We start from the raw sequence: 50897 nt of genomic DNA, 5'->3' as shown, positions 1-50897 counted from the left end.
CGATGGTGGGGGACCGTGGCCCAGTACCCGGGCTGTACGCCCATGAAGGACAACCCCAGCACCAGTCTGAACGAAGGCACCCTGTGTGACCCGCATATCAACCCGGTGACGAAGTCGACCCCGCAGCAACGCGCCGCAGAGGCGGGCTTCGGACGGGGCTGCACGAGGTCGGCCATGGCTGAGAACGTGTACACGGCCTACGGGGACGATGCGGCGGTGACACCGCTGGCCGCCTTCACGTGGTGGATGCGCAGCGACGGGCACCGGGCGAACATTCGTAACCCGCAGTTCGAGACCATGCACGTGCAGGTGGTGTTGGGCAGTGCGAACCCGGCTTCCGGGTCGGCCACGCCGGCGGCGACGTACGTGCAGATGTTCGGATTCTGTCGGCACTGAGTCCGGTCCCGGCATGCGCCTTCTGACCGGGGCCTCTCATGCCGGTTCCTCCTGGCCGTAGTTGGCGGGGGAGGGGAAGTTCTTGCGGACCCGGGAGACCGCGCGGTCACGGCCGCAGACGATGCACTGTGCGTCCGTGCGGTAGTCGTTGTTGGTGTCGTAGTCGGCGCACTTCCAGACGAACCGCGCCGGTGCCTGCGGACGGGTCACTGCAGTACCTCGCGGGGCCTGAGCGTGTCCGCGTCGGCGGGCCGGGCGGGGCGTCACCGGGGAAACCGCAGACGCCCGCGCCGAGCAGGTCCACGACCTCCTCGGTGCACTGCCGGGGGCGGGCGACGCCCCGGTCGTCGGGTTCCAGCAGCGAACTTGTCGGTGCGGCGGGCGGTCATCGACCAGGCCGGGAAGTGCCGCACCACCGCCACCGCTCGCCGAACTCGGCCACGACGGCCCGGTGGAAGCTCTCCGCCATGTTGATCAGGCCGCCGAGCATCAGGTCCGTACCGATCACCAGGTGCCCGCCGCGGTCCTTGACCGGCCAGGCCCGCAACCGCACGTGGACCGGGTGACCGGCGTCATTCGGGAAGTGCCAGGCGTGATCGTCCCTCAGCGGCGTCAGCGGAGCGGGAACGGGCAGCGAGGGCAGTACCTTCCCAAGGGCGCCGACCTCCGCACGTCCAGCCAGGCCGATCTGGACGCCATCGCACATGAGCTCAACCATCGTCCGCGCAAGACTCATGGCTACCCGCTCTCCGGCAGAGGTCTACGCTGGGCTCCTGAACAGCGGTGATGCGCTGACCGCTTGAGCTCGCCATCGTTTGACGACAGACGTGGCACGGCCTGATCCGAATGTGCCGGCGCGGCAAAGGCCGGCGACGACGAGCGGCGTGAGCCGACTGCGGCTCGGCCGGTGGGAAAGCTGCACGGGACCGAGTCACCGTGCGGTGGTGGGAGGGTCGGGATTCGACCGGTGTACCGGGGCTGATGTCGTATGCCTTCTACACCAGGTCGGGGCGGCGTCCGTCGTTGAGCTGCCGGTCCCACAGGGCGTCGACCTGTTCGCGGGCCTGCGGCTCCATCTCGGCAGGGAGCAGGTGCGACGCGGAAGGCGGAACCTCCGCCCCGATGCTGCTGGCCCGCTCCCGGCACGCGTCCGTGCGGTCACGGGAGCGGTCGCGCGGCCCGGCGTCGACTCGGTCGCCCGGCACGCCGCCTCACGTGACCCGGCCGCCCGCCGCAGACACCCTTGAAGTTACCCGCAGATCAGTCTGCCCCTGGTGTCAGTTTCCTTAAAATGCTCAACCCGAAACGGTGACCACCGATGAAACACCGTCCTGCGTCGCCCGGTATGGCCATCGGTCCTTCGTCAATCACGCGCTCAACCATCCGGGGTGGTGGGCTGCAGGTAGCGCTGCACCGTGATGTGCCAGTCGGTGGAGGCGACGAGGTAGGCCATCGCCTCCGCCCAGGCGCATAGGTCCTTGTCGCCCGCGCTGGTGAGGCGGACGATGAGGCGGTGGGCGACGTCCGCTTCCTCGTCGCACATCTGGACGAGACGGGTGAGAGCCTCCTCCTGCGTACGGTTCTTCTCGCGCATCAGCAGGTGTGGAAGGGACAGCGGGTTAGCCGGCGTTGTCCTGCCCGGCCCGTGCTCGCAGGAGAAGGAGAAGAGATCGTTGATCCAGCCCGTGAGGTTGAGGACACAGGCCTCCAGGCGGTGGGTGTCCGGACTCTGGCTCGCGGGCGGTGGGCTCGGGATCAGCGCTGCCATCACAGTGGCGAAGACCGTGTGGCGGCGCATGGTCAGATACTCGTCGAGGGTGACGGTGTTCTCGTCCCAGGGGACATGGGCTTCCCAGAGCAGCGCGAAGAACACCCCGCGCAGGGCCGAGAGCAGGCGGATGAAGCCCTCGTGCGGTAGTAGCCGCCGGACGCGGGTAGTGAGGTCGGCGAGGGCTTGGGGGAAGCCCGGGGTGAGCTCTTCCTCGTCTTCGCCGCCGCTGTGGCCGTGCCCGGCTGTGTCGAGAACACCTGTCAGTTGAGCGAGGGTCCGGGCCAGCTGGGTAGGGTCGGAGTGACCGATGGCATCCCCGTGGGTGTCGTCGAAGGCGACCAGCCACGTGAACACGTCGCTGGCTAGGTCGACCAGATCGCGGGGGGCGTAGGGATAGGAATTCGCCGTACCGTGGCCGAGGTGTGAGCGGTCAAGGCGGTCACGCTTTACGGGGTCGGGGGCTAGTCCGTTGTCGTCGCGCCAGGCTCGGGTGTGCGCCTCGGCAGCGTCGGCGTGCGCACTGGCGGCGTGGGGGAAGCGTTTCCAGAATGTCGGTCGGGCGGGCCCGTGGGCGTCGTGGGCGGCTGCTTCGTACGCGATGGCGAAACCGGCCAGGACGGCGGCTCGTACGACCGTGGTGGGTGTGTAGAGGGCCTTGCCGATCCATAGTTCGGGGTGGTGGGTGTCGTCGAGGTGTTCCCGCAGCCGGTCGCGTGCGCGGGCGTAGACCGGCTGTGGAACCGGGCCGTGGTGCGCGTCGAGGGCGGTCAGGGCGAGGATGGCGTAGGCGGTCTCTTCGGGTGTGCCGCCGCAGGTTCCCCAGGAGCCGTCTGTGTGCTGGGTATCAAGGAGCCAGGCGTAGGTGCCGCGCAGTTCGGCCGCCGTGGTGGCGGCGAGGCCGAAGACGGCTTGAGCAGTGGCGTAGTACGGGGAAAGATGCCATTTGTCATGCCACCACGCCGCATCGGAGCGGGTCGCCAGGAGGAAGTCGGTGGCTTTGCGCAGCTGCGGACTGAACTGCTCGGGGCTTCGGCGGAGGGCTTCCAGGACGCGGGCGTTGGCGCTGGTGGCCGGGCCGCGTTCGTGGGCGAAACCGCGGAAGTGGTCGGGTCCCTCGAACGCGAGGAGTGCCGGCAGGAGCGCGGTGTCATCGGTGTCGAGGTTGTGGAGCACGATGGCGGCCATGGCGGTGTCGTCGGCGTCGGCCACGGGAAACTGCGCGTCGGCTCCCACACCGCGATGCCCAGCGGCGAGGGCGGTGGCGCGCAGGCGGTTGGCAGCGGTCGTCGTGGCGGTGCCGGGCGGGAGGATGCCGGCGCGCTGGAGCAGGTACAGCACCCATGCGTCTTCGAAGACGCTGATCGGGAAGATTTCGGGGAATCCGCCGTCACGGGTGGAGCGGGCGGCTGCCGCAAGGTAGTCCAGAGCTTGTCCGTGGCCGGTGTGCTGGTGCAGGGCGGCTGTGGCGGCGGGGCTGTTGGACAGCGAGCCGTTGAGGGCGGTGAACTGCACCAGGGCGCTGGCGTGGGTGGTATAGGGGACATCGAGGGCTTCGAGTGCGTACAGCAGGGTGGTCGGCTGCGCGGCGAACAACTCGGCGGGGATGAGGTCGAACTTGGCCGTGCGCAGGCGCAGAAGATCCTCAAACGCCTCGTAGGGCAGCGGCATGCCACGCTGTCGTGCCTGATCAAGCAGAAACGGGACGGTCACCTCGGACGCGACCAACTCCTCCCGGGCACCGCGCCACCCAGCGCCGTGGCGCCGCAGGTAGGTCAAACCGGCGGCGGACGCCGCGCGGGCCCACTCGTCTGCCGTGTCGTGGACTGCGATGACGGCGGCCAGCGTGGAGACCAGCCGGTCCATGGCACAGGGGACCGCCCCGCCCCAGGAACCGTCAGGGTGCTGTCGGCGGCGCAGCCAGTCCAGGCCGGGGCGGCGGAGGGTGCTGTCGGCCGGCAGCAGGCGAAGGACGTGGGCGCTGGTATAGGCGTGTGACGCGACAGGGCTGGTGCCCAGGTCGTTCAAAACCGCGGTGACCCGCCGACTGGTGTGAAGGTGTACGGGACCATCAGGCCCGGCGATGCCACCGTTGCGGACACAGGGGGGAGGGCTCGGCACAGTCACGTCGACCTCCAGGTAAGGGAAACGGCCACACAGGGCCGTCAGTGGGTGGGAGGAAACGGAGCGTCATCGAGCGCGGCAGAGCCTGTAAATGCTGCTCGGAAATCAGCGACTCGACGGCGGCAGTGGCCCCGGTGGCCGCGCGGAGTTCACGGGCTTGCCCAGCATGTTCCTCGTCGAGGTCTGCACGGCCGATGAGATCTCCAAGGCGGGCGGCCGTCTCCACCAGGGCGCTGATTCGCGGCGTCACAACGGCGCACCCCCTCAAGGCAGCCATAGGGCCATTTGGCCCCCTCGCCTGGAGTGGAGTGCCGACACCGGGACCTGCAAGCCCAGCGGCGGGCGGCCAGCGTCGTCAGAAGCCGATGTTCTCGTCGTCGAACCCGTCCGGGTCTGCTCCCGCCGCCCTGCACGGGCACTTTCGGGGTATTCATGCGGCTCTCGCGGTGGCAGCGTCGGCGATCTCGCGGAGGGCGTGGGAGACCGGTGGCGGAAAGGCCGCTCGGGAGAGGGCTTGCCGTGTCTGGTCGTACCGGCTGTGAATTATGCGTTCGACTGCTGCTCGTGCGCCGGTGTCGACGAAAATGCTGCGGATGCGGGCGGCGGTGTTCTCGTCCAGATCCGGATTTCCGACCAGGGCACGCAGCGTATTGCGCTGAGCGGGGTCCGCGTGCCGGAGGGCGAGGGCCAGGAGCACGGTGTGCTTGCCCTCTCTGAGGTCGTCCAGACAGGATTTCCCTGTGGTGTCGGGAGAACCGAAGACGCCGAGCAAGTCGTCGCGGAGTTGGAAGGCCTCTCCGAGGGGCAGTGCGTAGGCGCTGAGCGATTCCAGGGCGCGGGAATCCGCACCGGCGAGGGTGGCGCCGATGTGCAGGGGGCGCTCACAGGTGTATTTGGCGGTCTTGTAGCGGATCACCCGCAGGGGGATGTCGGCGCTGCCGGTCAGGTCACCGGTGGCCAGCAGATCGAGGTACTGGCCGTAGAGGACCTCGGTGCGCATGGTGTCGATGAGGGGCAGGACTTCGGTCAGGCGGTCCTGGGGCATGCCGGCGGTGTGCAGGAGTTCGTCGGACCAGGCCAGCGCGAGGTCGCCGACGAGGATGGCCGCGCCATTGCCCAGGCGTCCGGCCGCGACGCAACCGCGGGAGAGGCGGTGGTGGGCGGCCAGGGCGCGGTGGACGGTCGGGCGGCCGCGGCGGGTGGCCGAGCGGTCCATGATGTCGTCGTGGATGAGAGCGAAGGCGTGGAACATCTCCAGGGATGCCGCCGTCTGCACTACCGCGGTGGTGTGGCTCGTGTCGGGTCCAGTACGCCAGCCGCAGACACACAGCAAGGGGCGTAGTCGTTTGCCGCCTGCGAAGAGGAAGCCACTGAGTTCTTCGGTGACTTCGGTGGGCATGCGCTGCGCGGCCGCTGCGCGGGCCTTGCTGTCGAGGAATCTTTCCAGACAGTCGTCGACGGCGCGGCGTACCGCGGACAGGTCGAGCGGGGTGGCAAGGGCATCCATGGTGGCAGTCATGGTGCTGACGCCTCCGTCGGCTGTTCGTCGGCCGGTTCGGTGAGTCGCAGGGCGTGTTCGAGGAGGGTGTCGACGATTTTGTTCTCGGGGACGGCGGCGACGACTTTTCCACCGACGAAGATCTGGCCGTTGCCGTTGCCGCTGGAGGCGCCGAGGTCGGCTTCGCGGGCCTCTCCGGGGCCGTTTGACGACGCATCCCATGACGGCCACGCGCAGGGGGTGGGGGAAGCCGTCGAAGGCGGCTTCGACTTGGGTGGCGAGCTTGTGGATGTCGACCTGGAGGCGGCCGCGACAGCAGCCAAAAGTGGCGGTACGATTTTCTTGTCGTTGGTTGTGGAACGACTCATCAGCGCACCTCTTGAGGAAAGGGGCGGCGTGCAAAGGGGCACCTGGCCTGGAGTCATCCGCTTTCTGCGCCAGGCGGGCTCATGCCTACTACGGGTAGACAGAGGGTGTTGATCTCGCGCAGCGGCAAAAGGCGCGAGCACGGAAGGTAAGGAAGGCGCACTGTCGCACCGCCGGCTCGGGGCCAGCGGGTGTCCGGGAGTAAGTGCTTCCACTTACAGCTTTCCACCCAGCGGTGCATTTAACCAGGAGCATCCCTTTGATGCCGAAGCGCGGCTTTGCCTCCGGCGCGAGTGTGTACGCACCCTCAGGTGATGGTCCCACCGCAGCGCACCACCCCACGCCAGCACCGCTCTTCCCACGCGGGCGGCGCGGCGGGGCGCTTGTGGTCAGCCGGGGCCAGAAGCCGGTGTGAATGTCCGGCCGTGACCGCCCGCTGGCACGGGCGCCCCATTACTGCGCCCGGGGCACATTCATGCCAGGACTTTGACATAAGTGACGGTAGGCGTCTCCGCTCAGCTATGTAGAACTCCTGACATGAGTGATGAGACAACCACCGACCCGACCCCGCCCGACGACGGAACCGCCAACGTGACCGAGCGACTGGGCTACCGCCTCAAGCGAGCCGCGGCCGCCCTGCGCGGCGCGATGGACAGGGCCCTGCGTGAGTACGACCTGACCGTGCCGCAGTACGCCTGTCTCGAACTGCTCGACCAGCGCCCCGGGCTGTCCAACGCCGAACTGGCCCGCGGCACCTTCGTCACCCGGCAGTCCGTGAACGTCGTCCTGCGCGGACTGCAGGACGCCGGCCTCATCACCCGCGCGGCCACCGCCGACCACGGCCGCGCCCTGCCCGCCCACCTCACCGAAGACGGCCACCGCCGTCTCGCCGCGGCACGCACCGCCGTCTACGCCATCGACCAGCAGATGGCCGATGCCGTCCCGCCGAAACGCCTCACTGCTCTTCGCGCCGACCTGAACCGGATGGCAGAGACACTCGGCGGATGAACCGGTCCGCAGACGAATGGCCTGTGGGTGGGGAGGCAACCTGTGGGTGGGGAGGCAAGGTGAGTAGGTCTGGGGAATCCCTGAGCAGGGGTGGGGATTTTCAACGAGCCCCATCAATGCTCTGTCCGGCGACCGGAAACCGACGGGTTCCCGGATTCCTGGCACACTCTGGCGACGAACCCGCAGGTCATTGTGCCGGAACACCCCCTACCCTATGTCGCGTTCCATGCCCTTTGTAGTCGGTGCGAGCCTGAGCCCGAGTGCGTGTTGGATAAGCCGGGTCGGTCACCGTCCCTCTGACGGAACTCTCCAAGCCAGGACCGCCACCCGAGTAATACGATTACCCGACAAGTAATCAGTAGGGGTCAACTTTCCGCAAGACCTCTATATGACTTTCGTGTAATGCGCTGTCATATTCCTGCCCGATCGCCCCGTTCACCTCGTTGCACCCATCAAGGGAAGGCAGGAAAATGGGCAGATTCAGGTACGGAACCACGGCGTCGGCCATCGCGTTGGCCGCCTCGGGGTTGCTCGCGGCCGCGGGAGGCACGGCTCACGCGGAAGCGGGTCAGGACAACATCGGCATGTACAAGCAGGAGAAGACCCAGTGGTGCTGGGTCGCCTCCGGGCTGACCATCGCCAAGTTCCAGGGCTTCGGCTCCACACAGACGGACTTCTGCAACCGGGCCCAGCCCTCCTACGGCTGCAACAACCAGCCCGCCACGCTCGACGACATGGCCAGGGGCTGGAGCAGCCTCGGCCTGGCCCACTCCGGCTCGGGCCTGAGCAGTGCGGCAACGTTCAACCAGGTGTACACCGACGTCAAGGCGGCCCGCCCGGTCGCTGCCCGCATCGGGTGGACGTCCGGTGGCGGCCACATGAACGTGGTCTACGGCTTCGACACGTCGAACAACACGATCGCTGTGGCCGACCCGTGGCCGGACACCGCCACGTACACGTGGTGGAACTACAACGACTACGTGAGCAACAGCTCGTCCAAGTGGACCCACTCCCGCATCGGCATCTCCCGCTAAGGCAGGCGACATGCGCGACACCAGTGGCACCAGAACGTCCAGCAAGCGGGCGGCCTCTCGCTCCTCCCGCCTGTCCATCGCCATCGCACTGAGTACATCCGCACTTCTGTCCGTCGTCGGTCCGGCCCACGCGGCCCCGGCCAAGGATCCTCTCCCGGCCGACATCCCCGACTACCAGGCCGCCCTCGACGCGGTGAAGTCCGCCGACGTCCGCAACGCCGTCTGCCGCTTCCTGCGCACTCCGGTGCCCACCGGCGGCGCCGGCGGGTCGGTGCAGACGATCCCCGAAGCGGCCGAGCCGTGCCAGGGCCTCCCGGCGTTCACGATCAAGGACCCGGTGGCGCTGAACGAAATCACTCCCGGGTTCGTCGCGGGCACCGCCCAGCCACTGCCCACCGAGGCGATCAAGCTGACGCAGCTGGTCTCCTCGCTGAGCACCACCGTCAACGGCCGCAACGCCACCGTCATGCTCGCCCCCACCCAGGGCGGCGGCTGGCACCTGGCAGCCGTGCGCGACGGCGACAGCGACGCCACATACGCCAGCAAGGCCACCGTGGGCACGCTGGTCTTCACCGAGCCGCAGATCCGCGGCTGGTACCAGCTCAAGCTCACTACCGTCGAGCCACTCAACGACCAGGCCCGGCAAGGACTGGGCGGCCAGGCGTCGGTGTCGCTCAGCGACTACCAGAAACTGGTCAAGGCCCGCTACGCCGACAAGCTCCCCGGCTCGGAGTACGACACCAAGGGCTACTCCAGCGGCTACGACCCCAAGCACAAGGGGGACGACGCCTCGTCCTCCACCCCGCTGCTCGCCGGCGGTTCCGGCGCGGCACTCGCCGCCCTCGCGGGCGGCGCCGTCACGCTCCGCCGTCGCCGACGCGCCAGCACCTGCTGAGCTCGACCCCCGTCCGCCCCTCGCTCCGCCCCGGCAGCCAGCCGGGACGGAGCGAAACTCCGTCCGGCGGACCGCCATTACGTTCCGGCCATCGCAGGGGGCTATTGGTTGCGCCTGTCCCAGCGCGCCCCTGATCGCCGTCTCCGGCCGTACGGACGACGTCGCGGTGATCCCCGCCGACAGCACGGTCGCGCGCCGGGCATTCCAGGCTTTGTCCTCACGGCCTCACGGCCTCACGGCCGGTCCAGCACTCGTTATTCGCGACCGTCGCCACCGGGCGGGTGCCCCCTCGCCGCACTCCCCGGCCGCAGCCGCTCGGCCACCACAACCAGCCGCAGCAGGCCCTCACGACCGCGGCCTTGCAGTGGCGCCGCGCCGGGGAGCAAGCGTCCGGTGGCCAGCCCGGCGGCGTGGGGGGCGGGCGAACCAGAACTGGTCGCCGCCGTCCATCGCGATCTGGGCGGTGTCGGTCTCGGTTTCGGCGATCACGATCCGGCATCTGCGGCACATCCCCGCCGCTGAGCATCAGGGTGCGGCGGCAGCGGTCGCATTCGGCCTCCCTCCCGCCGCGCTTTCGGATGTCGAAGCACCAGTTGGCGCACGCCCCGCACAGGACCCGGTGGTCGTTCGCCCAGGCCAGGCAGTGGGCGCACTGTCCACGGAGCTCAGGGTCCTGCTGCCCGCCCTGGCGGATGGGCCCGGTGCCGCGGGGTGGGACGAGGCGGCGGGCCGGCGGCGGGGCGAGGAGACCGGCGCGGTCCAGGGCGCGGTCCGCTCCGTTGTGATCGGGAAGCTCCCTGGCGAGTTCGCCGCCACGGACATGGCGAGTTCGCTGAGCGGCTACCGCAAGCAGGTCGTGCGCAACGATCGCGAACGTCCCCGGGCCGCCCTGGCCCTACGCGGGTGGACGCTATCGGCGCTGCCTGTGACTCGGTGGCCGTCCTCCTGCCCGACCGTTCCCTGACCGTCTACGTCCTCGCGCACCCGTGGGTGCGCGATGCGCACGGCCGTGCCTGTTCCTCCCCCCGCCCGGTACCCTGCCGACGCCGCGCGGTTCGTGGCCGGTCGCCGTGGTCGAGCAGGGCGACGACACATGGACGCTGCGCGTCGATCCGGCAGGATGGCCGTTGAAGCGGGCGATGTCGTCGCCGATGACGCCCGGCAGTGGACCGTCACCACGGCCCGGCTCAAGACGGTGCCGGCATACGGGGCGGCTGACCACATTGCGGTGACCGCGACCTTGAAACCCCGGGCGGTGCCCTGATGGCGAAGTTCCATGTCGCGCCGGGGCTCGAGCAGCGCGTCGTAATGATGATTGCCCCGCACATCAGCGAGGTCGCGCGCCAGGTGGAGCGCGAAGCCAAGCGGCTCGCTCCCCCCGGTGAAGAAGTGGGTGACCGTGGCCGATGAGCACATTCGCTCCACTCACCGGGGCGTGCACGGCCAGGAGCGGCCCGACAACTCCGGTTCGAGTTGAACTCGATGGGCTGGGACCGCCGGCATCGTGGCCTTGGCGCCGGCACGTACATGCTCTACCCCCGCGACGAGACGTCCAGGGCGGTAGCCAATCTGAAGAACCGTCACTGCACGGTGCACCGGATCGCGGACGGCATCGCTCGCCATATCCGTGCCGAAGCACCGGTCGTCACCGGCACGCGGGTCACGGCCACAGTGGTGGCCAGCGGCCCATGGGTCGTTGCCGCCGAGGTGGGCACGGCATACCCGGGGGCCTGGAGGCGAAGGGCGTGCACTACATGGCGCGCGCCGTTGCCTCGGTCGTCGCCCGCGGGTGACAGAACAACGAAGCGCCGCAGCCGGCGGTCTCGCTGGCTGCGGCGCTCATCAATGCCTCGGGTGAAGAGGATCAGGCAGTGACTGGAGCTGGGGGCGTTGTGGCCTTCACGTGCTGCATACCCGTCAGCTTACGCACGAAAAGGATGGCCAGGACGGCGGCGGCGATGTCCAGCACGTCGCCGATCACCACGATGGACGCTGCCTGCTTCAGCGCATCCGGCGTCACCGCCTTGTCGTACATCTTGGCGCCGCCCCGGCCGATCACCAGGGCAACAACCCAGGTGATCCACCACGCTTTGACCGGGCGGTGGGAGACCTGCTGCCCGGCGTCCGCCGGCGGCGCGGTGCTGGCCTGCCAGGTCTGGCGGGCTACCCGGTAGGGCAGCCACAGGTTGCCTACGGGGATGAACCAGGAGCCGATGGCCCAGCCCTTGCCCATGGTGCAGACGTCCTGTGCGAACACCTCGGCGTTCGACCGGACGCGGTGGAACCAGATGATGAAGACGACACCGGCGGCGAGCATGCCAACTGTCTGCAGGACGCCGGCCAGGGCGAAGAGGCTGTCGCCGCGGTCGAGGTCCGACTGGCTGGCCGACATCACATCACTCATCAGCGAGTAGACATTGAGGTCCGCGTACACGGCGAACAGATCGGTCGCGGCGACGACGCTCAACAGTACGACAACGGCGGTCGCGAGGCCGCGCGGGTTCTGCAGAACAGGGCCGCCGGGCATAGCCCAGGCAGGGCTGAAGGACATAGTTGAAAAGCTCCCCATAGCAACAAAAATCCCGCCTCCGGGCGGGTATGGAAAGGAACATATGTCACGTTCGCGCGGCAAGTCCAACGAGATTCCCGGACGCCTGGGCGCGCCGTAGGGCGAGACACAAGGCTCCGGCACCAGCACCCTTTTCGCCCATGACCACCACCTAAAAGACCCCCACCCCCACCCCGAGACCGCGCAGCACGACGCGCCGCGGGTCATCGGGCTCCTCCTGCGTGAGGGCCAGACGCCGGAGAAGGTCACCTTCGCGCACCACCTGAGTATCGGCGGTCATGAGCTCCGCCCCGGCGACACCGCATACCTCTCACCTGACTACCCCCGCCAGCTGCGCCATAGCGGCTACATCTCCCGAGCGCGCGCCTGACGAGCGTGAGCATCGCCTAAAGAAGTCGCCGACGCCGTCCCGGTCGCCGCGGTCCGGGCCTGGCTCGCCGACCATTGCCTGCGCGACGATGAGCTTCCCCTGGACGTCCGGGCAGCAGGCGCCCTCCTGCTCCTGTACGGCACACCTCTCACCCGGATCACCGAGCTCGCCCCCCACCCACCTGGCGGACGGCAGCGAGCCGGCGCTGATGCTCGGTAATCACCCCGCGTCTCTGCCGTCCGCCGTCTACCGCTACGCTGCCAGGCAGGGCAGGCCCAGCACGACTCGGCCATCGGACGCGTCGTTCCGGGGCGAGCGTGGCACTTCCCCGGCTACGCCCCTGGAACTCACCGGTCCCGCGCCGCACTGGCTGCCAAGCACCGCCACCACGGTCTGCCCGCACAGCGGAGCCGCAGTACCGCCCTCCTCGCCCTGGCCACCGACCTGCCCGCCTTCGTCCTCAGCCAGGTACTGGGCATCAGCATCACCTCCGCACTCCAATGGGCCCGCCGTGCCGCCCGCGACTGGAGCGTCTACCTGGCCAGCCGCTGAACCTCTCTGCGGGAGTGACCGCGGCGCAGGTCACCGTCGGCGTACCTCCATGGCGAGGCCCGGGCCATGCTTCCAGCTTCCTTGTATCGAATGGGTGAATTTTGGTGATTGGGTACTAGTCGCACCGCACCAGGTGCGGAAATGTCGTATGTAAGGCTCGATTTGGTCCCGTCGGGTGCCGGGCCAGTGGCGCGGGTCCGCCTTTGCTGGCAGGAGTGGATCATGGATCATGTCGCCCTCCGTTCGAGCGTCCCGGACGGGCCTTGTGTCCCGTTGGCTGTCGTGGGCGCTGCGTGCCGCCTGCCTGGCGGGATCACGGGTCTGGAGGGGTTGTGGGCCGCGCTGGTCCAGGGCAGGGATCTGATCAGTCCGGTGCCGCCGGCGGATCGGTTCGACGCGGCCAGGTTCTGTGATCCGGACCCTGAGCGTCCGGGTAAGGCATGCACGATGGCGGGTGGCTACCTGGGGGATATTGCTGGTTTCGATCCGGGGTATTTCGGGATCTCGCCGCGTGAGGCGGAGTACATGGATCCGCAGCAGCGGTTGCTGCTGGAGATGGCGGCGGAGGCGTTCGATGACGCGGCTTTGGATCCGGCGGCTCTGGCAGGGTCGGATACCGCGGTGTTCATCGGGGTCAGTGACATGTCCTACGGCGGGCTGCTGATGAATCGTCTTCGGGATGTCACGGCCTACTCGATGAGCGGGTCGGCGCTGTCGGTCGTAGCCAACCGGCTGTCGTACGTCTTCGACTTGCGCGGTCCCAGCCTTGCGGTGGATACGGCATGTTCGTCTTCTCTGGTCGCCGTGCACCAGGCATGCGAGACGCTGCGTGCGGGGCATAGCCGTGTGGCCCTTGCGGGTGGGGTGAATCTGCTGGTCAGCCCTTATGGGTTCGTGGGTTTTTCGCGGGCGCTGATGCTCTCGCCGCGCGGGCGCTGCGCGGCGTTCTCCGCTGGGGCCGACGGTTATGTGCGTGCTGAGGGCGGCGGCGTGGTGGTGCTCAAGCGGCTGGCCGACGCGCTGGCGGACGGTGACCGGGTGCACGCGGTGATCGCCGGGAGCGGATCGAACTGTGACGGCAGTACTTCGGCGATGACGGTGCCGAGTGCGGGGATGCAGGAGCGGCTGCTGCGGGAGGTGTACGAGCGGGCTGGGACCGGACCCGACCAGGTGGTGTACTTCGAGGCGCACGGCACGGGCACGCCGGTGGGCGATCCGGTGGAGTGCCGGGCGGTCGGGCGGGCGCTGGGTGTGCGGCGCACGGGCGGGCCGCTGCCGATCGGGTCGGTGAAAACGAATCTGGGGCATTTGGAGCCGGCGTCGGGGATGGCGGGGCTGTTCAAGGGGATGCTGGTGCTGCGGCATGGGCGGATCCCGGCGTCACTGCACGGTGAGCCTGTCAACCCCGAGATCGACTTCGCGGCGCTGAACCTTTGTCCTGTCGGCGCGGTGCGCCCGGTGGCGGACGGTGACGGCGGCGTGGTGGGGGTCAACAGCTTCGGCTTCGGCGGCGCCAACGCCCATGTGGTGCTTGGTGCGGCACCCGCGCGTCGGCAGGTGCCGCCGCGGCCGCCGAGGCCTTTGCCGCTGGTGGTGTCGGCGCGGACGCGCCAGGCGTTGTCGGAGGCGGTCAGGGCGGCAGCGGATCACATGGGAGAAACGGCCGCGGGTGATTTTTACGATGTGTGCTGGACGGCTTCTCAGCGGCGGGCCCGTCACCCGTTCCGGGCGGCGGTCCTCGCGCATGGTCCGCAGGACGCAGCCCGGCAGCTGGCAGTCCTGGCCGGGAACGAGGAGGCCTTGGCCGCCGCCTGCGCGCATGCGGGGCGGCCGGTGCCGGGTGGTGTGGTGTTCGTTCTCAGCGGCAACGGCACGCAGTGGCCAGGGATGGGTACTGCGCTGGTGGCCGGGGAGCCTGCCTTCCGGGCGGCGGTGGAGGAGGCGGATGCCCATTTGATGCCGCTGCTGGGCTGGTCGGTGGCTGAGCTCCTGGCCGGCGGCGGGGCCGAGGGGGTGGTGCGGATGGCGGACACCGGCATCGCGCAGCCGGCGCTGTTCGCTTTTCAGCTCGGTCTGGTGGCGTTGCTGGCCGAGTGCGGGGTGCGGCCGGCCGCAGTGGTGGGCCACAGCTTCGGGGAGCTGGCGGCGGCGTGCGTCAGTGGTGCCCTGAGCTTGCCGGATGCCGCCCGGGCGGTGGTGGTGCGCAGTATGGCGCAGGCTGTGACGGCCGGGACAGGGGGCATGGCCGCCGTTGGCCTGGGTGAGGAGGAGGCCCGCGAGGCGATCGTCTCCTTCGAGGGGCTGGAGATCGCGGCCGTCAACAGCGGCCGGGATGTGACGGTCTCCGGGCCGGCCGGGGCTCTTCGGGCGCTGGGCCGGGAGCTGTCCGGCCGCCAGGTGCCGTTTCGTGAGCTGCCGGTGGAGCATCCCTTCCACAGTGCCGCGATGGAGGTACTGGAAGAGCCGCTGCGGACGGGCCTGGCCGGACTGAACCCCAGTACCCCGCAGGTGCCGATGTACTCCACCGTGACCGGCGCCGCGGTGACCGCAGGGCAGTTGGACGCGGCGTACTGGTGGCACCATGCCCGCCGGCCGGTCCGGTTCGCCGAGGCGATGAGGCGGGCGGTGGACGCGGGGCTCGGCGCGGTGTGCGAGATCGCCCCGCAGCAGAGCCTGGCCGGTGTCCTGCACCGCATCGCCGCGGATACCCCGGGCGGTGCGTTTCCCGTGATCTCCCCGGTGTCCCGGCACGCCTGCACCGGCCCGGCAGTGCGGCAGGCAGCCGCACAGCTGCTCGCCGCCAGTGACCGCAGTGCCACATCCGGCTTCTTCCCCGTGCCGGGGGCGGTGGCCGACCTGCCGCCCTACCCCTGGCAGCGAGAACGGTACTGGGTGGCTGCCGGTAGCAGTGAGAGGCTGGTGCATCCGCTTCTGGGCGAGCGTGCGCCCGTCCTGGAGCCCACCTGGCAGTCCGTCGTCGAACGGACGCGCACACCATGGCTGGCCGATCACCGGCTCAGCGGGACAGCGGTGATGCCGTCCACGGCATATGTGGAGCTGGCCCTTGCCGCCGGGCGGGAAACCCTGGGCAGCCCGGTGGAGGTTACCGACTTGGACATCCCCCGGGCGCTGCCGCTGTCCTGGGACGCGCAGATGGACGTGCACCTGCAGACGTCTCTGTCGGACGAGGACGGCATCGTGCGCATCGCCAGCCGCACCAGCGAGACGGGCGGATGGCGCCTGCATGCCCGTGGCCGCGTCCGGCACCTGGCCGCCGCACGGCCGCAGCCCATCGAGGTCGCTTCCGTGCGGCAGCGGACAACGCGGCGTATCAGCGGTGAAAAGCACTACAGGATCATGGCCGCGGGCGGCCTCTACTACGGGCCCGCCTTCCAGGTGCTGCGCGAGTTGCATGTGGGGCGCGCTGAGGTCCTCGCCACGTATCACTGTGACCTGCCCGATGACGGTTGCGGCGGCTATGTCCTGCACCCCGTCCTGCTCGATGGGGCCGTGCACGCCGGAGGTCCCCTGGTGGAGTACGCCGAGTGCGGTTACCTGCCGTCGGCGTACGAGCGCATCCGTCACTGGGCCAAGCCGGCCGTCAGCGGACTGGTGCACGTGCGCCAACGTTCCTACACCCGACGTGAGTTGGTACTGGACATCACCGTCACCGACGAGAACGGCACGGTGGCGGTGGAGATGACCGGCTGCCGTCTGCGCCGACTGTCCTTGCCGGCCCCGAAGCGGGGCGAGGGGTACATCTCAGTGTTGCGGGCCGCCCCCCTGCCCGGCCAGCCGGTACCGGCCTGGGCGCCGCCCTCCCCTCCGGAGGTGGCCGCTACCGCGGGCCCGGGGCTTGAGCGTTTGCGCAGGACGGCGGGGGCCGAGCGGTACGCCCAGGTCTACGCCTCCCAGCAGGCTCTCGTCGCCTCGAGTACGGCGAGGGCATTCGCCGAGCTGCTGCCCCAGCAGGACACCTTCACGTTCGAGGATCTGCTCGCAGCAGGTGTGCTGCCCCGGTACGAGAAGCTGGTGCGGCTGCTGGCAGACGTCGCTGTGCGGGAAGGACTGCTGACGGTTGAAGGGCAAGGGTGGCAACGGCTGTGTTCCGGCCGTCGTCCCAGCCTGACGAACTTGGCTGGCATCACCGATTACCTGCCCTCATGCCTGCTGAACCTCCGGTTCGCAGTCAACCTTCCTGATCTTCTGTGCGGGCGGCGTGACGGGCGCGAGTTGCTGTTCCGGGACAGCGGCCCGGAAACCGCCCAACTGTTGTACGACATCGACCCGGCGACTGGGTTCCACAACCGCATGGCCGCAGAATTGCTGGCTGCGCTCATCCGGGCCTGGCCCGAGGACCGCCCGCTGCGCATTCTGGAGGTAGGTGCCGGTACCGGCGGACTGACCTCCCACCTGCTGCCCCTGCTCGACGACCGCGTCCACTACGTTTTCAGCGACATCTCCGCGGTGTTCTTCACAGCCGCCGAGGCACGGTTCGAACCCTACGAGGCCCGCCTTGATTACCGCATCTACGATCTGGACACCGATCCGCACAAGCAAGGCTTAACCGACGCGTCATTCGACCTCGTCATCGCCGGATTCTCCCTGCACACTGCCGCGGACCTGCGGGCCTGCCTGCGACGGCTGGCCCGGCTGACCGCCCCCGGCGGCCACCTGCTGGCCCTGGAAGCCCACGAACCCCGCACCCTGGCCCTGACGTTCGGCACGCTCAAGGAATTCTGGGCCGCCCAGGACCGCGCACTGCGCCCTGACAGCATCCTGCTGCCCCGCCGGACATGGCGGGACGTACTCGCCGACAGCGGCTACGAGAACATCATTCACCTCGGCGCGCAGACCGAGCCCCTGCACGAGCACTACTCCGTCCTCCTGGCACACACACCAGCCCAGGCACCCGCCGGGGCGAAGCAGGCCCCAGCCACTGTGCACACACCACCCGCCAAAAACTCCTGGCTCCTGGTCACCGAAGACACCACCGAGGACGGGCTCGGTGCACTGACCGCGGATGAGCTGGTGCGCCACGGCTGCCGCTCGGCGGACCTGGTGCCCTGCCCCGGCAGCGCCCAGGGCTGGCAGGACCTGCTCTCTCGCATGCCCGGCCGCGCTGTGCTGCTGATGCTCAGCAGCACCCCCGACCAGGCCGCCGAAGGCGACGTAGCAGCCTGCACGGACCTGGCCGTACGCCGGGCCGCCAACCTGCGCTCCCTTGCCCAGGCCGAACTAGCCCAGCCGAGCACGCCAGCCCGGCACCTGGTGCTCCTCACCCACCCCACCGGCGCGCTGCCCGCCCCTGAACGCCCCGCCTTCCCCGGCCAAGCCGCCGCCTGGGGGGTAAGCCGGACACTGGCCAACGAATCTGCCATGCGTGTCCGTCGCATCTCCCTGGACCGCAGCCTGGACCCGGCCGAGGACGCGGCACGCCTGTCCTGCGAGCTCCTGGCCTCCCCACCGGAAGGGGAACTGGAGGAGGACGAGGTGGCGCTGACCCGGGGCGGCCGGTTCGTGCACCGCTTCGAACGCGCGGCATCCGCCGCGGAGCCGGTCCAGCCGGGTGGGACGACCTGCTACCGGCTGGAAGTCACTGGTCAGGGCCTCGGATTCGGCCTGCGCTGGATCGAAACCACACCGCCCGTCCCAGGCCCCCAGGAGGTGGTAATCGCGGTGCGGGCGGCGGCACTGAACTACCGCGACATCATGGTGGCCACCGGCCTGCTGCCCCCCGTGGCCGAGGACGGCATCCCCTCCGACACACTCCTCGGACTGGAAGGCGCCGGAGTCGTCACCGCCGTCGGAGACCGGGTCCAGCACCTGACCGTCGGGGACCGGGTATTCGGCCTGTTCGTCGGGGCCTTCGCCTCCCATGCGCGCACCCTCGCGAGCCGAGTCCGGCATCTGCCCTCAGGCATGACCTTCCACGAAGCAGTGACCCTGCCGGCGGCTTACGTCACCGTCCACCACAGCCTGCACCACCTCGCCCGCCTGCAAAGCGGAGAGAGCCTTTTGATCCACGGCGCCACCGGCGGTGTGGGAATGGCCGCCGCAGTCGTCGCACGTCTTACAGGCGCCCGCGTCGTTGCCACTGCGGGCAACCCGGCCAAACGGGACGTGGCCGCAGCGTTGGGAGCCGATCTCGTCCTCGACTCCCGCGGGCGTACCTTCGCCGACGAGGTTCGCGAACACACCGGAGGCCGGGGCGTCGACGTGGTGCTCAACTCCCTCAGCGGCGAGGCAGCGGACCGCTCCCGGGAACTCCTCGCCTCCGGCGGCCGCTTCATCGAGCTCGGCAAACGCGACGCCTACAACAACCAGCGCCTGCTCCAGAAAGCCCTGGCCGACAACACCACCCTTTGCACCATCGACATCACCGGCCTGCTATGGCGACACCCCCGGCGCACCGCACAGATCCTCGACGAGACGATGGAGCGAGTGCTGGCGGGCGACTACACGCCGCTGCCCCACCAGATCTACCCCGCCCACCGCATCATCGAAGCCTTTCGCCTGATGCAGCACTCGAAACACATGGGCAAGATCGTCATCAGCTTCAATGAAAGCGTCCCCGTCCACCGCACCCCCCGCACCCCCCGCCCGGATCCCGACGGCACCTACCTCGTCACCGGAGGCCTGAGCGGGTTCGGCGCCACGACCGCCCGCCACCTCGCCGACAACGGCGCACGCCACCTCGCTCTCGTCAGCCGGCGTGGTGAACAGGCTCCCGAAGCGGCGCAGCTACTGGAGGAACTCCGCGCCCAAGGCGTGAACGCCCGGGCCTACGCCGTCGACATCAGCGACGAGGAAGCCGTGCGGGCACTGGTGCACGACATCACCCGCAACAGCCAGCCCATCCGGGGCATCGTGCACGCCGCCATGCACCTCGACGACGATCGCCTCACCAACCTCACCGACGAACGTATCCGCGCAGTGATCGCCCCCAAATGGGCCGGCGCCCTCCTCCTCGACTCCCTGTGTCCCCAAGCCCACTTCATCCTCTACTCCTCGGCCAGCGCGGCGGTCGGCTTCCCTCTGCAGGCCGCCTACGCGGCCGGCAACCTCACCATGGAAGCTCTCGTACGCGCCCGGCACACGGCAGGCCGCCCAGCCCTGGCCATGGCTTGGGGGACCATCGGCCACGTCGGCTACGTCGCCCGCAACAACCTCACCACCACCATGACCGCCATGGGCGCCGCCCCCGTCAACCCCCAGGACGCCCTCGCGGCCATGACGGGCTTCCTCGCCCGAGGCACGGCACAAGCCACCTTCGCCAACCCGGACTGGGGCCGGCTGACGGCCATCGCGCCCTCCCTCCTCAGCCCCCGCTTCGCCGCTCTCCTGCCCGCCACGGGTGAGGGCATCGGGCGACAATTCGAAAATCTTCCCGAACGGCTCACCACATCAACCCACGCCGAGGCAGCCCACATCATCGAGGGCCTCCTGATCTCAGTGGTCGCCGACATCCTCCATATGCCACCACAAGACATCGACCCCTACCGCCCCCTCGTGCAGTACGGCATGGACTCACTCATGAGCATGGAACTACTCACCAAGCTCCGCAAACACTTCGACCAGGACATCCCGGTCATGGAATTCCTGCACTCCGACGGATCCATCCACGGAACCGCCGAGACCGTCCTCCCCCACCTGCTCCGGCGAGCACAGACCACCACCCCACGGCCAGCCTCCCCGACCCCGCACACCGACCAGACCACGAGGGAGGCATAACCCACATCCCACCCGCTCTATTTGTTCCCCTTCTGCTGCATCCGCGCATCTCTGTCGCCAAGCAGCGGCGCTGCCGACTGAATTCATGATGCGAACGATCCCCGGTTTTGCCATTCGGGGATCGTCGGCTATGTAGGTGGATGCTGGGATGCAGGGGCGCGCTGCATCGCACCCCGTGCAGGCTCGGGGATTGAGGGCACTCCTCCGTGTTGCGGAAGGCCGCAGATGGGTAGCTTTGGCCCGGCCTGGGGGCTGCTGATCGGATGCCGGGGCGAGGTTGTGCATGAGGGCGAGAAGCGGGAGGGTGCCCTGAAGCGCGCCGGAGTCCGCCTGCTGCCAGCTTCGCCTCCGGGGGCGGTTGTCGTCGCTGGCGCTGTGGGTGGCTCGTTGTGGCCCTTGCACAACTGGACCTCTCTGCAGCCGATCCCTCCAGTGTTGTGAAGCCGTTCATTCGCCCACCTTCGAGCCTGCCCGCCGGCAGTGGTGGTCGCATGCCCCCTGCCAGATCGTCGTGAAGATGTCGACCGTCGGACGACGTGGCGGGGGCGGATACTGACGCCCCGTCAGTGAGGTCAGCATTGGGTCAGCATCAGGATGGCTAAAGGTGCCCACAGATGCCGAAGGTCTGGAGGCGGATAGTCCCTGACGCGACTATCGAGCTGCGGGCCACCTGGCCCGGGTCAACGAGGAGCCGGGCCGAAGCGCCAGGGTTGGTTGAATGCTCTGTCCCAGGAGCATTCGCCCAGCTCAGCGTGCCCTTCCTCGTGGTTTGAGTGGTACTGGAGGCAGCCCGGGAGCGGATAGTCGGGCCCCTTCGTAGCCGTGCACCTCGCCGAAGCGGTCGCCGGTCATCCAGTCCGAACGGGCCTGTGCGATATCCTCGTGAGAACGACCGACGAAGTTCCACCACATCACGATCTCTTCCTCGAAGGGCTCGCCGCCCAGCAGCATCAGAGCGGCGTCCGATTCGGCCCGCAGCGGCAGTTCAGTACGGCCGCACCCGAGGTAGAGCATGGAGCCCGGCAGGACCGGCACGCCGTCGACGTGGGCCTCGCCCGACATGGACAGCACGGCGTACTCGAAGTCGGGGTCGAGCGGCAGGCTTGCCGTTGCGCCACGGGCGAGCGCCAGGTCGGCTCCGACGATCGGGGTGTACGCCGTACCGGGCGACAGCGCCCCGTCGAGCTCGCCCAGGACGACGGTCGCGGTCAGACCGGGCGCGGTGACCATCGGCAGGTCCGCGTGGTGCTCGAAGTGCGGTTCTACGTTCCGGTGGGCGTCGGGCAGGGCGACCCAGAGCTGTGCACCGTGCAGATAGCGGGTGTGGGGCTTCGGGCTCTCCTCGGAGTGGGAGATGGCCCGGCCCGACGTCATCAGGCCGAGTTCTCGCGGACGGACGGTCTGCAGGCTGCCGAGACTGTCCCGGTGCAGCACTTCGCCCTCGTGCAGCCAGCTGACGGTCTGCAGGCCCATGTGCGGGTGCGGGGGGACCTGCATGCCGGGTTCGTCGGCGATGTCGTCGCGGCCGTAGTGGTCGACGAAGGCCCAACCTCCCACCATGCGGCGTCCGAGGTTCGGGATCAGCCGGCGCACATGAGTGGATTCGCCGAGCTGTACACGGCGTGGGCTGAGCAGTTCGTGTACCGGTTCGCCGGGGACGAATCCGCGGCCGCCGCAGACGGAGAGTGTGGCCTGACGATCAAGGTTGCTCATGGCGACAACGTAGCCGTGCCGGGCCACGTCGGCCTGTGCCCCGGCCCGCGTCGTGCGGAGACGAGTGAGCCGGGGCGCGGCCGTCGTGGCGGGCAGGTGCTCACACCGGCCGACGACGTGTCTGCAATCGCATAATTCCTCATATAATTGCGGTCCATAGCCATCCGTTCCGGCCCTCCATTCGTCTTGCGTTCCGGAGCCCGCGTCGAGCGGCACCACACATGACGAGGCGGGGAGCCAACGTGCAGAACGTGCTTTTCGAGCGCGACGAGATACTCCGGGCGGCGGCGGGCGCCGGAGCGTCCGCACGATCCGGCACAGGCCGTTGGCTGCTGCTGGGCGCGACCACGGGCATGGGGCGTACCGCCCTGATCGAAGAGGTGGTGCGGCAGGAGACCGCGGACGGCGGCATGCGGGTCCTGTACGCGCGCTGCTCGCCGGAAGAGTCGGCCTTCCCCTTCGCTCTGGTGCGCCAGCTCTTCCCCGAGGCCCAGGACATTCCCTTCGTCGACCCGGCTCCCGACGAGGAACAGCTCACTTGCCACCGTCTCGTGACCCGGCTGGCCCGGATCGCCGTCCACAGGCCCGTGCTCCTGGCCGTCGACGATCTGCACGATGCCGACACCGCCTCACGGCGCTGGATCGGCTACCTGGCGCGACGGCTGGCGTCCCTGCCCGTACTGCTGGTCATCACCGAGTGCCACGAGAGGAGCGCCACCGCCCTGCCCGCCGCCACAGGCACCTCCGTGGTGCTCCGCCCGCTCGGTCCGGCGGCCGTCGCCCGCCTCTCGGAGTCCCTCGGACACGGTCCCGAGCGGGCCGAGTTGTGTGTCCGTGCGTGCGTCGGCAACCCGGCGCTGGTGCACGCCCTCCTCGCGGACCTCCACGAAGGCCCGCTGCCCCGGCGCCTGTCCGACCTGGCGGGGAGCCGCTACCGCGACGCGATCACCCGCTGGCTCCATGTACGGGCCAGCCCGCGCTCACGCCGTCTCACCCTCGCGCTCGCCATCGCAGCCGACGGCTCCGCGGACCCGGGCCAGGGTCTGCTTCAGGAGGCCGCCGAGCTCGGCCAGGACCACAGCTCCCTGCCTCCGGGCCCCTCCGCCCTCGGCCGTCTGCTCTCCCATGCGCTGGCGCGCGAAGCCGTGCTCGCGGCGGCGGATGCGGCTGAGCTGTCCGCACTGCGCGCCCGCATCGCCCGGCTGCTCGACGAGCGCGGCGAACCGGCCGGCAGCGTCGCCGCTCACCTGGTCCACGTCGACCGGCCCGGCGAGGAATGGATGACACAGTCGTTGGAGGACGCCGCAGAGGATGCGGTACGTGACGGCCGGGTCGATGAAGCCATCGCTCTTCTCCGTCATGCCGTCACCGGTCCGCTCCCGCCCGGGCGCCGCGCCTCGCTGACCCAGCGCCTCGGCGTCCTGGAGCTGCCGCACAGCGCCGATGCCGGCATCCGCAGGCTGCGGGCGGCGCTGGAGCTGCACTCCGATCACGACGAACGGGCAGCCGTCGCACCCGCCCTCGGTGCGGCTCTCGCCGCCCGGGGCCGCATCGGCAGCGCCATGCGCGTCATGCGCCAAGCGAGCCTTGCCGCCGATGACGACGAGCTCGTCCGGGTGCTGCAGACCGTCGCTGCCCTCATCGCCTCCCACGACGCGGTCGAGTGGCGGAGCGCCGTCGCCCGTATGCGGGAACTGGCCGCGACCGCCCCCGTCACCATCGAGCCTCTCGCCTGCGGTCTGGTCACCGAGTACGAGGCCGGAGCCGGCCGGGTGTCGTCGGCCGAGGTCCTCACCCGCGTTCTGCCCCGGCTGGCGGCCCCGGTGGATCCCAGGCTCCGTACCGGCTGGCTGGGCAGTGCGGCCACGCTGCTGCAATGGGCCGACCGGCTGGAGGAGGCGCGTGCGCTCGCCGACTCGTCCCTCCCCGCGCCGCCCGTCCTGCCGGACCTGACGGACGTGGGACAGCAGTGCCTGATCAGCGTACGTGCCGAAGCAGCCCTGTGGGCCGGTGACTTCCGGCGCGTCATAGCCGAGAACAGCCCGCTCCTCGACGCGTGCACCGGTCAGGGAGTCCGCATGCCCCACCTGGTCTCCATGGTGGCGCTCGCCCACTACGAGCTCGGCCACGGTGCCCCTGCCCGCCGGCTGCTCGCCACCCTCGACGAGCAGAGCGCCGACAGCTCCTGGGAGTGGAACGAACTGCGATACGCCCGGGCCGTGGTGCACATGGCCGAAGGGCGCTGGCAGGCCGCCCTGGAGGACTACCGGGCCTGTGGCACGGGACAGAGCGCCCGCGACTTCGTCAGCCCCGTGGCCACCCCTTGGCGGTCCGGCGCGGCCATGGCCCTGGTGAGGCTCGGTCACCCGGAGAAGGCCACGGACCTCGCCGAGGAGGAACTGCGCCATGCGCGGACCTGGGGAACGCCCCGCGCAGTCGGCCGGGCCCTGCGAGCCCTGGCCTCGGCCGAGGGCGGCCGCCGGGAGCTGGAGACACTGAGCGAGGCCGTGGCCGTGCTGAGGCTCGCGCCGGCGCCCGTGGAACTCATCGAGGCCCTGATCGACCAGGGCCGCGCCCTGATCGACGCCGGCAACGGGCGCAAGGGCCGCGACGACCTGTACGAGGCCCACGCCCTGGCAGTGCGACTGCTGGCGCCCGGTCCCGCCGGGCCGCCCGGGGACCCGGAGGCCGCCGCCGCGCCTGGCGTCACCGGGCGCCTGGTCCGTGCCGCCGAGAACGCCCTGCGCGCCGGGGCCGCCCGCAGAACACATCGGGCCACCGTGGGCAGTGCCGCGCTCACCGGAGCGGAGCGGCGCATCGTCGAACTGGCCGTCCAGGGACGGACGAACGCCGAGATCAGTGCGGCGCTCCATCTGGCCCGGCGCACGGTGGAGACCCACCTGACCAACGCCTACCGCAAGCTCGGGGTGACGCGCCGTACCCAGCTGGCGGTGCGTCTGGGACAGACCGGCACGGCGGCCTCGCCCGGTGCCCGGACGTGAGCACGCACATCTGATCCCGACCGCCGCCACGGCTTTGCGGCCCCCTGTTCGTGGTCTTCCACGATGGCCGGGCACCCGCCCGCCAGGCAGAGTGGGAACCGCGCCGGGGGTGCCGGGAACGTTCGCCGAGAAGACCGGGTGGGGCCCCTGGCGAGGCGCACCACCCCTTGCCGGCAGGCAAGGGAACGCGGCCGTTTCAGATGAACTCGAGGATTGGGGCAGCCGGAGATGTCTTTCGGGCATGAGTTGCGGGAACGACGGCTGGGGCAGGGAGTCTCCCTCACCGAGCTGTCGAAACTGACGCATTACAGCAAGGGGCACCTGAGCAAAATCGAGACCGGCGGCAAACGGGCCTCGGAAGACCTGGCCCGCCGATGCGACGAGGCCCTGGAGGCATGCGGTGAACTGCTCGCTGCTCACTGGTCCGTGAGCACCGCGCGCAGTGCACGCAAGGCATTCCAGCGGCCTGCGCAACTTCCGTCGGACAGGGCACACTTCACCGGGCGTCAAGGGGAGACCGCAGCGTTGGACAGGGCCGCGTCACGGCCGGACCATGCGTTCCGCTCCATGCCCCTGGTCGTGATCGACGGGATGCCCGGCGTCGGGAAGACCGCCCTGGCCCTCAAGTGGGCGCACCGGAACGCCGCCATGTTTCCCGACGGCGTACTCTTCCACGATCTGCGCGCACACGGGCCCGCCGGACGACCGGCCACCCCGGAGGATGTGCTCGCCGCCAGCCTGCACGCGGTGGGGGTCGACAGCCATTCGATACCGGCCGACCTGTGGGACCGGGCCGCGCTGTACCGGACCGCGCTCACCGGGCGCCGGATGCTCATCGTCCTGGACGACGCGGCCACCGCCGATCAGGTCCGTGCGCTGCTTCCCGGTGCCCCCGGCTGCATGGTGCTCGTCACCAGCCGCAACCGGCTGGCCGGGCTGGTGGCGAGGGACGGCGCCACACGGCTGTCCCTGCAGCCGCTCTCCGCCGAGGACTCCTCCGCACTCCTGCACAGCATCGCCGGCGCGACGCTGAACGGCGCACGTCCCGAGGCGGTTTCCGCACTCTCCGGCCACTGCGGCCACCTGCCGCTGGCCTTGCGCATCGCCGCCGAACACTTCTCGGCCGGCCCGCACCACAGCCTGGAGGAGGTGGTCGGGGAGTTGTCCGACCCACGAGGCCGGCTGGACTTCCTCAGCTGCGCGGGCGATACGGCCGCCTCGGTGCGCGCCGTGTTCTCCTGGTCGTACCGGGACCTGCCGGAGGACGTGGCACGTGCCTTCCGGCTGATCGGCGCATCCGCGCCAGAAGGTGTCTCCCCGCAGAGTGCGGCCGGCATCCTCGGAGTTCCCCAGGACATCGCCGTGCGCCTGGCGCACCTTCTGTGCCACGTCAACCTCCTGGAGTCGACGGCGTCCGGCAGATATCGCTGCAACACCCTGCTTGCCGCCTACGCGAGGGAACTGGCCGCCGCGGAGGACAGGGCGGTCCTGTCCCACAGCGCCACTGGTCGCGCGAGGAGGCAGCACCGCGCTGCTGTCGCTCTGCCTCCGGCGCCGGCACAACCGTCCGGCCTGCCCGAGGAGGCGGCGGAAGAGCACGGACATCACCATGAGCACGGTGTGGCCCTCAGGTAGCCGCCGCAGCGTACGGCGAAGTCCGCGCGGTCAGTGCCCGACCAGGGCCAGCGCACGGGTGATCGCCTCGTCCAGCTGATCGTCCGTCATGCTCTTGTCCCGGCGTTGCTCGGGCGTCTCGTGATCCGCGCCGTAAACCCAGTAGCTGGTCCGTTTCACCCGGTCGACGAAGAGCAGCCGGTCCTTGGCGGCGGGCCCGCGGATCAGGAGGGAGGCCGTGTCGGCGCCGGCCTGGATGGTGTGCACGCTGTTGTGATGCAGCACGTAGCTGGAGCCTTCGCTCTCCACCCGCTGGACGAGCGGCTCCAGGGATTCGGGATCGACCCCCTCGGTCAGGAGGTCGTCCCGGCCGTAGAGACGGTGCAGGTAACTGCCCCGCAGGAGCTTTGTCGCGAACGTCCACCGGTGGTTGTGCGGGCGGTCGAAGTATCCCGGCCGGAACAAATGGACGCGTATACGCACATTGGCTTTCCGGTCGTCGTGGAGCACGAGCTTGTCCATGAAGTCGTAGCTCTCGCACATGGGGCGCAGGTGCTGGTCGGTGCGCAGGGACTGCAGCATGCGCGGCAGCAGGCCCGGGTCTTCTTCGAACGCGGCGAAGACGTCTGCGGTGAACTTGGCGACGGAATCGACATCGTTCCAGTCGGCCAGCTCGAGGTCGGCGAATGTGGGGTGCATCGGGGTGTCCTCTCTCTTCTCCGGAAATACGCTTCCGACGGCGGTCAGCACGAGCGGGAGTTCAGGAAGCCCTGCAATGCGGGGTGGCCCAGGACCAGGGCTCTGCCGCGGCGGAGGTTGGATTCCAGGCCGGTGCCGTCCACCTGGTGAACCAGCCAGTCCCACTGCCCGGCCAGCCGCCGGAAGACCTCGACCGACTCCTGCTGCATCTGGAGGTACCCGGCCTCGCCGCTGTCCCCCGCCACGCGGTAGTCCTCCAGGACGCCGACCTGCCCGGACTGGGCCATCCGCCACTGGAAGGCCATGTCCAGCGGTCCGTCGACCAGCACGCCGACGTCGGGCTGGAAGACCCGGCTGCCGAAGATGTCCTCGACCATGACCTGCATGCGGTCCAGAACCGCGGTCCAGGCAGGGTCGTCACCGACGATGCGACGGCACACGAAGATCTTCTTGAGTACCTGCTTGAAGGGGAAGGTCTCCTGCAGCACCACCTCGCCCCGCTCCAGCGCGGGCTCGACCGCGTCCCCGGCGAGGATGACGCCCCCGGCCAGCCCCACCAGGGCGGAGGCCAGCGGGCCGGCGGGCCCGACGCCGTTCAGCTCCGTCTCCGCGAGGGTCGTCTCCCAGTCGCCGGAGACCCATTCCCCGTAGTCACGGGGCAGGCTCAGCGTGCCCGGGCCCGACCGGGCTCCGCCGACCAGCGTGCGGAACGCCTCGAGCCACAGTTCCTGGAGACCGTCCACGGGCCACGAGGTGTCCGCTTCCTCGATGACCCGGCGCCAGGACACATGGCGCACCTTGACGCCTTCGGACTCCAGGAATTCCGCTATGGAATCCACCAGTGTGGACTTGCCGATCCCGTCGGCGCCGAGAAACGAAACGAGAATGCCGCGCACGGATAACAACCTTTCATTTTCCGCGTCGTGGGTGAATCGACGCGGGCAGTTCTTCTGTACAAGGGGGTGAGGCACGAGGGCGGTGTCTCAGGGCGCGAAGTCGATCGTCCCGGCTTCTCTGCCCCGCCTCAGCAGGGATTCGAAGGCCAGGTGGGCGGCGCCGAGCCAGGCCAGCCCCACGAACAGCCCCACGGCCGCCTCGCCCGAAACCGTGGCGAGGCCCGCGCCGTCGGTGAGCGAGCGCAGGGCGCTCAGCAGATGGGTGAGCGGGACGGCTTCGGCGATCCAGCCGACCCACGAAGGCCAGTAGTCGACCGGCACCTGGACCCCGCACACCGCCATCATGAGCAGATAGCCGGCGTTGGAGACGACATTGCGCACGCCGCCCGCGTTGAGTACGAGCGCGGCCAGGAAGAGCCCGAAGAAGTACGTGCTGACTGCTGTGAGCACCACGAGGACGGCAGCCACCGGGATCTGCCCGGGACTCCAGCTCAGCCCGAATGCCGGGCCGAGGACGAACAGGGCCACCAGTGAGGTCCCGGCACCGCTGACCGGCCACTGGATGCTCCTGCCGAAGAACACCCAGGTGGCTTTCGCCGGTGCCGCGGCCAGGAGCGCGAGAGTACCCGCCGCGCGCTCCCAGGTGGAGGACGCCACTACCGTCAACGACTCGATGACGCAGGTCATCAGGGCGTTGCCCACGACCAGGTACCTGGCGTGGTCCGGGCCTGCGACCAGCCGTCCCAGCAGAACGAAGAAGGTGACCTGCGCCAGCATCCGGCCGAGCCAGCCGAAGGTCCAGGTCTTCCAGGTGTAGACGGCGCGCATGTCGGCGAAGGCGTTCGCCGCGCTGTGCCTGATGATGTGCACGGGCTGTACGCGGTGTCGGGACTGTACGGACAAGGCTCACCTCACGTCTGGGAGAGCGTGCCGAGTCGGCGCACCCGGTTGAGGACCCGGCGCAGCAGCACCAGGCCCAGCCCGAATCCGGTCGCGCCGAGGCCGAGGATCATCACGAGCCGTGGCACGGCATGGGTGACGGCGGCAGGGGCAAGGCTGTCGCGCAGCAGATCGGCGGACCAGGACAGGAACACTGCCCGTGATTCCGGCCGCAGCCAGGCAGGCAGCGAGGCGACCGGCACCAGAACGCCGCCCAGCAGGTAGAACGGATAGCTGAGGGTGTTCTGGAGGATGCGCGCGGAGGGCATCAGGACGAACAGGGAGGAGAGGATGCTCGCGGTGCCGGCCGTCGCGAAGGCGGTCGCCAGCACACAGGCGGCGGTGACGACCGGGTGGGGGAACCCCAGCCAGCGGTCGAAGACCAGCCCCGCGGCGAGCCACGACTCCGCGAAGGAGACCGCGCCGATCGCGGTGACCGCGCACATCCGGCCCATCACGACGACCTCGAACCTGGCGGGTGCGGCGACGTGGCCCTCCAGGGTGCCGAGCGACCTTTCCTCATTGATGAGTTCCCCCGCGGTGTAGAGGGCCAGGAGCCACAGCGACATCAGAGTCGGCGCCACCACGGCGTACGGGGAGAGGTCCGCCCGCCCGGCGCTGTCACTGATCGCCAGGAAGACGATCGTCAGCAGGGGGGCGGTCACGCATACCTGGACGGTGTCGGGTGACCGCCGTGCCAGCCGCAGCTGAAAGCGCACAGCGGTGAGGAACAGTCTCATCTCTCCACCGCCATGCCTCGTTGGCCGATGACATGGAGGTAGACCTCTTCCAATGAGGGACGGCCGGTGGAGATGGCCGTCACATCCGCCTCCACCAGGAGTCGCAGCACCGTGCGGGTGGCCGACGCGTGTTCCGTCTCGATCCGGGTCCGGTCCTGCGCGAGGGGACGGACCGAGACGACACCGGGGACGTCCCCCAGGGCCGCGGCGAGTCGGGCAGGCACACCCACGGCATCCACCTGCTCATAGCGGGAGATCAGAGCGCCGATCTCGGCCGGTGCCCGGGTGGCGACGATCCGGCCGCGGTCGACGAGGGACACCCGGTCGCAGACGGCCTCCGCCTCGGCCATGTCATGGGTGGTGAGCACAACGGTCCGCCCGTCCGCCCGGAGCGCTTCGACCAGGACCCGGAAGTCCTGGGCGGCGACCGGGTCCATGCCGACGGTGGGCTCGTCGAGAATGAGCAGCGGCGGATCGGAGACCAGTCCCCGGGCAAGGTGCAACCGTTGCTTCATGCCGCGCGACAGGGTGTCCACCCGGTCCGCGGCCCGGTCCCCCAGCCCCATCCGCTCCAGGAGCGCATCGCAGCGACGCCGCAGGTCATTGCCGTGCAGGCCGTAGAGCGCCGCCCAGAAACGCAGGTTCTCGCGGACGCTGAGCCGCGCGTACAGCCCGCGGTCCCCGCCGAAGACGATGCCGATGACACTCTTGACGCGGTCGGCGTCCCGGACCACGTCGTGGCCCATGACGCGGGCGGTTCCCGAGGTGGGCAGCAAAATGGTCGACAGGATCCGGCAGAGGGTCGTCTTACCGGCCCCGTTCGGTCCCAGCAAGCCGTAGACCTCGCCCCGTTCGACCGTCAGGTCCACTTCGCGCAGGGCGGGGACTTCGTCCCCGGAACCCCGCTTGCCGCTGCCGTACCGCCGCGTCAGCGCACGGGTCTCCACGGCCGTCACGACGTCTCCTCCACCAGCAGGCCGAGCTCCTGCAGCGCCGCGTCGTACTGTTCCTGTGCGACGGCCTCGCCCGCCACCAGGAGATAGTCCCCGACCGGGGTGAGCAACAGGGCACCGTCCCCGTAGTGGTGGACGCGTGCATGGTCCCAGTGCGTACGCCCGGCGACGCGCCTCAGCGGCATTCCGAACAGCGGTCCGCCGGCCGCGAGGACCGCGCGGACGTCGGTGGCAGGGGCCGGTGACACCGGACGGGTGGCGCGGCGTGCCCGCTCCTGCCGGTCTGCCGGCTCCAGGGCCGGGCCGAGGACGGAGAGGTGTCCCACCGGTACCCGCTGTGCGGCGTAGTCCAGCAACTCCCGCAACTCCGGAGCCAGATGGTAGGCGACCGCCGCTGAAACGAGGCCGTTCGGGCTGGGAAGCCCGGCATTCCCGAGCATGTGGACGTCGATGGCGTCACGCGCGTGGAAAGGGCGCTGGAACCTCTCTTCGGCCAGGGCCAGCAGATTGGCGGTCAGCGGGTCGGCGGGCATACCGGACCGGATGGGAACGGCCCCGTCGTCACCGACCAGGGCGGCCGTGGCGACCTCGACGCGGAGCTCGGGATCGAGCAGTGGGTCCTCCGGCTGCCAGGTCAGCGTCACCACCACATGGCGGGTCGGCGCGCCCAGCACGGAGACGCCCACGTACCGCGGGGTGTCCCTCATCAGCAGCCGGACCGCATTCCACAGGTCCGGCTCGCCCTCGGTGACCAGGTCCAGGTCTCCCTGGGGGCGGAGCAGTCCTTCGGGGTACGTACGAGCCAGCAGCGGCCCCTTGATGACCTGCACGGGCACCTGGGCGGTGAGCCGGGTGAGCACATCCTCGTAGTGGCGGGCGCGCCGCCGGGCCCGGGCCAGTTCCCCGCGAGCGGCTTCGCTCATGGAGCAGCCCTCCCGCTCCAGCGCGGACAGCACGAGGTAGGGCAGGGTGTAGTGCGCCTTGCGCGCGGCGAAGAGCAGCCGCCCCGGCCCCTGTTCCTGGGGCACGTCCAGTACGTCGTACAACATCGCGAGGTCCATCTCACGCACCGCCCTTGTCATGGCTTCGCCGCCAGAAGACGTGGTCGACCGCCCAGCCGCGCGCGACGAGGGAGGCCACGATCTTGTCGCCCTGCCCTGCGGCAATGTGCGGGGCGGGGTGGACGACGTGCCCGATCAGTGGGAGCCCCGCCCGGTGGGCGTGGGCCATCGCAGCGGCCGCCAGCGCGTAGGTGCCTGCGCTTCGCCACTCCTCCGATTCCTCGACGAGCACATCGACGAGGTCCACGTAGTCACGGGCGGTCACCGGATCGTGGGCCGCGCACAGCAGCGTGGCGTGGCCGACGGCGCGCCCTTCGCGGCAGGCCACGTAGGAGAAGCGGTCAGGAGCGTCCAGGAACTCGCGCGCGAGGGTGTCCGCCGCCCCGGGGCCAGCCGTGACACCGTGGTCGGCGCTGCCGCCGACCAGTGCTTCGGCGAGCCAGCGAATGAGGTCGTCGGTGTCGGTCCCGGGGTCGGCCGGGCGGATGGTGAGAGGCGACGACGCCTGGTCGTCCTGCGCGGGCCGGCCCGAGTACCTCAGGTAGGTGATGTGCCGCTGCCACGGATCGGCGAACCGGATGTGGGCGGGCGCCCGCACGGTGACCACGCTCCGGGCGGCGGACAGTCCCGCGACGTCCAGTACCTCCTCCAGCCACGAGGCGTCGGAGAGAAGTTCTTCCGCGCAGAACTCGACGAGGAGCTGCCGCTCTTCGAGCAGGGGGTCGTGATGCTCCCCTGCCACGAACGGGTGGCCGTGGAGCCGGTGGAGGAGTCCTGCCTCGGCGGCCGCGGCGAGGTAGCCAGGAGAGGGCGTCGGGACGGCCGGACCGCTCCCGGCGGTTGCCGCGGTGTTCATTTCGCCTCCGGGCGGACCACGGTGACAAGGCCGTCGCGCAGTGACGAGGCCGCCTCGCGTACGTCGTCCCGGGTGACAGTGGCGATCTCCCGCAGCTCGCTGTCCAGATCCCAGTCGCCCGCGTGGAAGAGCGCTCGCGAGGCGAGCAGCCGCGCGTGTTCCAGGGGCGTCTCGGTGTCACGCAGCAGACTCATGCGGGCATGCCGGCGGGCGGCGTCGAGATCCGTATCGGTGGGGCCCGCCGTCGCCAGTGCGTCCAGTTCCCTTTTGACGATGGCGACCGCCTCGGGCCCGTTCCCGCTTTCCACGCCGATCAGGACGCGCCAGGCACCTGCCTCCGTGTAGCCCCGGTCCCATGCCTGGAAGGAGTACGCGAGACCCGCGGCCACGCGGAGCTCACGGTAGAGCACCGAGGAGGCGCAGCCACCCAGCAGGTTCGCCAGCACCACGTAGCGGTGACGGTTCTCATCGGTCAGTCCGGTGGACCGGCCTCCCACTGCCACCCAGGCGAACTCATCGGGCCACGCAGGGGCGGTGGGGTGCGCTGGGCCGAGCGGGACCGCAGGGCGGGCTGTCCCGGTGGAGCGCGAGGCGGTCCCGGTGGCCTGCAGCCCGCCGGGAATCCGCGGACCCACAATGGCCAGGGCCATGGGGCTGGAGAGCAGCGCGTCGCGGTGTCCGCGTGCCACGCCTTCGAGGTCCATCGCGGCGATCTCGGGGACCGTACCGCCCACGGGCCGTCCCAGCGGATGGCCCGGGAAGATCGCGGTGAGGAACGCGTCCTGGACCGTATCCATCGGGTCCGCTTCGGCGGCCGCGAGCTCCTGGAGCACGGCGGCCCGTTCGGTGTCGAGGGTCGCGGCATCCAGTTCGGGTGCGAGCACGGCACGCAGCAGCAGGTCCACGACCTGCTCCGCGTCCTCCGCGTCGACCTGGGCGTAGAAGAGCATCTGCTCCAGGCCGGTCTCGGCGTTGGCGCTGCCACCCAGACCCTCGATGTGCTGTACAAGGGGCCCGACACCGGAAACGGGGGCGGACATCAGCAAGTGCTCCAGCACATGGGCCAGACCGCCGCGATCCGGCGGATCGTGGCGCGCCCCGTATGCCACCCCGAGGCAGATGCTCGTTGTCTTCAGGCGCTCATCGACCGCAGTGACGACCGATATCCGATCGGCAGGTGTCATCAGGATTCCTTGCACAGAGAAAGGAGAAGTGCGGAGAATGCCGCCGCGGCCGGCTGCCGCGACGGCACTTCACTCGAATCGACTCGGCTCAGCGGCCGGTCTTGACCTTGTCCAGGCGCGGGCGGAGGCCCACCTTGTGGTTACGCATGTCTTCACCCCCTTGCATGAACAGTCGGTCGAGGAGAATTCCGGCCCGGAATGGTGGAGCGGCCTTCCCTCACAACAAAGCTTCACCTCTCGCGTGGAGAGGATCAATAGGTTGTCCGTTTCCTCGTCGATGGACAACAAATACGGGTGCCGGCACGGGTGATCCCGGGGTGTGGAAACCCCGGTGTCGCATGCCAGTCTGCACCGCTCGTCCGTTTCCGTGTTGCCGGATCCGGGCAACCCCTTGTCCCCGGAAGGGGACATCGGAAATGCTCATTCCAGAGAGAACGCCGCTTCCGGAAATCCCCGGGCAGTGGCCGTCTCCCCGCACATGGAGAGGGGGTTTGGACATGCGTAACCACAAGGTGGGCCTCCGCCCGCGCCTGGACAAGGTCAAGTCCGGCCGCTGAGCCGCGCTCTGATCATCGGCGAGTGCCGCGGGTTCCCCGCCCGCGGCACTCGCCGACATGCGTCAGCCATATGTGTCGGCCCCTTGCCCGATCGCCCTGGTCAGGCACTGCCGCTCTCGTCGCGTGCAGGTCCGGTTCCGATGGAACTGCCCCCTCGGAAATCCACCGGCCGAGAGGTGCGAAAAGACTGCGGCGCAATTGCCCCGAATCCCGAGGTGAATATCAGTCATGCCAGTCGGCCCCAAGCCCCTTCTCGCTCGTCCCACCGGCTGCCTGTTCGTATTGTCCGGGCCTTCCGGTACGGGGAAGACCTCACTGGCGCGTGCCATGGCCGAAGCCGATCCGACACTGGTCATCACCCGGTCCGTGACCACACGCCGGCCGCGGCCCGGAGCCGGCGAGGAGCACTACGACCACGTCACCCGTGACGAGTTCCTCAAGATGGCCGGCAACGGCGAGTTTGCGCAGTGGATCCGTCCTTCCTCCGACGAGTACTACGGCACCCTGCGTGCTCCCCTCGACGAGGCGCTCGGCCGGGGACAGGATCTGCTCCTCGACTACTGCCCCGAGGGCTACCTCAATCTCAGGCGCTTCTTCCCGGCACAGACGGTCGGCGTCTTCATCATGGCCCCCAGCGTGGAAATGATGGACCGGCGGCTTGCGGGTCGCGGCAGTGAGAACGAGGAGGAGCGGGAGTTGCGGCACACGATGGCGCTGCGCGACTTCAGCTTCGTGGCGGAGCACGACTACCACGTCGTCAACGACGACTTCGAAGAGACGCTGGGCACCCTGCTGGCGATCCGCCGGGCGGAGAAGGCCCGGCTGTCTCACCAGCGCCTGGCGCTGGGGGCGTACGGACGCCACGCCGAGCCGGCACTGCTGCGCTATTACTGACCGCCGTGAGCCGGCCCTCCGAGGCCGTAGGCACGGGCACGGGCACGAGCCGGCCCCGGCCTGCCGGGCTGCCGGGCTCGGCCCAGAACATCCCCGACCAAATGAACGACCATATGAAGACGTGAAAGACTCGGTATGTAGTGTCACTTCGTGAGCCGGAGCGCTGATGACCCGCAGGAACGTCAAGGGTGTGCTGTTCGACTTCTCCGGCACCCTGTTCCGCATCGAGCCCACCGCGTCCTGGCTGCGGGCCGCGCTGGAGCAGACCGGTACCGATCTGTCCGGTGAGGCGTTCGCCGAGCTGGTGCGCCGGCTGGAGGAGGCCGGCGCGCTGCCCGGTGGGGTGGCGCCGCGGGCGGTGCCGCCGCAGCTGGCCGGGGTGTGGGCCGAGCGGGACAGGAGCGCGGAGCAGCACCGGGCCGCCTATGTGGGCGTCGCCCGCCAGGTTCCGCTGCCGGACCCGCGGCTGTACGACGTGCTGTACGCCCGGCACATGGAGCCCGCCGCGTGGCGGCCGTACGCCGACGCCGCCGAGGTGCTCGGCGAGCTGCGGCGCCGTGGCGTGCGGACCGCCGTGGTGAGCAACATCGGCTGGGACCTGCGTCCCGTCTTCCGGGCGCACGGTCTGGAGGAGCTGGTGGACGCCTACGTCCTGTCCTACGAGCACGGGGTGCAGAAGCCCGATCCGCGGCTGTTCGGGGCGGCGTGCGAGGAGCTCGGCCTGCCGCCCTCGCAGGTGCTGATGGTGGGGGACGACCCGCGCGCGGACGCGGGGGCGGCGGGGATCGGGTGCGCGGTGCGGCTGGTGGACCATCTGCCGGTCGGGGACCGGCCGCAGGGGCTGCTGCCGGTCCTGGAGCTGGTCGGCTGACCGCGGAGCGCGAGGGGCTGCCCGGCAGGCGGGCCGGTCTCACTCCGGGTCGGGGGGCTCCGTGGATTCCGCCGCCCTCGGGGCACCGGCCCAGGCCCGCAGCGCGGCCCGGTCGGCGAACCGCGCCACGTTGCGGTCCAGTCCGCCGGCCCAGCTGTACTGGTGGAACGTCCACGGATGCTGTACGGCCGGGTGGCCGGCGGCGTGTTCGGGGTCGGCTATCCACAGGCCGTCGCCCGCGTTGCTCGTCGTGTCCCGGTTGAACCAGTAGTCCCGGTTGCAGTACAGGACCACGCGGTGCCCCGGCGCCTTGGCCCGCACATGGGCGAGCCAGCGGTCCTTGTCCGCGCACCACACGCCGGGGTGCTCCCAGTCGAGGGCCAGGACGTCCCCGGCGCGTAACGCCATCTTCCCGAGGAAGTAGTTGCCCTGCGCGGACATCGAGCCCGGCGTGACGTAATGGTAGTAGCCGACGACGAGCCCCGCCCGCCGGGCCCGGTCGCGCTGGACGACCCACTTGGGATTGGTGTACGAGGTCCCCTCCGTCACCTTGACGAAGATGAAGTCCAGCCCTTGGAGGGGGTAGTTCTCGCTGTTGTGGCTGCTGACATCGATGCCGTGAAGCATGCCGGCCTCCTTCGGTACTGCGTACGACAGGCGTCCGCAGTATCGAGGGGAACCGGCGCGGCGGCGAGAGTTCTGGCCACAGATCTTCTGGGAACCGGTCAGGGGCCGACCAGGACGCGCGGCGGCCGGCTGCCGGCGGCCGTGCGCAGGGCCAGCGCGGCGAGGGCCTCGGGGGCACCGGCCTGCCCGCGTATGCCCGGAAAGGCGTTGACATCGACGATCACGGGCTCTCCCCCGGCGTCGAGCAGGTCGACGCCGTACACGTCCAGCGCGAACACCTCCCCCACCCGCCGGACGACGTCGAGCCACCGCGCGGGCAGCTCGCCGGTCCCCAGTGAGCGCGTCGTCCGGTCCGGGACGGCCGTGGCCAGCTCGGAGCGGCGCAGTCCGGCGAAGATCTCGTCGGCGACCACCCAGAGCTTGTGGTCCCAGCCGTCGTTGGGTGTGAACGGCTGGATCACCACCGGTTCGTCCGGCCACTGCCGCGCCAGCGCTCGCAGCCGCGCGGTGTCGTCGGCGCGGGCGACCAGGTCATGGCGCCGGCTGTGCCGGCTCTTGACCACCACCGGCCACGGCAGTTCCTCCCCGGCCTCGGCGAGCCGCGTCAGCGACGCCTCCGTGCGGGTGGCCACGAACGGCAGTCCGGCGCGCAGGGCCACCTCCGCCATGGCGGTGCGGTCCTGGCACAGCTCGGTGGCCGAGGCGGAGTTCAGCACCGGCGCCCCGTGCTCCTCCAGGAAGCGGGCGAGGGCCAGGGCCCGCGGGGTGCGCGTCTTCAGCAGATAGACGTCGGCGAGCGCAGCGGGGTCCGGGAGGCCCTTCGCCGTCCCCGGGTCCAGCCACTGCACGTCGTGGTGGGGCGTCAGCAGGGCGGTCGTCTCGGCCAGCAGCGGGTGGTCGGGGGCGGGCGTCAGCAGGCAGATCCTCATGCGCTGCCGCCGGCGGCCCGGGCCGGTGCCGCCAGCAGCGGCCGCGCGGCGGGAACCGCCCCGGCCTGCGCCCCGGCGCCCGTCCCGCCCGCTCCGGCCAGCCGCAGGATGGCCCACGCCACCCGGGCCACGGCGTCGGGCACCTGGCGAAAGCTCGGGAAGTCGTTGACGTCGACGACCACCGGGCCGTCGGGCCCGAAGACGATGTCCACCCCGTACAGGTCGAGCCCGTAGGCGGCGCCGACCTCGGCGGCGATGGCGGCGACCTCGGGCGCGAGCGGCACCTGGCGTTCGCGGACCGGCTGGTCGGGGTGGAGGGGGCTGCGGCGCTCGGTCGCGTACAGCTCGCCGTCGACGCAGTACACCTTGAGGTCGATGCCCGAATTGGGCACATAGGGCTGGGCTATCAGCATTCCGTCGGGCTTCCGGCTCCCGTCCGCCTCCGGCCCGGGGGCCGCCAGCCGTTCCGGGTCGGGTACGAGCCGCACGGCACGGCCCGAACTGCCGTCGGCGGGCTTGACGACCAGCGGGTACGCGCTCGCGGGCAGCTCCGCGAAGTCCTCCGCCCGGGCGGCCGCCCAGGTCGTGGGCACGGGCAGGCCCCGGGCCTCGGCGATCACCGCCGCCAGCGCCTTGTCGCGCACCCCGCGAATGGAACGGGCGTCGTTGACCGTGGTCAGCCCGACGGCCGCGGCGGCCTCCAGGAGCGTCAGCCCCGGGCCGCCGGACACGGTCTTGAGGACCCACGCGTCGTGGTGCCCGGCGCGCACCGTCTCCGAGAGGCGCATCAGCGAACTGCCCGGCCGCAGCACGTCCACCCGGTGTCCCCAGGCGGTCAGTTGGCGGATCACGTCCACCGGCATGCCGTCGTACCGGTACTGCTCCTCCACCAGGAAGCAGAGTCTCATGTGCTGCATCATCCTCGAAATCCCGGAGATCCGCCGATCCCGCCCGGCGAACTGTGACGGCTCAGGATGTCATGGGATCGGGCCCGCTCCGCACGCGGCGCCGGTCGGCGCTAGCCGGGCGAGCGGAAGGCCTCCAGGAGCCGCTCGGCGGCCAGGCTCGCCGTCAGCGTGCCCTCGCGCACCTGTTGTTCGAGGCCGGGGCCCAGGCGGCGTACCGCGGGGTGGTCCCGCAACTCCGTCAGGAGCTGTTCGCGGACCATGGTCCACGCCCAGCCGACCTGCTGCTCGCGGCGCCGGCCGGCCAGCTCGCCGGTGGCCTGAAGGACCCGCCGGTGCTGTTCCACGCGCTCCCACAGGGTGTCCAGGCCGGTGCCCTCGCGGGCGCTGCACGTCAGGACGGGAGGGTTCCAGGCCGCGTCCGGGGACTGCAGCAGGCGCAGTGCTCCGGCCAGTTCGCGGGCCGCGGCCTTGGCGTCCCGTTCGTGCGGTCCGTCCGCTTTGTTCACGGCGACGAGGTCGGCCAGCTCCAGAACGCCCTTCTTGATGCCCTGGAGCTGGTCGCCGGTGCGGGCGAGGGTGAGCAGCAGGAAGGTGTCGACCATGCCCGCGACGGCCGTCTCGGACTGGCCGACGCCGACGGTCTCGACCAGCACCACGTCGTAGCCCGCGGCCTCCATCACCACGATGCTCTCGCGGGTCGCCTTGGCCACCCCGCCGAGCGTTCCGGCGGTCGGCGAGGGGCGGACGAAGGCCGCCGGGTCGACGGCGAGGCGCTCCATGCGGGTCTTGTCGCCCAGGATGCTGCCGCCGGTGCGGCTGGAGGACGGGTCGACGGCCAGCACGGCGACCTTGTGGCCGAGGCCGGTGAGCATCGTGCCGAAGGCGTCGATGAAGGTGGACTTGCCGACCCCGGGCACGCCGGTGACGCCGATCCGCCGTGCGGCGCCGGCGTGCGGCAGGAGCTCGGTCAGCATGCGCTGGGCGAGCTCGCGGTGGTCGGCGCGGGTCGACTCGACCAGGGTGATGGCGCGCGCTACGGCGGCCCGCTTGCCGTCGAGCACGCCCTTGACGTAGGCGTCCAGGTCTATTGTCCGCGCCATGGGCTCACAGCTCGTGGCCGAGGACCCCGGCGAGGGTCTTCAGCAGATCGTGGGCGGCGTCCGGAATGACCGTTCCGGGCGGGAAGACGGCGGCGGCGCCCATCTCCCGCAGCGGCTCGACGTCCTGCGGCGGGATGACCCCGCCGACGACGATCACGATGTCCTCCCGGCCCTGTTCCTCCAGCTGCTCGCGCAGCGCGGGGACGAGGGTGAGGTGGCCGGCCGCCAGCGAGGAGACGCCGACGATGTGCACGTCGGCCTCCACCGCCTGCCGGGCGACCTCGGCCGGGGTCTGGAAGAGCGGGCCGACGTCCACGTCGAAGCCGAGGTCGGCGAAGGCGGTGGCGATCACCTTCTGGCCGCGGTCGTGGCCGTCCTGGCCCATCTTGGCGACCAGGATGCGCGGGCGGCGGCCGTCCTCCCGCTCGAACGCCTCCACCAGCGCGCGGGTGCGCTCCACTCCGGACGACGGACCGGCCTCTTCGCGGTACACACCGGAGATCGTACGGATCTGACCGGCGTGCCGGCCGTAGACCTTCTCCAGGGCGTCGGAGATCTCGCCGACGGTGGCCTTGGCGCGGGCCGCGTTCACCGCGAGGCCGAGGAGGTTGCCGTCGAGCCCCTGTCCGGGGCCGGCCTCGGCCGCCCTGGTGAGGGCGTGGAGCGCGTCCTGGCAGGCGCTCTCGTCGCGCTCGGCGCGCAGCCGGCGCAGCTTGTCGATCTGCTGCGTGCGCACGGAGGAGTTGTCGACCTTGAGCACGTCGATCTGCTCGTCGCTGTCGACCCGGTACTTGTTGACGCCGATCACCGGCTGCCGGCCGGAGTCGATGCGGGCCTGGGTGCGGGCGGCGGCCTCCTCGACGCGCATCTTGGGAATGCCGGCGTCGATGGCCTGGGCCATGCCGCCGGCTGCCTCGACCTCCTGGATGTGCTGCCAGGCGCGGCGGGCGAGGTCGTGGGTGAGCCGTTCGACGTAGGCGCTGCCGCCCCAGGGGTCGATGACCCGGCAGGTGCCGGACTCCTGCTGCAGCAGCAGCTGGGTGTTGCGGGCGATGCGGGCGGAGAAGTCGGTGGGCAGGGCCAGCGCCTCGTCGAGGGCGTTGGTGTGCAGCGACTGGGTGTGCCCCTGGGTGGCAGCCATGGCCTCCACGCACGTGCGGGCCACGTTGTTGAAGACGTCCTGCGCGGTCAGTGACCAGCCGGAGGTCTGCGAGTGGGTGCGCAGGGAGAGCGACTTGACGTTCTTGGGCTCGAACTGCTTGACGAGTCTGGCCCACAGCAGCCGGGCGGCCCGCAGCTTGGCGATCTCCATGAAGAAGTTCATGCCGATCGCCCAGAAGAACGACAGGCGCGGCGCGAAGGCGTCCACGTCCAGGCCGGTGCCGAGCCCGGCGCGCAGGTACTCCACGCCGTCGGCGAGGGTGTAGGCCAGCTCCAGGTCGGCCGTGGCCCCGGCCTCCTGGATGTGGTAGCCGGAGATGGAGATGGAGTTGTAGCGCGGCATCTTCTGCGAGGTGTACGCGAAGATGTCGGAGATGATCCGCATCGAGGGCCGGGGCGGATAGATGTAGGTGTTGCGGACCATGAACTCCTTGAGGATGTCGTTCTGAATGGTCCCGGCCAGCTTCTCGGGCGGTACGCCCTGCTCCTCGGCGGCGACGATGTAGAGGGCGAGGACGGGCAGGACGGCCCCGTTCATCGTCATCGACACGCTCATGCGGTCCAGCGGGATGCCGTCGAAGAGCTGCCGCATGTCGTAGATCGAGTCGATGGCGACGCCGGCCATGCCCACGTCGCCGGTGACACGCGGGTGGTCGCTGTCGTAGCCGCGGTGGGTCGGCAGGTCGAAGGCGACGGACAGGCCCTTCTGACCGGCCGCCAGGTTGCGGCGGTAGAAGGCGTTGGACTCCTCGGCCGTGGAGAACCCGGCGTACTGCCGGATCGTCCAGGGCTGGTTGACGTACATCGTCGGGTACGGGCCGCGCAGATAGGGCGCGATGCCGGGGTAGGTGCCCAGGAAGTCCAGGCCGTCGAGGTCCTCGGCGGTGTAGAGCGGCTTGACGCCGATGCCTTCGGGCGTCTGCCACAGAAGGTCCTCGGCGCTCTTGCCCGTGCTCTCCTTCAGGGCGGCGCGCCACGCCGCGCCGTCGCCGCCGGCCGGCCCGGCCGGCCCCAGTTCGATGCCGGAGAAGTCGGGGATCCGCATCACGCCACTCCCATGCGGTCGAGGACGGAGGAGAGAACGGCGACCGCGTCGCCGCCCGCGAAGACGAACTCGTCGACTCCGGCTCGTAGATACACTTCCCGCTGCTCGGCGCCGGGCCTGCCCGCGAGGAACACGTGGGCGGCTCCCGCGGCCTTCAGGGCGCCGGCGACGGCCTCGGCCTGTTCGGCGTAGAGCTTGTCGCTGGAACACAGACAGGCGATCGTGGCGCCGCTGCGGGCGAACGCCCCGGCGGCCGTCCCCGGATCGACGGAGGCGGGCTCGTGGACGGGCTCGATGCCGCCGACCTGGAAGAGGTTGGCGGCGAAGGTGGCCCGGCCGGTGTGCGCGGCGGCGGGGCCGAGCGCGGCGAGGAAGACGCGCGGCCGGGCCCCGGTGGCGGCCAGGTGGGCGTCGGACCGTTCGCGCAGCGCTTCGTAGGACTGGGAGCGGCGGACCCTGGGCAGTGCGGCCGGGTGGCCCGGTTCCACGGCGGGGGCGCTCCCGCGGCGCACGGGCTGCTCGCCGAGGTGGGGGAACTCGCTGACTCCGGTGATGGGTTCGCGGCGGGTGGCGAGGGCGGCGGACCGCTGCCGCCAGGTGTCCGCGAGCCGCCCGGCGACCAGGCCCGAGGCAAGGGCGGCGGCCTGGCCGCCGGCGCGCTCGATCTCCTGGAACCAGGCCCAGGCGGCGTGGGCGAGTTCGTCGGTGAGCCGCTCCACGTACCAGGAGCCGCCCGCCGGGTCGACGACGCGGGCCAGGTGGGACTCCTCCACCAGGATCGAGGAGGTGTTGCGGGCGATGCGGCGGGCGAAGGCGTCGGGCGGGCCGAGGGCGTCGTCGAAGGGCAGGACGGTGACGGCGTCCGCGCCGCCCACCCCGGCGCCCAGGCAGGCGATGGTGGTGCGCAGCATGTTCACCCACGGGTCGCGGCGGGTCATCATCACCGCGGAGGTGACCGCGTGCTGGCGCTGGGCGCCCGCGGCGGGTGCCGCGCCGCTGGCCTCGGCGACCCGGGCCCACAGCCGTCGTGCGGCGCGCAGCTTGGCGATGGTCAGGAACTGGTCGGCGGTGGCGGCGTAGCGGAACTCCAGCTGCGCGCAGGCCTCGTCGACGCTCAGTCCCGCGGTGGTGAGCGCGCGGAGGTAGGCGACGGCGGTGGCGAGGGAGCAGCCCAGTTCCTGGGCGGCCGATCCGCCGGCGTCGTGGTACGGCAGCGCGTCGACGGTCAGGGCGCGGATGCCGGGGCGGTCGCGCAGGCACTGCCCGGCGAGGCCGGCGGCGGCCGCCAGGGCCTGCGCGAGGCCGGTGTCGTCGCCGGTGCGGGCGACAGTGCCCAGCGGGTCGGCGCCGAGGTTGCCCCGGGCCTCGCCGCGGGGGACGCCGCGCTCGTCGTAAAGCCGCAGCAGGCTCCGGGCCGCGGCCTCGAAGCCGGCTCCGGCGTCGAGGACCACGGGCGCCAGGTCGAGGTAGACGCCCTCCAGGGCGGCGGGGATGCCGTCGACGGGCAGTCCCTGGGCGCCGACGGTCAGCCAGAGGGAGGTGACGCCGTTCTCGAGGTCGGCCAGGACGGCCTCGTTGGCCTGCCGCGGGTCGGGGCGGCCGTGGCGCTGGCGTACGTCCCAGCCCCCTACGACGCTCCCCTCGGGGCGCCCGCCCCGTACGAACGGGGGAAAACCGGGGTAGCCGGCCGTGGGGGCGCTGTCGTCGGCCGTGTAGAGGGGGCGGGTGGCGAGCCCGTCCTGGAGCGCGGTGGCCAACGCTTCCTCGGCCGCCGGGCCCGTGGCCACGGTGCCCGCTTTGCTCAGCACGCCTTCGACGAGGCGCTGCCACTGCTCGCGGGTCGCGTCCGGGAACTCGGCGGCCAGGGAGAAGCCATCATCAGGCAGGACCGTCATGGGGGGAAGGCTAGGGGAGCGGGTGCGCCCGGCAGCAGAGGCATCGGCTGTGACCTTGGCCTCTTCCCTTGTGGTTCCTGCCTGGCCTTCTTCCTGGTTCCGCCCTGGTTCCTCCGTGGTTCCTCCTTGGCAGCCGGTTCAGCCCTTCGGCGCGCAGTCGCGGACGGGGTCGTCGTGGGTGAGGGCGCAACCGATGACCCGGGCGCGGTCCTTGCCGTAGCGGTCGGCGAGGGCGGCGCGGAAGTCGGCCCACTGGCGGCGGGTGTCGGTGACGGCGGCGCGGACGGCGAGGCCGAAGTTCCCGGCCGTCCTGCCGCGGCTGCCGGCCGGGCCGCTGGTGGCGCCGGTGGCGGGGTCGATCAGGCCGGTGTCCTTGTTGAGGACGGTGTGCTGGACGCGGTGGGCGCAGCCGAGGGGGACGAGCGAGAAGCAGCCGGTGGTCAGCTCGCGGGGGACTGCGGAGGCCGCCGGGGGCCGGCCGGTGGACAGGGCGAGCAGCGGGGAGGGCGCGGGCAGGTTCAGGCCGGGCGGATTGTTCTCGTCCACGGGGCGGCCGGTGTCGGGCTTGTCGGCCCAGTTGCTGTGCGAGTAGAAGTCCTGCACGCCGTGCAGTGCGCGGCCGAAGCCCTCGATGGCCTCGCACTTGTCGCGGCCGGCCACGCCGAGGGTGAAGGTGCAGCCCCTGGTGAGGTCGCTCTCGCCGGGCACGACCTTGCCGTCGGAGGTGAGCATGCCCCCGGCGGCGTCGATGCCTTCCTTGAAGCGGGTCTGGAGCCTGGCGACGCATGCCTGCAGCTGCCTGGTGGCCTCCTGGCGGCTGCGCGGGTAGCCGGCGGCCGTGCGGAAGTCGGCGTTGTCGCAGTGCGCCTCGGGGGCGGTGACCTCGTCGGTGTCGGGGGCGCCGACGGCGCCGAAGGTGCCCTTGTGGCCGGCGACCTGGTCCAGGGAGCGGGGTTCGAAGCAGGAGCCGTCGGATGCCGTGCCGGGGGCACAGGCCAGGGCGGCGCGGGTGATGCGCTCGTGCTCGGCGTGCTGGCCGAACGCGTTGACGGTGCCGAACGCCCGGGCCGGCTGCGTCTGGGTGGTGAGCAGCGCGGCCGGGGCCAGGGTGGCGGCGCCCAGGAGCAGGGCTGCGCGGCGGGCGGTGTGGCGTCTGGGGGTCCACATGGTGGGTGCGGCCTTTCCGACGGTTCGTCAGGGGACAAAGCCGCAAGTGGAACCGGAGGGCGGCGCTCTTCGCAAATCGGCGGCCGGCGGGCCTTCAGCGGGGGCCGTTGTCCGCGGCGTGGTGCCGGTCGGGCACGACGAACTCGCACCACACGGACTTGCCACCGCCGCGCGGCTCCACGCCCCAGACGTCGGCCAGCCGCTCGACCAGCAGCAGCCCCCGGCCGGAGACCCCCGAGTCCCCCGGTTCGCGGCGGCGTGGCAGGGCGCTGGACTTGTCGTCGACCTCGACGCGCACGCGGCGTTCGGGGCCGGGGAGCATGCGGATGGTGACGACGGCGGCGCCGTCGGTGTGGAGCAGGGCGTTGGTGACCAGCTCGTCGGCGACCAGCTCGATCTCGTCCGAGCGTTCCCGGGCGCCCCAGGCCCGTACCGCCGCGCGGATCATGTGCCGGCCGGCGGACAGGGCCTCGGGGTCGGCGGGGGCGATGTGCTGCTGGAGCTTGCCGCCGCCGCGGGCACCGGCACCCTGGCGGCGCAGGAGGAGGACGGCCATGTCATCCTCGCCGACGCGCTCGCCGACGGCCTCGCACAGCATGTCGGCCAGCTTCTGGAGCTCGTAGGGGCCCTCGCGGACGATGCCGGTGAGCTGCTGCATGCCCTCGTCGAGGTCGGATCCGGGCTGTTCGACCAGGCCGTCGGTGAACAGCAGCAGGGTCTCCCCCGGGTCGAGCTCCACGGTCGTGACGGGATAGTCCAGGCGGCCGAACTCGGCGGACAGGCCCAGCGGCAGCCCCCCGGAGACGGGCAGGCGCCGGCAGGTGCCGTCGGTGTGGCGCAGCAGCGGATCTATGTGGCCGGCGCGCACCAGCTGGACGACGCCGGTGGTGAGGTCGGCCTCGGCGTAGGTGCAGGTCGCGAAGCGGTCGGTGTCGAGTTCGTGGAGGAAGGAGGAGGCACGGGCCATGACGGTGGCCGGGGCGTGCCCCTCGGTGGCGTACGCGCGCAGCACGATGCGCAGCTGGCCCATGACGGCGGCGGCGTGGGTGTCGTGGCCCTGGACGTCGCCGATGACCGCCCCGACCCGGCCGCCGGGCAGCGGGATGGCGTCGTACCAGTCGCCGCCGATGTCGCGTCCCATGCGGGCGGAGCGGTAGCGGACCGCGATGTTCGCGCCGGGTACGTCGGGGATGCGGCGCGGCAGCATGGCCTGCTGCAGGCCCTCGGCGATGTCGTGCTCCTGATCGAAGAGCATTGCGCGGGCGATGCTCTGGGCAAGGCTGCTGCTCAGGGCGATGAAGAGGTTGCGCTCCTGCTGGGTGAAGCCGCGTGCCTCCCGGTAGAGGAGGCCGAGGGCGCCGATGGGACGGGCCTGGGCGACCAGCGGGAGGTAGGCGGCGGAGGCGATGCCGATGTCCTTGATGCGTTCCCACAGCCAGGGGTAGCCGGCGGCGAACTCCCCGCGGGATTCGATGAAGCACGGGGTCATGGTGCGGATGACGTCGCTCATGGGGAAGTTGTCGTCGATGCGGGTGTAGCGGGTCCCGGGGATGAAGTGCACCGACGGACCCTCGGCGACGAGGTGGATGCGGCCGGACTCTACGAGGCCGAGGACGAGGAGGTCGGAGCCGAGGTGTTCGACGGCCTGGGCGTCCTTGAAGAAGTCGATGACGTCCTGGACGGTGCGGGCGTGGGCGAGGGCGGCGGTGATGGTCTCCACCACGGTGGTCTGGTGGCGGCGCTCGGCGGCGAGCTCGCGCGGCCCGGCCTGCTCCAGCTCCTCGGTGGCGTCGCGGACGATGCCGACGATGCGGCAGGGCCGCCCCTCCTCGTCGCGCTGGATGCGGCCCTGGGTGTACGTCCAGCGCAGGCTGCCGTCGCCGGTGCGCACGCGGTAGTAGGCGGCGTAGCTGTCGCTGCCGTCCTTCAGGGCGCTGGAGACCACGGCGTCGAGGCGGGAGGCGTCGGTGCGCGGCAGCCGGCCGGTGAGGTCGGTGATGCTGCCGTGAAAAGTGTCCGGCGGGACGTGCAGGACCGCCAGGGCGCACGGGTCGAGGTGCAGGCGGCCGCTTGTCAGGTCCCAGTCGAAGCTTCCGGTGCGATTGAGGGCGAGGATCAGCTCCGGGCGAGCGGGCCAGTCGTCCGGCGGCGGTACGGTGGCGGGCGTCGCTCCCCGATCAACCATAGAGCCACTCTGCCATCTTTTGTCGGTTTCTTCGATGTGACTGCACGATACGGAGGGGCTGGAGTGGTACGGATACCGCCATGGAGTGGTTCACGGCATCCGGGTACTGGCTGAGCCGGCTGGTCCTCCAGCGGGCCCTCGCGGGCATCTATCTGGCCGGCTTCGTCTCGGCGGCCCTGCAGTTCCGCGCGCTCATCGGCGAGCGGGGCATGCTGCCGGTGCCCCGGTACGTGGCGTACGCGCCCCTGCGCAGGGCGCCCAGCGTCTTCCAGTTCCACTACTCGGACCGTTTCTTCGCCGCCTGCGCGTGGAGCGGTGCGCTGCTCTCGGCCGCGGTGCTGGCCGGTGGCGCGGACGCGGTGCCGCTGTGGGCGGCGATGGTGATGTGGGCGGCGCTGTGGGCGCTGTATCTGTCGATCGTCAATGTGGGCCAGACCTGGTACGCCTTCGGCTGGGAGTCGCTGCTGCTGGAGGCCGGGTTCCTGGCCGTCTTCCTGGGCAACGCGCGCACGGATCCACCCGTGCTCGTGCTGTGGCTGCTGCGCTGGCTGCTCTTTCGCGTGGAGTTCGGCGCGGGGCTGATCAAAGTGCGCGGCGACAGCTGCTGGCGGGACCTGACGTGCCTGTACTACCACCACGAGACGCAACCCATGCCGGGCCCGCTGAGCTGGTTCTTCCACCGGCTGCCCAGGCCGCTGCACCGCGTGGAGACCGCCGCCAACCACGTCGCCCAGCTCGTCGTCCCCTTCGGGCTCCTCGCCCCGCAGCCCGTCGCGAGCGTGGCGGCGGGCCTGATCATCGTCACCCAGCTGTGGCTGGTGGCCTCGGGCAACTTCGCCTGGCTCAACTGGGTGACGATCGTGCTCGCCTTCTCCGCCGTGGACGGGACGGCCATGGCGGACCTGTTCTCCCTGCCGCACCACTCGCCCGTCGGCGCGGCCCCCCTCTGGTTCGAGGGCCTGGTCCTCGCCGCCACGGCGCTGGTGGCGGTGCTCAGCTGGTGGCCGGTGCGCAACATGCTCTCCCGGCAGCAGCGGATGAACATGTCCTTCAACGCCTTCCACCTGGTCAACACCTACGGTGCCTTCGGCAGCGTCAACCGCAGCCGCCACGAGGTGGTCGTGGAGGGCACCGACGAGACCGAGCTCACCGATACGACAGTGTGGAAGGAGTACGGCTTCCGGGGGAAGCCGGGCGATCCTCGGCGGACGCCGCGCCAGTTCGCCCCGTACCATCTACGGCTCGACTGGCTGATGTGGTTCGCGGGCATCTCGCCGGGCTACGCGAGGCAATGGTTCGGCCCGTTCGTCGAGCGCTTGCTGACCAACGACCCGGCGACCCTGCGCCTGCTGCGGCACAACCCCTTCCCCGGCGCCCCGCCCACCCACGTCCGCGCCCGGCTGTACCTGTACCGCTTCACCACCTGGCGGGAGCTGCGGGAGACCGGCGCCTGGTGGCACCGGACCCTGGAGCGCGAGTACCTGCCGCCCGCCCGGCTGGCGGGGCGCGGATCCTAAAGCCGTGCGCTGGGCCGGTGCGGCACCCGGGGCAGGGCGATGTCCGGTGGGTACGGGGCCGGGGCGTCTGTCGGTGCGGCCCTGCCCCCCCGCCTCTCCCGTCAGTGCGGCGCCATCCCGGCGCGGGTCCGCTCCTCGGCCGTCAGGGTCGGTCCCGGTCGCACGGGGCGGCCGGTGGCGCGCAGCACGGCGACCACCACCTCGGGCCTGATCAGGGCGTTCATGGGTGCCGACAGCGTCATGACGGCCATCAGGGCCCGCATGACGACCGGGTCCACGACCGAGGCTCGCAGCATGCGTGTGAAGTAGCCGCTCAGCAGGCGGGCCGGCAGCGGAGGACGGGCGCCGATCGCGCCCGGGTAGTTGATGTCCTCGCCCGTCGACAGGTCCCAGGCGCCGGCGGTCGCGCGGGCGACCGCTCGTTGTGCCTCCCGGGCCAGCCCGGGCGCGTCCGCGCCCCGCCGCCGCAGGATCTCGCGCAGTCCGGCGGCGCCCTGGGCGGCCACCGACATGCCCTGGCCGTAGATGGGGTTGAAGGTGGCGAGGGCGTCGCCCAGCACGACGAAGCCCTCCGGCCAGGCGGGCAGGCACTCGTAGAAGCGGCGCCGGTTGACGGTGCTGCGCGTCAGGTGCACCTCCGTCAGCGGTTCGGCGCGGGCGATCAGGTCCGCCACGAGAGGATGGCGCAGGCCACGGGCGAACGGCTCGAAGTCCTCGGTGCGTCGCGTGGGTTCGCCGCCCCGGGTGCCGGAGACGGTCACCAGCCAGCGGCCGCCCTCGACGGGCATCAGCGTGGCTGCCTGTCCGGGGCGCGGAACGCGCGAGTCGGGCTGGACGCTCACCACGGGAAAGTCCTCGGCGCCCGGAGGGGCGCGGAAGATGCGGGTGGCGTACACCAGCCCGGAGTCGACGGTCTGCTCACGGACGGCGGGCAGCCCCAGCCCGGCCAGCCGGTGCACGGCCCCCGACCCGCGGCCGGAGGCGTCGACGACCAGGCCGGCCGGCAGCTCCTCGTCCTTGGCCGCACCGGCGGCACGGATCCGTACCCCCGTGATCCGGCCGGGGCCGCCGAGGAGCGCGAGGCTCTCGGTGCCGTCGCGCAGTGTGACCCGCGGGCGGGCGAGGACCTGCTCGCGCACCACCAGGTCCAGCAGGTCGCGAGTGCACGCCACCATGAACTGCATCTCCGGCCGGCGCGGCAGCCAGCCCGGCGGCGACAGCGCCACCAGATCGGCCGGCATCGCGATGCGCCGGGCACCCGCTGCGACCCAGCGTCCCAGCGTGCCGGGCAGCAGGGACTCGACGGTGCGGGCGCCGCCCGACATCAGCAGATGCGCGTGCCGGGCCTGCGGCAGCCCCGGGCGCGCCAGGGCCCGCGCCGGCAGCCGGTCCCGCTCCACGACCACGACCTCGCCGACGTGGTCCGCCAGGACGGCCGCGGCCAGCATCCCGGCCATGCCACCGCCCAGGACCACCGCCCGGCGGGCCCTCGGCGCGGTGCGGTCGCCGTGCTGCGGGTGGCTCATCTGCGGCTCCCTGTCCTCGGTGGGTGACAGGTCACTGCCCGCGCCGGGCGGTACGAACACATGCGGGCGGGCGGCCCGTGCCGCACGGTGGTGACGTGGAGGTGGGAGCCATGGATCCCGTGGAGGCGCTGGAGCGGATCGCGTTCCTGCTGGAGCGCACACAGGCACCGACATACCGGGTCAAGGCGTTCCGTACGGCCGCCGCGGTCGTCTCCGACATGCCGCTGGAGGAGGTGCGACGCCGCGCGGCCGACGGCTCCCTGACGGAGAAGAAGGGCATCGGCCCCAAGACCGCGGCAGTGGTGGCCGAGGCGGTGCGCGGCGAGACGCCCGCCTATCTGGGCCGCCTGGAGGAGGAGGCCGGCGGGCCGCTGGCCGAGGGCGGGCTGGAGCTGCGGGCGGCGCTGCGCGGCGACTGTCATCTGCACTCGGACTGGTCGGACGGCGGCAGCCCCATCGAGGAGATGGCGCGCGCGGCCCGCGACCTCGGGCACGAGTGGGCCGTTCTGACCGACCACTCGCCCAGGCTGACGATCGCCCGCGG

36 protein-coding genes and 5 pseudogenes (1 of these 41 cut by a window edge) are annotated in these 50897 nt (G+C 70.8%); 16 read left to right on the top strand and 25 right to left on the bottom strand.

The window, feature by feature from the left end; all coding sequences use genetic code 11:
• Positions 1 to 396 (top strand): annotated as a pseudogene (locus AB0F13_RS23790) (hypothetical protein); the annotation flags it as partial.
• A 36-nt stretch (positions 397 to 432) separates the two neighbouring features.
• Here AB0F13_RS23790 and AB0F13_RS23785 read toward each other — a convergent pair.
• Positions 433 to 606, bottom strand: coding sequence for a hypothetical protein (locus tag AB0F13_RS23785; RefSeq protein WP_362085779.1), 174 nt, complete (start codon positions 604 to 606; stop codon positions 433 to 435).
• A 175-nt stretch (positions 607 to 781) separates the two neighbouring features.
• Complete coding sequence (locus AB0F13_RS23780; protein ID WP_362085794.1) at positions 782 to 1102, bottom strand: hypothetical protein; 321 nt, start codon at positions 1100 to 1102, stop codon at positions 782 to 784.
• On the opposite strand from AB0F13_RS23780, the pseudogene AB0F13_RS23775 reads away from it, so the two are divergent.
• Positions 1037 to 1199, top strand: a pseudogene (locus tag AB0F13_RS23775) (IS30 family transposase); the annotation flags it as partial. The gene AB0F13_RS23780 and the pseudogene AB0F13_RS23775 sit on opposite strands and share 66 nt — an antisense overlap.
• A gap of 192 nt (positions 1200 to 1391) precedes the next feature.
• On the opposite strand, the pseudogene AB0F13_RS23770 reads toward AB0F13_RS23775, so the two are convergent.
• The 4 genes and pseudogenes from AB0F13_RS23770 to AB0F13_RS23755 all read right to left on the bottom strand — a co-directional run.
• Positions 1392 to 1490 (bottom strand): annotated as a pseudogene (locus tag AB0F13_RS23770) (short-chain dehydrogenase); the annotation flags it as partial.
• 281 nt (positions 1491 to 1771) lie between these two features.
• On the bottom strand, positions 1772 to 4192 hold the full coding sequence (locus tag AB0F13_RS23765; protein ID WP_362085776.1) for a prenyltransferase/squalene oxidase repeat-containing protein: 2421 nt from the start codon (positions 4190 to 4192) through the stop codon (positions 1772 to 1774).
• Between the two features lie 526 nt (positions 4193 to 4718).
• A complete protein-coding gene (locus AB0F13_RS23760; protein WP_362085773.1) occupies positions 4719 to 5807 on the bottom strand; it encodes a polyprenyl synthetase family protein in 1089 nt (362 codons plus the stop codon).
• A pseudogene (locus AB0F13_RS23755) lies at positions 5804 to 6101 on the bottom strand (flavodoxin-dependent (E)-4-hydroxy-3-methylbut-2-enyl-diphosphate synthase); the annotation flags it as partial. The gene AB0F13_RS23760 and the pseudogene AB0F13_RS23755, both read right to left, overlap by 4 nt.
• A 588-nt stretch (positions 6102 to 6689) precedes the next feature.
• Here AB0F13_RS23755 and AB0F13_RS23750 point away from each other — a divergent pair.
• From AB0F13_RS23750 to AB0F13_RS23725, 6 genes are all read left to right on the top strand, one after another.
• Complete coding sequence (locus AB0F13_RS23750; RefSeq protein ID WP_362085770.1) at positions 6690 to 7160, top strand: MarR family transcriptional regulator; 471 nt, start codon at positions 6690 to 6692, stop codon at positions 7158 to 7160.
• 470 nt (positions 7161 to 7630) lie between these two features.
• The gene (locus tag AB0F13_RS23745) at positions 7631 to 8194 is read left to right on the top strand and encodes a papain-like cysteine protease family protein (protein ID WP_362085767.1); all 564 of its coding nucleotides are present in this window, start codon (positions 7631 to 7633) and stop codon (positions 8192 to 8194) included.
• A 10-nt stretch (positions 8195 to 8204) separates the two neighbouring features.
• Positions 8205 to 9089, top strand: coding sequence for a hypothetical protein (locus tag AB0F13_RS23740; RefSeq protein WP_362085764.1), 885 nt, complete (start codon positions 8205 to 8207; stop codon positions 9087 to 9089).
• Between the two features lie 643 nt (positions 9090 to 9732).
• Positions 9733 to 10053, top strand: a complete 321-nt coding sequence (locus tag AB0F13_RS23735) for a hypothetical protein (protein WP_362085762.1) — start codon at positions 9733 to 9735, stop codon at positions 10051 to 10053.
• 129 nt (positions 10054 to 10182) lie between these two features.
• Entirely contained in the window at positions 10183 to 10353 is a 171-nt protein-coding gene (locus tag AB0F13_RS23730; RefSeq protein WP_362085755.1) for a hypothetical protein, read from the top strand.
• Positions 10353 to 10499, top strand: coding sequence for a hypothetical protein (locus AB0F13_RS23725; protein ID WP_362085752.1), 147 nt, complete (start codon positions 10353 to 10355; stop codon positions 10497 to 10499). The genes AB0F13_RS23730 and AB0F13_RS23725 overlap by 1 nt, the downstream gene beginning before the upstream one ends.
• 454 nt (positions 10500 to 10953) lie before the next feature.
• On the opposite strand, the gene AB0F13_RS23720 is transcribed toward AB0F13_RS23725, so the two are convergent.
• The gene (locus tag AB0F13_RS23720) at positions 10954 to 11556 is read right to left on the bottom strand and encodes a DUF4328 domain-containing protein (protein ID WP_362085749.1); all 603 of its coding nucleotides are present in this window, start codon (positions 11554 to 11556) and stop codon (positions 10954 to 10956) included.
• Positions 11557 to 12721: 1165 nt separating this feature from the next.
• Here AB0F13_RS23720 and AB0F13_RS23715 point away from each other — a divergent pair.
• On the top strand, positions 12722 to 20314 hold the full coding sequence (locus tag AB0F13_RS23715) for an SDR family NAD(P)-dependent oxidoreductase (protein ID WP_362085746.1): 7593 nt from the start codon (positions 12722 to 12724) through the stop codon (positions 20312 to 20314).
• A gap of 747 nt (positions 20315 to 21061) precedes the next feature.
• Here the strand turns inward: AB0F13_RS23715 and AB0F13_RS23710 are convergent.
• Positions 21062 to 22027 (bottom strand): pirin family protein, encoded by a 966-nt coding sequence (locus AB0F13_RS23710; protein WP_362085743.1) that lies wholly within the window; start codon positions 22025 to 22027, stop codon positions 21062 to 21064.
• 242 nt (positions 22028 to 22269) lie between these two features.
• On the opposite strand from AB0F13_RS23710, the gene AB0F13_RS23705 reads away from it, so the two are divergent.
• The 3 genes and pseudogenes from AB0F13_RS23705 (at position 22270) to AB0F13_RS23695 (ending at position 26664) form a co-directional block, all read left to right on the top strand.
• On the top strand, positions 22270 to 25029 hold the full coding sequence (locus tag AB0F13_RS23705; protein ID WP_362085740.1) for an AAA family ATPase: 2760 nt from the start codon (positions 22270 to 22272) through the stop codon (positions 25027 to 25029).
• A gap of 228 nt (positions 25030 to 25257) precedes the next feature.
• Positions 25258 to 25431 (top strand): annotated as a pseudogene (locus AB0F13_RS23700) (helix-turn-helix transcriptional regulator); the annotation flags it as partial.
• A gap of 165 nt (positions 25432 to 25596) precedes the next feature.
• Positions 25597 to 26664, top strand: a complete 1068-nt coding sequence (locus tag AB0F13_RS23695) for an NB-ARC domain-containing protein (protein WP_362085791.1) — start codon at positions 25597 to 25599, stop codon at positions 26662 to 26664.
• A 30-nt stretch (positions 26665 to 26694) separates the two neighbouring features.
• Here the strand turns inward: AB0F13_RS23695 and AB0F13_RS23690 are convergent, their stop codons facing one another.
• The 8 genes from AB0F13_RS23690 to AB0F13_RS23655 form a co-directional block, all read right to left on the bottom strand.
• Positions 26695 to 27342 carry a hypothetical protein gene (locus AB0F13_RS23690; protein ID WP_362085737.1) on the bottom strand — a complete coding sequence of 216 codons (648 nt, stop codon included), beginning with the start codon at positions 27340 to 27342 and terminating at the stop codon, positions 26695 to 26697.
• Positions 27343 to 27386: 44 nt separating this feature from the next.
• Positions 27387 to 28238, bottom strand: a complete 852-nt coding sequence (locus AB0F13_RS23685) for a hypothetical protein (RefSeq protein ID WP_362085734.1) — start codon at positions 28236 to 28238, stop codon at positions 27387 to 27389.
• Between the two features lie 87 nt (positions 28239 to 28325).
• On the bottom strand, positions 28326 to 29108 hold the full coding sequence (locus AB0F13_RS23680; RefSeq protein ID WP_362085731.1) for an ABC transporter permease: 783 nt from the start codon (positions 29106 to 29108) through the stop codon (positions 28326 to 28328).
• A gap of 41 nt (positions 29109 to 29149) precedes the next feature.
• Positions 29150 to 29917, bottom strand: coding sequence for an ABC transporter permease (locus AB0F13_RS23675; protein WP_362085728.1), 768 nt, complete (start codon positions 29915 to 29917; stop codon positions 29150 to 29152).
• Positions 29914 to 30873, bottom strand: coding sequence for an ABC transporter ATP-binding protein (locus tag AB0F13_RS23670; protein WP_362085725.1), 960 nt, complete (start codon positions 30871 to 30873; stop codon positions 29914 to 29916). Before AB0F13_RS23670 ends, AB0F13_RS23675 begins: the two co-directional genes overlap by 4 nt.
• A complete protein-coding gene (locus AB0F13_RS23665; RefSeq protein WP_362085722.1) occupies positions 30870 to 31940 on the bottom strand; it encodes a hypothetical protein in 1071 nt (356 codons plus the stop codon). The genes AB0F13_RS23670 and AB0F13_RS23665 overlap by 4 nt, the downstream gene beginning before the upstream one ends.
• Positions 31933 to 32787 (bottom strand): hypothetical protein, encoded by an 855-nt coding sequence (locus AB0F13_RS23660; RefSeq protein WP_362085720.1) that lies wholly within the window; start codon positions 32785 to 32787, stop codon positions 31933 to 31935. The genes AB0F13_RS23665 and AB0F13_RS23660 overlap by 8 nt, the downstream gene beginning before the upstream one ends.
• Entirely contained in the window at positions 32784 to 33971 is a 1188-nt protein-coding gene (locus tag AB0F13_RS23655; protein ID WP_362085717.1) for a pitrilysin family protein, read from the bottom strand. Before AB0F13_RS23655 ends, AB0F13_RS23660 begins: the two co-directional genes overlap by 4 nt.
• Positions 33972 to 34756: 785 nt before the next feature.
• Here AB0F13_RS23655 and AB0F13_RS23650 point away from each other — a divergent pair.
• Positions 34757 to 35422: a hypothetical protein gene (locus AB0F13_RS23650; RefSeq protein ID WP_362085715.1), complete on the top strand. Its 666-nt coding sequence runs from the start codon at positions 34757 to 34759 to the stop codon at positions 35420 to 35422.
• A gap of 166 nt (positions 35423 to 35588) precedes the next feature.
• The gene (locus tag AB0F13_RS23645; protein ID WP_362085712.1) at positions 35589 to 36293 is read left to right on the top strand and encodes an HAD-IA family hydrolase; all 705 of its coding nucleotides are present in this window, start codon (positions 35589 to 35591) and stop codon (positions 36291 to 36293) included.
• 39 nt (positions 36294 to 36332) lie between these two features.
• Here AB0F13_RS23645 and AB0F13_RS23640 read toward each other — a convergent pair whose 3' ends face one another.
• The 8 genes from AB0F13_RS23640 to AB0F13_RS23605 form a co-directional block, all read right to left on the bottom strand.
• Positions 36333 to 36920, bottom strand: a complete 588-nt coding sequence (locus AB0F13_RS23640) for a GH25 family lysozyme (RefSeq protein ID WP_362085709.1) — start codon at positions 36918 to 36920, stop codon at positions 36333 to 36335.
• A gap of 98 nt (positions 36921 to 37018) precedes the next feature.
• Complete coding sequence (locus tag AB0F13_RS23635) at positions 37019 to 37849, bottom strand: alpha-L-glutamate ligase (protein ID WP_362085706.1); 831 nt, start codon at positions 37847 to 37849, stop codon at positions 37019 to 37021.
• Positions 37846 to 38757, bottom strand: coding sequence for a hypothetical protein (locus AB0F13_RS23630; RefSeq protein ID WP_362085703.1), 912 nt, complete (start codon positions 38755 to 38757; stop codon positions 37846 to 37848). Before AB0F13_RS23630 ends, AB0F13_RS23635 begins: the two co-directional genes overlap by 4 nt.
• A 110-nt stretch (positions 38758 to 38867) precedes the next feature.
• Entirely contained in the window at positions 38868 to 39857 is a 990-nt protein-coding gene (gene meaB / locus AB0F13_RS23625; RefSeq protein WP_362085700.1) for a methylmalonyl Co-A mutase-associated GTPase MeaB, read from the bottom strand.
• 4 nt (positions 39858 to 39861) lie between these two features.
• Positions 39862 to 42063, bottom strand: coding sequence for a methylmalonyl-CoA mutase (gene scpA, locus AB0F13_RS23620; RefSeq protein ID WP_362085697.1), 2202 nt, complete (start codon positions 42061 to 42063; stop codon positions 39862 to 39864).
• On the bottom strand, positions 42063 to 43958 hold the full coding sequence (gene mutA / locus AB0F13_RS23615; RefSeq protein ID WP_362085694.1) for a methylmalonyl-CoA mutase small subunit: 1896 nt from the start codon (positions 43956 to 43958) through the stop codon (positions 42063 to 42065). Before mutA ends, scpA begins: the two co-directional genes overlap by 1 nt.
• A gap of 138 nt (positions 43959 to 44096) precedes the next feature.
• Complete coding sequence (locus AB0F13_RS23610) at positions 44097 to 45125, bottom strand: CinY protein (RefSeq protein WP_362085691.1); 1029 nt, start codon at positions 45123 to 45125, stop codon at positions 44097 to 44099.
• A 94-nt stretch (positions 45126 to 45219) separates the two neighbouring features.
• Positions 45220 to 47310 (bottom strand): SpoIIE family protein phosphatase, encoded by a 2091-nt coding sequence (locus AB0F13_RS23605; RefSeq protein WP_362085688.1) that lies wholly within the window; start codon positions 47308 to 47310, stop codon positions 45220 to 45222.
• Positions 47311 to 47390: 80 nt separating this feature from the next.
• Between AB0F13_RS23605 and AB0F13_RS23600 the strand changes: the two genes are divergently transcribed.
• Positions 47391 to 48827 carry a lipase maturation factor family protein gene (locus tag AB0F13_RS23600; protein WP_362085685.1) on the top strand — a complete coding sequence of 479 codons (1437 nt, stop codon included), beginning with the start codon at positions 47391 to 47393 and terminating at the stop codon, positions 48825 to 48827.
• 101 nt (positions 48828 to 48928) lie between these two features.
• On the opposite strand, the gene AB0F13_RS23595 is transcribed toward AB0F13_RS23600, so the two are convergent.
• The gene (locus AB0F13_RS23595) at positions 48929 to 50353 is read right to left on the bottom strand and encodes an FAD-dependent monooxygenase (RefSeq protein ID WP_362085682.1); all 1425 of its coding nucleotides are present in this window, start codon (positions 50351 to 50353) and stop codon (positions 48929 to 48931) included.
• A 110-nt stretch (positions 50354 to 50463) separates the two neighbouring features.
• Between AB0F13_RS23595 and AB0F13_RS23590 the strand changes: the two genes are divergently transcribed.
• On the top strand, positions 50464 to 50897 hold the start of the coding sequence (locus AB0F13_RS23590) for a PHP domain-containing protein (protein WP_362085679.1). The gene runs 574 nt beyond the window's last position; 434 of the gene's 1008 nt are visible here — the first part of the coding sequence; the start codon lies at positions 50464 to 50466; its stop codon lies off the right edge, out of view.

Origin of the sequence: Streptomyces sp. NPDC026206, from assembly GCF_040638465.1 — a bacterium.
Lineage (GTDB): Bacteria > Actinomycetota > Actinomycetes > Streptomycetales > Streptomycetaceae > Streptomyces.
Note: the sequence above shows the minus strand (reverse complement) of the source record. Positions and strands in the feature narration are given on the sequence as shown.

Bases quoted from the DNA above. Each gene is read 5' to 3' on its own strand.
- AB0F13_RS23660 (WP_362085720.1), bottom strand. From the start codon at position 32,787: ATGAACACCGCGGCAACCGCCGGGAGCGGTCCGGCCGTCCCGACGCCC.
- AB0F13_RS23635 (WP_362085706.1), bottom strand. From the start codon at position 37,849: ATGAGGATCTGCCTGCTGACGCCCGCCCCCGACCACCCGCTGCTGGCC.
- AB0F13_RS23760 (WP_362085773.1), bottom strand. From the start codon at position 5,807: ATGACTGCCACCATGGATGCCCTTGCCACCCCGCTCGACCTGTCCGCG.
- AB0F13_RS23595 (WP_362085682.1), bottom strand. From the start codon at position 50,353: ATGAGCCACCCGCAGCACGGCGACCGCACCGCGCCGAGGGCCCGCCGG.
- AB0F13_RS23650 (WP_362085715.1), top strand. From the start codon at position 34,757: ATGCCAGTCGGCCCCAAGCCCCTTCTCGCTCGTCCCACCGGCTGCCTG.
- meaB (WP_362085700.1), bottom strand. From the start codon at position 39,857: ATGGCGCGGACAATAGACCTGGACGCCTACGTCAAGGGCGTGCTCGAC.
- AB0F13_RS23640 (WP_362085709.1), bottom strand. From the start codon at position 36,920: ATGCTTCACGGCATCGATGTCAGCAGCCACAACAGCGAGAACTACCCC.
- AB0F13_RS23605 (WP_362085688.1), bottom strand. From the start codon at position 47,310: ATGGTTGATCGGGGAGCGACGCCCGCCACCGTACCGCCGCCGGACGAC.
- AB0F13_RS23745 (WP_362085767.1), top strand. From the start codon at position 7,631: ATGGGCAGATTCAGGTACGGAACCACGGCGTCGGCCATCGCGTTGGCC.
- AB0F13_RS23645 (WP_362085712.1), top strand. From the start codon at position 35,589: ATGACCCGCAGGAACGTCAAGGGTGTGCTGTTCGACTTCTCCGGCACC.
- AB0F13_RS23740 (WP_362085764.1), top strand. From the start codon at position 8,205: ATGCGCGACACCAGTGGCACCAGAACGTCCAGCAAGCGGGCGGCCTCT.
- AB0F13_RS23780 (WP_362085794.1), bottom strand. From the start codon at position 1,102: ATGTGCGATGGCGTCCAGATCGGCCTGGCTGGACGTGCGGAGGTCGGC.
- scpA (WP_362085697.1), bottom strand. From the start codon at position 42,063: ATGCGGATCCCCGACTTCTCCGGCATCGAACTGGGGCCGGCCGGGCCG.
- AB0F13_RS23695 (WP_362085791.1), top strand. From the start codon at position 25,597: ATGCCCCTGGTCGTGATCGACGGGATGCCCGGCGTCGGGAAGACCGCC.
- AB0F13_RS23630 (WP_362085703.1), bottom strand. From the start codon at position 38,757: ATGAGACTCTGCTTCCTGGTGGAGGAGCAGTACCGGTACGACGGCATG.
- AB0F13_RS23725 (WP_362085752.1), top strand. From the start codon at position 10,353: ATGGCGAAGTTCCATGTCGCGCCGGGGCTCGAGCAGCGCGTCGTAATG.
- AB0F13_RS23690 (WP_362085737.1), bottom strand. From the start codon at position 27,342: ATGCACCCCACATTCGCCGACCTCGAGCTGGCCGACTGGAACGATGTC.
- AB0F13_RS23715 (WP_362085746.1), top strand. From the start codon at position 12,722: ATGTCGTATGTAAGGCTCGATTTGGTCCCGTCGGGTGCCGGGCCAGTG.
- AB0F13_RS23675 (WP_362085728.1), bottom strand. From the start codon at position 29,917: ATGAGACTGTTCCTCACCGCTGTGCGCTTTCAGCTGCGGCTGGCACGG.
- AB0F13_RS23600 (WP_362085685.1), top strand. From the start codon at position 47,391: ATGGAGTGGTTCACGGCATCCGGGTACTGGCTGAGCCGGCTGGTCCTC.
- AB0F13_RS23610 (WP_362085691.1), bottom strand. From the start codon at position 45,125: ATGTGGACCCCCAGACGCCACACCGCCCGCCGCGCAGCCCTGCTCCTG.
- AB0F13_RS23710 (WP_362085743.1), bottom strand. From the start codon at position 22,027: ATGAGCAACCTTGATCGTCAGGCCACACTCTCCGTCTGCGGCGGCCGC.
- AB0F13_RS23730 (WP_362085755.1), top strand. From the start codon at position 10,183: ATGGACGCTGCGCGTCGATCCGGCAGGATGGCCGTTGAAGCGGGCGAT.
- AB0F13_RS23750 (WP_362085770.1), top strand. From the start codon at position 6,690: ATGAGTGATGAGACAACCACCGACCCGACCCCGCCCGACGACGGAACC.
- mutA (WP_362085694.1), bottom strand. From the start codon at position 43,958: ATGACGGTCCTGCCTGATGATGGCTTCTCCCTGGCCGCCGAGTTCCCG.
- AB0F13_RS23655 (WP_362085717.1), bottom strand. From the start codon at position 33,971: ATGACACCTGCCGATCGGATATCGGTCGTCACTGCGGTCGATGAGCGC.